General features: G+C 71.6%; 55 protein-coding genes and 1 pseudogene (1 of these 56 only partly in view). 25 read left to right on the forward strand and 31 right to left on the reverse strand.

The window, feature by feature from the left end:
• Positions 1-279 (forward strand): hypothetical protein (locus tag AB0K18_RS30580; RefSeq protein ID WP_364921017.1); only part of this gene is annotated, 279 nt, incomplete at its 5' end.
• A 316-nt stretch (positions 280-595) separates the two neighbouring features.
• Here AB0K18_RS30580 and AB0K18_RS30585 read toward each other — a convergent pair.
• Complete coding sequence (locus tag AB0K18_RS30585; RefSeq protein ID WP_364921185.1) at positions 596-916, reverse strand: RNHCP domain-containing protein; 321 nt, start codon at positions 914-916, stop codon at positions 596-598.
• A 285-nt stretch (positions 917-1,201) separates the two neighbouring features.
• On the opposite strand from AB0K18_RS30585, the gene AB0K18_RS30590 reads away from it, so the two are divergent.
• From AB0K18_RS30590 to AB0K18_RS30615, 6 genes are all read left to right on the forward strand, one after another.
• A complete protein-coding gene (locus AB0K18_RS30590) occupies positions 1,202-1,492 on the forward strand; it encodes a hypothetical protein (protein ID WP_364921019.1) in 291 nt (96 codons plus the stop codon).
• 304 nt (positions 1,493-1,796) lie between these two features.
• Complete coding sequence (locus AB0K18_RS30595; protein ID WP_364921022.1) at positions 1,797-2,516, forward strand: AraC family transcriptional regulator; 720 nt, start codon at positions 1,797-1,799, stop codon at positions 2,514-2,516.
• 47 nt (positions 2,517-2,563) lie between these two features.
• Positions 2,564-3,607, forward strand: coding sequence for an NAD(P)/FAD-dependent oxidoreductase (locus AB0K18_RS30600; protein WP_364921025.1), 1,044 nt, complete (start codon positions 2,564-2,566; stop codon positions 3,605-3,607).
• A 52-nt stretch (positions 3,608-3,659) separates the two neighbouring features.
• A complete protein-coding gene (locus AB0K18_RS30605) occupies positions 3,660-4,508 on the forward strand; it encodes an alcohol dehydrogenase catalytic domain-containing protein (RefSeq protein ID WP_364921027.1) in 849 nt (282 codons plus the stop codon).
• Between the two features lie 451 nt (positions 4,509-4,959).
• The gene (locus tag AB0K18_RS30610) at positions 4,960-5,448 is read left to right on the forward strand and encodes a DUF4396 domain-containing protein (RefSeq protein WP_364921029.1); all 489 of its coding nucleotides are present in this window, start codon (positions 4,960-4,962) and stop codon (positions 5,446-5,448) included.
• 288 nt (positions 5,449-5,736) lie between these two features.
• Positions 5,737-6,471, forward strand: coding sequence for a methyltransferase domain-containing protein (locus AB0K18_RS30615; RefSeq protein ID WP_364921031.1), 735 nt, complete (start codon positions 5,737-5,739; stop codon positions 6,469-6,471).
• 142 nt (positions 6,472-6,613) lie between these two features.
• On the opposite strand, the gene AB0K18_RS30620 is transcribed toward AB0K18_RS30615, so the two are convergent.
• A complete protein-coding gene (locus AB0K18_RS30620; RefSeq protein ID WP_364921034.1) occupies positions 6,614-8,200 on the reverse strand; it encodes an FAD-dependent monooxygenase in 1,587 nt (528 codons plus the stop codon).
• Positions 8,201-8,547: 347 nt separating this feature from the next.
• Here AB0K18_RS30620 and AB0K18_RS30625 point away from each other — a divergent pair, with 347 nt between their 5' ends.
• The gene (locus AB0K18_RS30625; protein WP_364921036.1) at positions 8,548-9,666 is read left to right on the forward strand and encodes a DUF5685 family protein; all 1,119 of its coding nucleotides are present in this window, start codon (positions 8,548-8,550) and stop codon (positions 9,664-9,666) included.
• A 38-nt stretch (positions 9,667-9,704) separates the two neighbouring features.
• Here the strand turns inward: AB0K18_RS30625 and AB0K18_RS30630 are convergent, their stop codons facing one another.
• From AB0K18_RS30630 to AB0K18_RS30645, 4 genes are all read right to left on the reverse strand, one after another.
• On the reverse strand, positions 9,705-10,322 hold the full coding sequence (locus tag AB0K18_RS30630) for an FAD-dependent oxidoreductase (protein ID WP_364921039.1): 618 nt from the start codon (positions 10,320-10,322) through the stop codon (positions 9,705-9,707).
• 395 nt (positions 10,323-10,717) lie between these two features.
• Positions 10,718-10,936 (reverse strand): hypothetical protein, encoded by a 219-nt coding sequence (locus tag AB0K18_RS30635; RefSeq protein WP_364567583.1) that lies wholly within the window; start codon positions 10,934-10,936, stop codon positions 10,718-10,720.
• Between the two features lie 104 nt (positions 10,937-11,040).
• Positions 11,041-11,481 carry a cupin domain-containing protein gene (locus AB0K18_RS30640; RefSeq protein WP_364567586.1) on the reverse strand — a complete coding sequence of 147 codons (441 nt, stop codon included), beginning with the start codon at positions 11,479-11,481 and terminating at the stop codon, positions 11,041-11,043.
• A gap of 347 nt (positions 11,482-11,828) precedes the next feature.
• Positions 11,829-12,026: a hypothetical protein gene (locus AB0K18_RS30645; protein WP_364921042.1), complete on the reverse strand. Its 198-nt coding sequence runs from the start codon at positions 12,024-12,026 to the stop codon at positions 11,829-11,831.
• A gap of 205 nt (positions 12,027-12,231) precedes the next feature.
• On the opposite strand from AB0K18_RS30645, the gene AB0K18_RS30650 reads away from it, so the two are divergent.
• The gene (locus tag AB0K18_RS30650) at positions 12,232-12,636 is read left to right on the forward strand and encodes a VOC family protein (protein ID WP_364921044.1); all 405 of its coding nucleotides are present in this window, start codon (positions 12,232-12,234) and stop codon (positions 12,634-12,636) included.
• A gap of 3 nt (positions 12,637-12,639) precedes the next feature.
• Here the strand turns inward: AB0K18_RS30650 and AB0K18_RS30655 are convergent, their stop codons facing one another.
• Entirely contained in the window at positions 12,640-13,005 is a 366-nt protein-coding gene (locus AB0K18_RS30655) for a nuclear transport factor 2 family protein (protein ID WP_364921046.1), read from the reverse strand.
• 152 nt (positions 13,006-13,157) lie between these two features.
• Between AB0K18_RS30655 and AB0K18_RS30660 the strand changes: the two genes are divergently transcribed.
• On the forward strand, positions 13,158-13,667 hold the full coding sequence (locus AB0K18_RS30660) for a hypothetical protein (protein WP_364921048.1): 510 nt from the start codon (positions 13,158-13,160) through the stop codon (positions 13,665-13,667).
• Positions 13,668-13,770: 103 nt separating this feature from the next.
• On the opposite strand, the pseudogene AB0K18_RS30665 reads toward AB0K18_RS30660, so the two are convergent.
• From AB0K18_RS30665 to AB0K18_RS30675, 3 genes and pseudogenes are all read right to left on the reverse strand, one after another.
• A pseudogene (locus tag AB0K18_RS30665) lies at positions 13,771-14,707 on the reverse strand (catalase).
• 27 nt (positions 14,708-14,734) lie between these two features.
• Positions 14,735-15,373 carry an HD domain-containing protein gene (locus AB0K18_RS30670; protein WP_364921051.1) on the reverse strand — a complete coding sequence of 213 codons (639 nt, stop codon included), beginning with the start codon at positions 15,371-15,373 and terminating at the stop codon, positions 14,735-14,737.
• 157 nt (positions 15,374-15,530) lie between these two features.
• Positions 15,531-16,517, reverse strand: a complete 987-nt coding sequence (locus AB0K18_RS30675; protein WP_364921054.1) for a GlxA family transcriptional regulator — start codon at positions 16,515-16,517, stop codon at positions 15,531-15,533.
• Between the two features lie 284 nt (positions 16,518-16,801).
• On the opposite strand from AB0K18_RS30675, the gene AB0K18_RS30680 reads away from it, so the two are divergent.
• Entirely contained in the window at positions 16,802-17,200 is a 399-nt protein-coding gene (locus tag AB0K18_RS30680) for a hypothetical protein (protein ID WP_364921057.1), read from the forward strand.
• A gap of 924 nt (positions 17,201-18,124) precedes the next feature.
• Here AB0K18_RS30680 and AB0K18_RS30685 read toward each other — a convergent pair.
• Positions 18,125-18,493, reverse strand: coding sequence for a DUF6223 family protein (locus AB0K18_RS30685; protein WP_364921059.1), 369 nt, complete (start codon positions 18,491-18,493; stop codon positions 18,125-18,127).
• A gap of 76 nt (positions 18,494-18,569) precedes the next feature.
• Positions 18,570-18,941: a DUF6223 family protein gene (locus AB0K18_RS30690; RefSeq protein WP_364921062.1), complete on the reverse strand. Its 372-nt coding sequence runs from the start codon at positions 18,939-18,941 to the stop codon at positions 18,570-18,572.
• 192 nt (positions 18,942-19,133) lie between these two features.
• Here AB0K18_RS30690 and AB0K18_RS30695 point away from each other — a divergent pair, with 192 nt between their 5' ends.
• Together AB0K18_RS30695 and AB0K18_RS30700 are read left to right on the forward strand one after the other, a co-directional pair.
• On the forward strand, positions 19,134-20,321 hold the full coding sequence (locus AB0K18_RS30695; protein WP_364921064.1) for a sensor histidine kinase: 1,188 nt from the start codon (positions 19,134-19,136) through the stop codon (positions 20,319-20,321).
• Entirely contained in the window at positions 20,318-20,980 is a 663-nt protein-coding gene (locus AB0K18_RS30700) for a response regulator transcription factor (protein WP_364921067.1), read from the forward strand. The genes AB0K18_RS30695 and AB0K18_RS30700 overlap by 4 nt, the downstream gene beginning before the upstream one ends.
• A gap of 69 nt (positions 20,981-21,049) precedes the next feature.
• Here AB0K18_RS30700 and AB0K18_RS30705 read toward each other — a convergent pair whose 3' ends face one another.
• The gene (locus AB0K18_RS30705) at positions 21,050-21,208 is read right to left on the reverse strand and encodes a hypothetical protein (RefSeq protein WP_364921069.1); all 159 of its coding nucleotides are present in this window, start codon (positions 21,206-21,208) and stop codon (positions 21,050-21,052) included.
• Between the two features lie 7 nt (positions 21,209-21,215).
• Between AB0K18_RS30705 and AB0K18_RS30710 the strand changes: the two genes are divergently transcribed.
• Positions 21,216-21,410 (forward strand): hypothetical protein, encoded by a 195-nt coding sequence (locus AB0K18_RS30710; RefSeq protein ID WP_364921072.1) that lies wholly within the window; start codon positions 21,216-21,218, stop codon positions 21,408-21,410.
• Positions 21,411-21,492: 82 nt separating this feature from the next.
• On the opposite strand, the gene AB0K18_RS30715 is transcribed toward AB0K18_RS30710, so the two are convergent.
• Positions 21,493-21,975, reverse strand: coding sequence for a carboxymuconolactone decarboxylase family protein (locus AB0K18_RS30715; RefSeq protein WP_364921075.1), 483 nt, complete (start codon positions 21,973-21,975; stop codon positions 21,493-21,495).
• Positions 21,972-22,388 carry a MerR family transcriptional regulator gene (locus tag AB0K18_RS30720; protein WP_364921078.1) on the reverse strand — a complete coding sequence of 139 codons (417 nt, stop codon included), beginning with the start codon at positions 22,386-22,388 and terminating at the stop codon, positions 21,972-21,974. Before AB0K18_RS30720 ends, AB0K18_RS30715 begins: the two co-directional genes overlap by 4 nt.
• A 269-nt stretch (positions 22,389-22,657) precedes the next feature.
• Here AB0K18_RS30720 and AB0K18_RS30725 point away from each other — a divergent pair, with 269 nt between their 5' ends.
• Positions 22,658-22,801, forward strand: coding sequence for a VOC family protein (locus AB0K18_RS30725; protein WP_364921188.1), 144 nt, complete (start codon positions 22,658-22,660; stop codon positions 22,799-22,801).
• A 117-nt stretch (positions 22,802-22,918) separates the two neighbouring features.
• Positions 22,919-24,298 carry a pyridoxal-dependent decarboxylase gene (locus AB0K18_RS30730; protein WP_364921081.1) on the forward strand — a complete coding sequence of 460 codons (1,380 nt, stop codon included), beginning with the start codon at positions 22,919-22,921 and terminating at the stop codon, positions 24,296-24,298.
• Positions 24,299-24,313: 15 nt separating this feature from the next.
• On the opposite strand, the gene nhaA is transcribed toward AB0K18_RS30730, so the two are convergent.
• Both nhaA and AB0K18_RS30740 read right to left on the reverse strand, forming a co-directional pair.
• Positions 24,314-25,552: a Na+/H+ antiporter NhaA gene (gene nhaA, locus AB0K18_RS30735; protein ID WP_364921191.1), complete on the reverse strand. Its 1,239-nt coding sequence runs from the start codon at positions 25,550-25,552 to the stop codon at positions 24,314-24,316.
• 95 nt (positions 25,553-25,647) lie between these two features.
• A complete protein-coding gene (locus tag AB0K18_RS30740) occupies positions 25,648-26,274 on the reverse strand; it encodes a TetR/AcrR family transcriptional regulator (RefSeq protein ID WP_364921084.1) in 627 nt (208 codons plus the stop codon).
• A 71-nt stretch (positions 26,275-26,345) separates the two neighbouring features.
• On the opposite strand from AB0K18_RS30740, the gene AB0K18_RS30745 reads away from it, so the two are divergent.
• Together AB0K18_RS30745 and AB0K18_RS30750 are read left to right on the forward strand one after the other, a co-directional pair.
• The gene (locus AB0K18_RS30745; protein WP_364921087.1) at positions 26,346-26,993 is read left to right on the forward strand and encodes a class I SAM-dependent methyltransferase; all 648 of its coding nucleotides are present in this window, start codon (positions 26,346-26,348) and stop codon (positions 26,991-26,993) included.
• A 90-nt stretch (positions 26,994-27,083) separates the two neighbouring features.
• On the forward strand, positions 27,084-27,851 hold the full coding sequence (locus tag AB0K18_RS30750) for an SDR family oxidoreductase (protein ID WP_364921089.1): 768 nt from the start codon (positions 27,084-27,086) through the stop codon (positions 27,849-27,851).
• A 133-nt stretch (positions 27,852-27,984) separates the two neighbouring features.
• Here the strand turns inward: AB0K18_RS30750 and AB0K18_RS30755 are convergent, their stop codons facing one another.
• The 8 genes from AB0K18_RS30755 to uppS all read right to left on the reverse strand — a co-directional run bounded on the left by AB0K18_RS30755 (position 27,985) and on the right by uppS (position 38,233).
• Positions 27,985-28,653: a response regulator gene (locus tag AB0K18_RS30755; RefSeq protein ID WP_364921091.1), complete on the reverse strand. Its 669-nt coding sequence runs from the start codon at positions 28,651-28,653 to the stop codon at positions 27,985-27,987.
• Entirely contained in the window at positions 28,650-31,187 is a 2,538-nt protein-coding gene (locus AB0K18_RS30760; RefSeq protein WP_364921094.1) for a DUF4118 domain-containing protein, read from the reverse strand. The genes AB0K18_RS30755 and AB0K18_RS30760 overlap by 4 nt, the downstream gene beginning before the upstream one ends.
• Position 31,188: 1 nt before the next feature.
• The gene (locus tag AB0K18_RS30765; RefSeq protein ID WP_364921096.1) at positions 31,189-31,998 is read right to left on the reverse strand and encodes a potassium-transporting ATPase subunit C; all 810 of its coding nucleotides are present in this window, start codon (positions 31,996-31,998) and stop codon (positions 31,189-31,191) included.
• Positions 31,999-34,089, reverse strand: coding sequence for a potassium-transporting ATPase subunit KdpB (kdpB, locus tag AB0K18_RS30770; protein WP_364921099.1), 2,091 nt, complete (start codon positions 34,087-34,089; stop codon positions 31,999-32,001).
• A 1-nt stretch (position 34,090) separates the two neighbouring features.
• The gene (gene kdpA, locus AB0K18_RS30775) at positions 34,091-35,752 is read right to left on the reverse strand and encodes a potassium-transporting ATPase subunit KdpA (protein WP_364921102.1); all 1,662 of its coding nucleotides are present in this window, start codon (positions 35,750-35,752) and stop codon (positions 34,091-34,093) included.
• A complete protein-coding gene (kdpF, locus tag AB0K18_RS30780) occupies positions 35,752-35,841 on the reverse strand; it encodes a K(+)-transporting ATPase subunit F (protein WP_364921105.1) in 90 nt (29 codons plus the stop codon). Before kdpF ends, kdpA begins: the two co-directional genes overlap by 1 nt.
• A 263-nt stretch (positions 35,842-36,104) precedes the next feature.
• Entirely contained in the window at positions 36,105-37,514 is a 1,410-nt protein-coding gene (locus AB0K18_RS30785; protein ID WP_364921108.1) for an oxygenase MpaB family protein, read from the reverse strand.
• Complete coding sequence (gene uppS / locus AB0K18_RS30790) at positions 37,511-38,233, reverse strand: polyprenyl diphosphate synthase (protein WP_364921111.1); 723 nt, start codon at positions 38,231-38,233, stop codon at positions 37,511-37,513. Before uppS ends, AB0K18_RS30785 begins: the two co-directional genes overlap by 4 nt.
• Positions 38,234-38,338: 105 nt before the next feature.
• Here uppS and AB0K18_RS30795 point away from each other — a divergent pair, with 105 nt between their 5' ends.
• Both AB0K18_RS30795 and AB0K18_RS30800 read left to right on the forward strand, forming a co-directional pair.
• The gene (locus AB0K18_RS30795) at positions 38,339-39,295 is read left to right on the forward strand and encodes a hypothetical protein (RefSeq protein WP_364921113.1); all 957 of its coding nucleotides are present in this window, start codon (positions 38,339-38,341) and stop codon (positions 39,293-39,295) included.
• Positions 39,296-39,371: 76 nt separating this feature from the next.
• Complete coding sequence (locus AB0K18_RS30800; protein WP_364921117.1) at positions 39,372-42,605, forward strand: BTAD domain-containing putative transcriptional regulator; 3,234 nt, start codon at positions 39,372-39,374, stop codon at positions 42,603-42,605.
• Here the strand turns inward: AB0K18_RS30800 and AB0K18_RS30805 are convergent, their stop codons facing one another.
• The 4 genes from AB0K18_RS30805 to AB0K18_RS30820 all read right to left on the reverse strand — a co-directional run bounded on the left by AB0K18_RS30805 (position 42,606) and on the right by AB0K18_RS30820 (position 46,287).
• On the reverse strand, positions 42,606-42,863 hold the full coding sequence (locus AB0K18_RS30805) for a hypothetical protein (RefSeq protein ID WP_364921120.1): 258 nt from the start codon (positions 42,861-42,863) through the stop codon (positions 42,606-42,608). It abuts the gene before it with no gap.
• Complete coding sequence (locus AB0K18_RS30810; RefSeq protein WP_364921123.1) at positions 42,842-44,725, reverse strand: ABC transporter ATP-binding protein; 1,884 nt, start codon at positions 44,723-44,725, stop codon at positions 42,842-42,844. The genes AB0K18_RS30805 and AB0K18_RS30810 overlap by 22 nt, the downstream gene beginning before the upstream one ends.
• Positions 44,726-44,816: 91 nt before the next feature.
• Positions 44,817-44,960 carry a hypothetical protein gene (locus AB0K18_RS30815; RefSeq protein WP_364921125.1) on the reverse strand — a complete coding sequence of 48 codons (144 nt, stop codon included), beginning with the start codon at positions 44,958-44,960 and terminating at the stop codon, positions 44,817-44,819.
• Between the two features lie 130 nt (positions 44,961-45,090).
• On the reverse strand, positions 45,091-46,287 hold the full coding sequence (locus AB0K18_RS30820) for a lanthionine synthetase LanC family protein (protein ID WP_364921128.1): 1,197 nt from the start codon (positions 46,285-46,287) through the stop codon (positions 45,091-45,093).
• Positions 46,288-46,357: 70 nt separating this feature from the next.
• Between AB0K18_RS30820 and AB0K18_RS30825 the strand changes: the two genes are divergently transcribed.
• Positions 46,358-47,245, forward strand: a complete 888-nt coding sequence (locus AB0K18_RS30825) for an MsnO8 family LLM class oxidoreductase (RefSeq protein ID WP_364921131.1) — start codon at positions 46,358-46,360, stop codon at positions 47,243-47,245.
• On the opposite strand, the gene AB0K18_RS30830 is transcribed toward AB0K18_RS30825, so the two are convergent.
• Positions 47,235-48,533 carry a lanthionine synthetase C family protein gene (locus tag AB0K18_RS30830; RefSeq protein ID WP_364921133.1) on the reverse strand — a complete coding sequence of 433 codons (1,299 nt, stop codon included), beginning with the start codon at positions 48,531-48,533 and terminating at the stop codon, positions 47,235-47,237. The genes AB0K18_RS30825 and AB0K18_RS30830 overlap by 11 nt on opposite strands.
• Before the next feature lie 52 nt (positions 48,534-48,585).
• Positions 48,586-51,651 carry a lantibiotic dehydratase gene (locus AB0K18_RS30835; RefSeq protein WP_364921135.1) on the reverse strand — a complete coding sequence of 1,022 codons (3,066 nt, stop codon included), beginning with the start codon at positions 51,649-51,651 and terminating at the stop codon, positions 48,586-48,588.
• Between the two features lie 115 nt (positions 51,652-51,766).
• Between AB0K18_RS30835 and AB0K18_RS30840 the strand changes: the two genes are divergently transcribed.
• The 4 genes from AB0K18_RS30840 to AB0K18_RS30855 all read left to right on the forward strand — a co-directional run.
• Positions 51,767-51,976 (forward strand): hypothetical protein, encoded by a 210-nt coding sequence (locus AB0K18_RS30840; RefSeq protein ID WP_364921137.1) that lies wholly within the window; start codon positions 51,767-51,769, stop codon positions 51,974-51,976.
• Positions 51,977-52,090: 114 nt separating this feature from the next.
• Positions 52,091-52,921 carry an AfsR/SARP family transcriptional regulator gene (locus AB0K18_RS30845; protein WP_364921139.1) on the forward strand — a complete coding sequence of 277 codons (831 nt, stop codon included), beginning with the start codon at positions 52,091-52,093 and terminating at the stop codon, positions 52,919-52,921.
• 322 nt (positions 52,922-53,243) lie between these two features.
• Complete coding sequence (locus AB0K18_RS30850; protein WP_364921141.1) at positions 53,244-54,950, forward strand: hypothetical protein; 1,707 nt, start codon at positions 53,244-53,246, stop codon at positions 54,948-54,950.
• Between the two features lie 7 nt (positions 54,951-54,957).
• A protein-coding gene (locus AB0K18_RS30855) for a roadblock/LC7 domain-containing protein (RefSeq protein ID WP_345405362.1) crosses the window boundary here: on the forward strand, positions 54,958-55,134 show its 5' end (the start). It continues 276 nt past the right edge of the window; 177 of the gene's 453 nt are visible here — the first part of the coding sequence; its start codon is at positions 54,958-54,960; its stop codon lies off the right edge, out of view.

The raw sequence follows: 55,134 nt of genomic DNA on the forward strand, positions 1-55,134 counted from the left end.
GTCCGGCAGAATCAGCCGTTCGACGGTTGGACGGAGGTCCAGGGTGGCGGCCTCACGGACCATTCGCTCGCGGCCGCGTCGTTCGGCGACCGGCTCTACGTCTTCGGCACAGGGACCGACAAGCGGATCTACGTCAATTCCGCTCGACAGAATCACCCATTCGACGGCTGGGCCGAAGTCCAAGGCGGAGGCACCACCGAACACCCGCTGGGCGCCGCGGCATTCGGCGATCGGCTCTACGCCTTCGGCGCGGGCGTGAGGGTACCGGCCCACGTGTAGGCGTACGCGAAAGGTGTCCAGTTGACGTCCTGGCGGCGAGCGGGCGATCACTCCGCCCGAACTCCTCGACAACAGGACGTCGACTGCGGTCACTACCGGTTAGCCGGATTTGCTTGGATACCGGGCAGTGGCGGGAATGACGTATCTGGTGTGCGGGCTGTCGAGCCATGCTCGGTCGAGTCCCTCCCCGTGACGCGGCCGATGAGGCGTAGGCGGGGGAGTCGTGATCGTCGGTGGCGCGCCGCCGACGATCACGACGGCGTAATGGCAAGCTACGGCGGAGCATCGGTACGTGATTCACCGCCGGTGCGGCCGGCTATCCGATTTCGGACATCAGCGTGATGATCGCGTCGATGTCGTCGCCCTGGACGGAGTCTTCGGCGACCCGGTTGGATCGGATGAAGCCGCACTCGACGCACTCGTGGACCAGCACGAGTCCCTTGCCGCCGCGGTGCTCGACACGTCGGGGATGCATCAGTCCACGGCAGGCCGAGGCCCGGTCGCCAGGCACGATGTCGACGTGCTTGGAGCGCAGGCATGTCGGACAGTGGTTGCGGTAGCCCCCGTTGCTCAGCGGTGCGACGTTCGCGCCGCAGTTTTCGCATGTGAAGCCCTGGTTTTGGGCGGATCTGCTGATGGCTCTGCCTCCGGATCGAAGAAGTGATCTTCAATCGGGAGCGCAGGGTTCCGTTCGGATCTCGCTGTCCGTCCGCGCATGGCGGTCCGACAGCTCCCAGGCTTGCGTGGGCGAGGGACCGGTTCACCGCCTGTTCCCCCTCATCAGGGGTCGGCGATTACTTCCGCTTCCTGCTTCACCGGGGCGTCTCTCAGCCGTCGGATCCGGACCTCGACCGGGTTTGGATGAATTGTCCCGGTCACTGTCAGCCGAGCCTCCTCAGCTGCCAGCGGTAGGTGTCGTCCCATGCTCACTGGCGTCGGCGTCGTCCCCTGTGATCAGAGCGCTGCCGTGACCGCCACATATGGTCGACGCATCACCCCTCCTTCGACGTCGGCGGCATGCTCGGTGATCACAGCACGACGGGACCGGCGAGGGCAACACGATTTCCGTTTCGAGGAAGCGATCTCCTCGTACCCTTCCGCGACCAGGGCAGGGGCCGTCCTCGTCGTCCTCGCGGGACTCGATGCGCAGGATCGACAGCAGGCGCCGCATCTCGGTCAGCGCTTCATGGCTGGTGTCGGCGATGACGCCTGACGTTGAGTGCGCAGGGGCGGACAGGGCCGCGTGGCGGCCGAGCCCGGCCTTCCCACAGGTGAATATGATCGTCATATGGCGATGAATGAGGACGGTGGCCGGACTACGGGTGCCGGAGGTGAGCCGGTGGCACGAGCGCGCTCAACGTGCCCGGCATCTGTTCCGCACCGTTCCGGCGGGTCGAATCGCGCGTGATCGCCATCAGCGTCTTCACCCTGGCCGCGTACGTCGCCTTCGACGCGGTAACCGCGGCCACGGTCCCCAGCACATCCGACGGCTGCTGCGGCCCCACCGACGTCGACCGGTGAGCCGATCAGCGGCCGGATGGCGGGGATGGGCGGCGATCATGCTCGGCCGCTTCTACTACGGCGGAGAGATCGGCGTCGCCGGCATGCACGCCCACTACGCCGTGCAGCTCCTCGTCGGTGACGGCCTGATCCTGTGCGGCAGCGACGGATCGGCGTACGAGATGACGGCCGCGCTGATCCCGGCCAACGCCCCGCATGCGATCGTTCGCGGCACCGACGCCGGCCTGCTCGCCCTGATCGACCCGGTCCAGGCCGGCCGGCTGACGCATCGGCCCGTCGGCTCGGCCGCCGCATGGGCCATCGACGTCCGCCCGCCACCGCGCCTCGATCTGCCCGGCCTGGTCGCCCTGGCCGACGCGACCACCGGTACGGTGCCGGCGCGGCACCGGCACCCCGCGCTGGCGCAGGCGATGCGGCTCGTCGAGGAGTACCTGCCAGGACAGGTGAGGCTCGCCGTGCTGGCCGGCGCCGTCCACCTGTCGGAGAGCCGGCTGGCCCACCTGTTCCGGCAAGAAGCCGGACTGCCGTTCCGGCCGTACGTGCTGTGGATGCGGCTCCGGCTCGCGCTGTACGCGCTGGCGGACGGTGCCACCTTGACCGACGCCGCGCACGCTGCCGGCTTCTCCGACGCCGCGCACCTGAGCCGGACGATCCGCCGCATGATGGGCGACGCACCATCGGTGCTGTCAGCCGGGGTGCGCTGGCTGCGGGGATAGCAGGTTCGTTCAAGCCAGCCCGGCGGGCGGCAGGCCAGGCTGATCGCATGATGATCGTGATCGGCGCCGGCCAGGCAGGGCTTGCCGTGGGCCGGGAGCTACGCCTGGCCGGGCACGACGTGCTCGTCCTGGAAGCGCATTCGCGCGTGGGGGAGTCCTGGCGGCGGCGCTGGGACTCGCTGCACCTGTTCACCTCCGCCCGGCTGAGCTCTCTGCCTGGCCTGCCGCTGCCCGGCGACGGCGGCCGTTACCCCCATAAGGACGAGGTGGCCGCCTACCTCGAGACCTATGCGACCCACTTCGACCTCCCCATCCGTCTGGGCACCTCCGTACGGCAGCTGCGCCGGGCGGAAGACGGAGCCTTCGAGACGGTCACGGATCACGACACCTTCACCGCCGAGGGCGTGGTGGTCGCGACCGGCCCTTTCCAGCGTCCGCACATTCCCGGTCTGCCGCTCGCGCCGGACGTCGTCGCTGTGCACAGCGCCCATTACCGCAACCCCGGGCAACTGCCTGACGGACCCGTGCTCGTGGCAGGCGGCGGCAACTCCGGCATGCAGATCGCAGCAGAGCTGTGTGCGGACCGGCAGGTCACTGTCGCGCTCGGCACGCGTAAACCGGTGTTGCCCCAGCGTGTTCTCGGCTGCGACCTCTTCGCGTGGCTGCAGCTGGCCGGGATCGTACGAGCCCCGGTCACCAGCCGTCTCGGCCGCCTCGTACGCAGGCGCGACCCGCTGATCGGCGCCGGTCCCGAGCAACTGCGCCGTTCGGGAGTGCGCGTCGTCGACCGCATCGTCTCCGTCGAGGGAAACCGGTTCAGAACGGCTGAAGGCGAGACGGTGACGCCGTCCGCCGTGATCTGGGCGACCGGATACCGGCCTGACTACCGCTGGATGCGTATCCCCGGAGCTCTGGACGGCGACGTGCCGCTGCACATCGGCGGAATCAGCCCGGTGCCCGGCCTCACCTACGTCGGCCTGCCCTTCCAGAGCAGCCGCAGCTCTGCCCTGCTCGGCTGGGTCGGGGAAGACGCGGCTCGCGTGGCACAAAGCTACCCGTCAAGAGGCCACGCGATTACGGTACGCCGGTGACTCGCTGCACGTCGAGAACGACGTCCCGGTCCCCGAGCCGGGCCCCGGCGAGATGCTCGTCAAGGTCCGGGCCACCGGCATGTGCCGGAGCGACTTCCAGCTCATCGACGGCTACTTCCCGATCGAGCTCGGCTTCCCCTACATCCCCGGCCCCGAGGTGTCGGGCGAGGTGCCCCGGCTGGGCTCCGGCGTTCCCGTGGCGGCCGGGCTGTCGGAGGGCGACCTGGTGGTCATCAATCCCGCCTGGGGCGACGGCACCTGCCGGCAGTGCCACGAGGGCAACGACCAGCTGTGCACGGGCAGCGGCGGGTGGATCGGGTTCGGGCCGCCCGGAGGTTACGCCGAGTACGTCGTGGCGCCGAGCCGCCACCTCATCCGCATCGATCCGGCCATGGGCCTGGAGCCGGCGTACCTGGCGCCGCTGGTGGACGCCGCGCTCACGCCGTACCGGGGGATGAAGAAGCTCCGCCTGGGGCAACCACAACGACCTCACCGAGGTTCTCGCCCTGGCCGGCCAGGGCCGGGTCAGGCGCACCGTCACGAAGATCAGGCTGGACGACGTCAACGACCGGCTCGACGCGCTCTCGGGAGGCGGGGTGGTCGGCCGCGAGGTCATCGTCTTCGACTGACGTCCGGCGCCGCGGCATCGTCCGTCCCGGTCCGATATCGGTGGGAGCGCACTCAACCTCGGGAGGCGGTGACCTGCTCGGTGGGCGCGGGGGTGCGGGTCCGCAGGGTGGTGGCGGCGGTCAGTACGGCCAGCAGGGCGATGGCGGCGGCTCCGATGAAGGCGGCGGAGAAGCCGTCGGCGAGCGCGGGCAGGTTCCCGAGCTGGCCGGCGCCGTTGGCTGCGGCGACGGCGGTCATGGCGGCCAGGCCGAGCGCCGAGCCGACCTGGTAGCTGGTGTTGACGATGCCCGACGCGAGGCCGCCTTCCTCCGAGCAGGACGAGACCGGCGACCGTGGGTGGCCTTGGGGCCGAAGCGGCCGATGGCCCGGGGCGCCAGGACGATCATGCCGAGCATGATGAGGACGGTCATCGGGAGCAGGGCGGCGCCGATCGGGAAGGCGCTGTAGCCGAGTACCTGCTGCAGGTAGAGGTTGAGGAAGAACCACATCGGGGATCCACGCGCCGCCCAGCAGGAGCTGGGTCAGGTTGGCGGCGGCCAGGGTCGGCGTACGGAAGATCGACAGGCGCATCAGCGGCTCACGGCGGCGGGCCTGGACGGCGACCAACGCGGCCAGCATTAGTGGGGGTATGTAAGGGTCCGCAGTGCCGACGGCCGCACATTGTCATCATACGGGTAGGGGGTATAAGTTATCCGGGTGGCCGATCGAGCTAGAAGGTTGTGATGTCTGAATCGACGCACCACGGTGACGACCCCGGCGCCCACCCGCAGCGGAAGGCGACGTGGGGGGTGGCCGCCTCGGCGACCCTGCACTGCCTCACCGGCTGTGCCATCGGCGAGGTGCTCGGCATGGTCATCGCCACCGCCCTGGGCTGGCACGACCTGCCCAGCATCCTGCTGGCCGTCGTGCTGGCGTTCGTCTTCGGGTACGCGCTCACCCTGCGCGGCCTGTTCCGTGCGGGCCTGAAGTGGCGTGCGGCGCTACGCCTCGCCCTGGCCGCCGACACCCTGTCGATCCTCGTCATGGAGATCGTCGACAACGGCGTCATGGTGATCATCCCGGGCGCGATGGACGCCGGTCTGGCCTCGTTGCTGTTCTGGGGTGCGCTGGCGTTCTCGCTGCTGGTGGCCTTCCTCGTCACGCTGCCCATCAACAAGTGGATCATCGGACGCGGCAAGGGACACGCCGTGATCCACGCCTACCACCACTGACCGGTCGGCTTGCTCGACGCGTTCGGCGAGCAGCGCCCGGAAGTGCCGGCAGGTGGCCAGGTCCTCGTGGTCGCAGGTCAGCGCGCAGTCGATGAGGTCGAGCGACGGCTGGGCCGCGGCGATGCGGCGTACCAGATCCTCGCGGTTGCGGCGGAGGATCTCACGGCGGGTCGCCGGTTCTGCGGCGGTGAGCATCTGACGGAGATCCTCCGGGCCGATGCCTGGCTTTCCCTGGCGCGCATCGCCGGAGTTGACTTCATGTCGACATCAGGTCGCATGGTTGGGCGCATGTCGAACGAACTCATCAAGCTCCTCGACCGCGCCGACGCCATGCCGGCCGCCGCCCTGTTGCGCGCCCGCACGTACGACCTGCTCCGGCTCAAGCCCGGGGAAACCGTCGTCGACGTGGGCTGCGGCGCGGGCCGGGCGGTGGCCGAACTGATCGACAGGAACGTCACGGCGGTCGGCGTGGACGTCAGCGAAGAGATGATCAAGGTGGCCCGGCAACGCCGGCCCGATGCCGGCTTCCGCGTCAGCGACGCCTGCCACCTGCCGCTCGCCGACCACGAGGTGGCCGGTTACCGGGCGGACAAGGTCTTCCACGAGCTCGCCGACCCGGCCAAGGCCCTGACCGAGGCCGTACGCGTGCTGGCCCCCGGCGGCCGGATCGTCCTCATCGGACAGGACTGGGACACCATCGTCATCGACTCGGACCAGCCCGCCCTCACGCGGACCATCGTGCATGCCCGCGCGGACCTCACCACGAACCCGCGCGCCGCCCGCGCGTACCGCAACCTGCTGCTGGACGCCGGGTTCCGGGACGTGGAGGTGGAGGTGCACGTCGGGGTCTTCACCGGCGAGACGATGCTCGTCATGCTGACCGGCATCGCGCAGGCCGCGCACGCGGCCGGAGCCATCACCAGGGAGGAGTACGACGCCTGGACGGGGGAGCAGGCGCGCCGCGCCGACGAGGACCGGCTGTTCCTCGCCCTGCCGCTGTTCGTCGCCTCCGCCACCAAGTAGCCAGCCGTTGAAGTCGTGGTGAAGTCACGCGTCTGAACGGCGCGCGCGGGGGCGGTCACGACGGCCGGCTCGTTCTCGCGAGCCGAGGATGTCCGGTGCCGCCCGGCCGCCGCGCCGCGTTTCAGTGCCTGCCGCTCTCGCCTCAGAGGGCGTGTGCCGGGTCGCCGGTCAACCTGTCGAGGTGGTCGGCCACGGAGCGGTCGTCCCAGCTGCCCCCCGTGAGGGCGACGTAGCCGTCAGGACGGATGAGGACGAGGCCGTCGCCGTCCACCCCATAAAGCTCGTGCGCCTGTCCAGTCGCGTCGGTCAATGCGCGGTCGCCACAGGACGGGCCCGGGGGAACGATGCGATGCGTGTGGACGTCGGCGCGCCGGCTCTCGCGCACCTGAGGCGCGGGGCCGGTACCGAAGACGAGCAGTGTGAAGTGCGTGCCGTGGAAGAGGTCGAACAGTCTGACCTGCTTGCCGCTCTCCGTTTCGACGCAGTGAGCGTCCGGGGCGCGGTCGCCGGCGCGGATGCCGATCGCCTCGTCCAGGTCGCTGGCCAGGCTGCCGCCTCGGTAGGTGATGGAGAGCTGGCTGACGTCGCTGAACGGGTCCTGCCCCTTGAACGCGCCGGCGATGCGCTCCGACACGCGTGCGGTGTCGCCGCCGGCCCAGTATCTGCCCCGGGCGGTGGTCGAGGCCAGGACGTGCCTGGCGATCGGCAGGCGTTCCTCCTCATAGGTGTCCAGCAGCGGTTCGGGCGCTCCGCGCAGGACGTGCGCGAGCTTCCAGCCGAGGTTGTACGCGTCCTGGACGCCGGTGTTCATGCCCTGGCCGCCCGCGGGCGTGTGCACATGGGCGGCGTCTCCGGCCAGGAAGACGCGGCCGGCTCGATACCGGTCGACCATGCGGATGTTGACCTGGTAGATCGACAGATAGATCGCGTCGTGGAAGCGCACCCCGGGCAGCCCGACGTGCTGGGCGAAGATGTCGCTGAACGTCTCCACCGAGACCGGGGGAAACTCCTGGCCGTCGTCCGGCGGCAGCGGGGCGGTGAAGAACCAGGTTCCGCTGCTCGGCATCGGGGCCAGGGTCAGCATGCCGCCGGGGCCGGTCGCCCACATGTGGGAAACCGAGGCGTCCAGGCCGTCGACGCTGAGGTTGCCGAACAGCATCCGCTGCCGCTCCCACGTCTCGCCGAGGAAGTCGATGCCGGCCTGCTTGCGTACGGTGCTGCCGCCGCCGTCGCACCCGACGAGGTAGCGCGCGCGGATGTCCCGCAGCCGCCCGTCGATGCGGACGGATGCGGTGACCTGGTCGCGGTCCTGGGAGAGAGCGACCAGTTCGGCGCCGAGCTCCACCGTGGTGCCGAGCGAGGCCAGCTTCTCGCGCAGGGCCGCCTCGGTGAACTGCTGACCCACCATGAGGCTGCCCGGATAGGGCGCACCCGGCACCGGAGGCGCGTCGTACATGACCACTTCACGCACCACGTTTCCCTCAGCGTCGTAGAAACGCGTGGGGAGCGGAGGTTCGGCGTGCTCGGCCAGGCGGCCGAGTACACCGATGTCCTCGAACACCTCCTGGGTGCGGGCCCGGACGCCCCGGGCCCGCGTTCCGGCCGGATGAGCGGTGGCGCGATCGATGATCCGCACGCGCACGTCGCGGCGGGCCAGCTCACACGCCAGCGTGAGCCCCACCGGTCCCGCGCCGACGATGAGGACGTCCGTGATGTCCGAGGTTTCCATGGAGACGCTCTCCCTTCATGACGACAATAAAGTGGGCGAGCGCCCATTCTTAGTGGGCGCTCGCCCATGCGTCAATTCGGCAGGGGAGGCGTGTACGTCGTCCTATGGCTCTGACCTCCGTGTTCTGCTGAGAGACGACGTCCGTCCAGCCGCTCCGGCCGGAGGGCCGTCCGATGGCTCATGGCATATCGACATAGGTCACATCTTCACGGCTATGTCTTGCTGAGAGCCGACCGCGAGCTGGGATGCAGGCAGGCGATCGGCGGTCCGCAAGCCGACGGCCGCAGCTCACCATCCAGGGGCTGCTGCTACGGTTGGGGATCTCCGTTGTGACCATAAGGGGACGTATGTTCGGCATTGTCCGCCCGTGTCGGCACGTCCTGTGCAAGGGCCTGTACGCGGACTGGATGGGCCACTTGTGCGGACTCTGCTTGGCCCTGCGCGACGAGCACGGACACCTGTCCCGGCTGGTGACCAACTACGACGGCCTGCTCGTGTCCGTGCTGACCGAGGCCCAGACGTCCGCGCCCGCGCCGCGCAGGAAGGCGGGCCCGTGCGCGTTGCGCGGGTTCAAGGGCGCCGACGTGGTGGAGTCCGAGGGAGTACGGCTGGCGGCGTCGGTGTCGCTGCTCCTGGCGGCCGGCAAGGTGAACGACCACGTGGCGGACGGCGACGGCATGTACGCCCGCCGCCCCGTGGCCGCCGGCGCCACCCGCCTGGCGAACCGCTGGTCCTCCGCCGGTACAGCCACGGCCGGCACGCTGGCCTTCGACCCCGCCCCGCTGACGGAGGCGGCCGCGCGTCAGGCGCTCCTGGAACGTATCCCCGCCCAGAGACGCCCCGGATTAGGCGAGCTGACGGGGCCCACCGAGGACGCGGTGGCGGCGGCGTTCGCGCACACCGGGACGCTCGCCGGCAAACCCCACAACCGCGAGGCCCTGGAGGCGGCCGGTCGCGCGTTCGGGAGGCTGGCCCACCTGATCGACGCGGTGGAGGACCTGGCCGAGGACCGGGCGTCCGGGGTGTACAACCCGCTCGCCGCGACCGGCACCGGCCTGGACGAGGCGCGCCGCCACTGCGACGCCGCGCACGCCGACCTGAGCGCCGCCGTACACGCGCTCGACCTGCCCCGACCCGCCCTCACCCACGCCCTGCTGGTACGGGAGACCGGCCACGCCGTCACCCGAGCCTTCGCCACCGCCGAACCGAACCACCCCGGCGCACCACCGGAGCAGCGGCCGCCCAAGCGCGACCCCGGCGGGCTGCTGTCGCTGGCATGCGCCGCGCTCACCTGCTGCACCTGCGGCCTGTACCGGCCCGCCTGGGACGAGGAGCGCGACAGCTCCTGCTGCGGCCGCCTCGACTGCTCCGGCTGCGACTGCTGCAGCAACTGCAGTGATTGCTGTTCCTGCTGCTCATGCGAGGACGGCTGCGGCTGCGACGGCTGCGGCTGCGGCTGCGACTGACGCCGCCGGCCTCGCACCGCCGCGTCAGGCGTCACCAGCTAGGAATGTCCTGAAAACCCGGCACCCGGCGAGCGCTCGTCGTTGTACGAGGCCGGCAGGTCGTACGGCACGACCCTCGGATCGGTGAACTGCCTCATGGCGAAGCGGCGCTGACGCAGGTAGACGAGGTTCTGTGGTTCGTCGACAGGGAAGGGGGCCGTCGGCAACCGGAGATGGCTCATCAGGTCGGCCACGACCGGCTGGTTGCTCAAGTAGCGCATCCCGCCCAGCTCGGCGTGCAGGTGCGGCATGCCGCGCGGCGTCACCGAGAAGAGGCGGCCGCCGACGCGCTTGCTGCTCTCGAACAGCCGCACCACGAGCCGACCGCCGCGCCGCCGCCGCCGTAGCCTGCTCAGCACGCCGCTGCGCCTGGCCTCCGGTCCGAGCAACCGCCAGCCCGCGTACGCCCCGGACACTCCGGCGCCGATGACGGCGACGTCGATGACGCCCTCCCTGGCGGGCGCCGCGGCGGCCCGCGCCGGTGCGCCGAGCATGCCCCCGACGATGGCGGCGGTACCGACCGCCGCACCCCCCTTGAGCAGATCGCGCCGCGTGGATCCACCCTTCGCCGACGACATTCCGGCTGGGATGTCCTCGCTGTGCTCGTGGACGCTCATGCAACCCCCTGGCGTGCTCAAGTGGGGGGCCTGATGATCTTCCATCCGGTGGCCGTTCTTGTCGAGGCGACACCCCGACCAGGCGCATTGTCGTGCGGGTGGCATGGCCCCGCGAGGATGGGCCTGCGGTCGCTCCCCGGCCGCTTGGAGGAAGATCTGCGCCAGTTCGCGTGGCTGGGAGAACATCGGCCAATGACCGGTGTCCATCTCCACCAGCCGCCAGTGCTTGCCGGCCGGCAGCTCGCCCACGTCGTCGCTGAGCTCCGCTGTGGGGAGCGGCACCGGGTGTAGGCACGTGAAGCGCCCCGGCCTCGCAAGGTCCCCATGCCGCCGCGTTCGGGACATCGTGCGGCGCGCCGACGGCGGGAACCGGGCCCGGTTCCCGCCGTCCGTCTTCACCGTGTGGTGGTGAACAGGTATGCGGAGTCCTCCACGGCCTCCACACGGTGGCGGCGTTCGGGCATGACCAGCAGGTCGCCGGGCAGCCCGTCCCACGAGTCAGGTCCGGCGACGAGCCGTACCCGCCCGTGCAGCACGTGCACCGTGACCTCGCCAGGATGCTCGTGTTCGTGCATGTGCTCGCCCTGCCGCAATGCCATCACGGTCTGCCGCAACGAACGATCGTGTCCACCGTGGACAGTGGTGGCGCTCCGGCCGCTGCCCGTCTCACGGGCACGCGCGAGCAGATCGTGAACGAGCGCGGTCAGTGAAACCTTGGTCATGACCGTGGCGCCCGACGGTCTCGCCGAGCCTCCAGCTCCTCCGGGCTGACCACGGTCAGCATCGGTTGCCCGGGCGCGCAGAACATCGTCACGACGAACGCCGACTCCTCGTCGGCGAGGTGGTTGCCGTCCTGGTAGTGGATCACGTCCCCGCCAGGCTCCCAGAACGCCTCACCTGCTCGGACAACCCGTACGGGTTCGCCTTCGAGCTCGAAGTTGATGGCGCCCTTGACCACGTACCCGTATGCGGGACCGGAGTGCCGGTGCGGCGGCGCACCAGGGCTGTTCGGCGGCAGCGTGACGTGGATCGTCATCGCCTCGGCTCCCTCCGGCGCGGGCGGCGCCCCGGGCACGGTGGCGACCACGTCGATCTTCGGCGGCGGCCCGCTCTTGTCGGGGTTCTCCAGGTGGTGAGCGTGTGCTTGATCGGTGCCCATCAGGCTTCCTTCGCGAAACGGTGGCCGGCTCGATCCGGCCGTGCACCAGCTCAGACCGGACAGCGCCCCGTTTTGTGACAGCGGCATACGTCGTGCGTACGTCCCCTGCTCCGTGTGGCTGTTCCGTCCCGCAGCTCGTCCCACACTGTGGTGCCGGCATCAGGTACGAGCTGATCGAGCAGTTCGGGATCGTTCTCCGCCGAGCCGTACGCATGCGTGTGAACGAATGATCACCGCCCGATATGACGGCCAGGCCGATTGGTACGACGACGTGGTCTACTTCCGGCTGCGTCCGCGCTGGATGACCATGTACGCCCCCGGCTTCGGGAAACTCGTCTCCTGAGCCGTCACGGGCGGCCGGCGGCGGGCGTCTCGGGGCTCCGGCAGGCGAGGCAGTAGCGATGGAGGTCCACTCGGGTGAGCGTGCCGGCCGGGTTGTAACGGCGCTTGCAGCAGGCCCGCCAGTTGCCGGTGATCGCGGCGCTCGTGCTCGTGCTCGTGCCGGCGCTCCCGCCGGTCAGGAGCGCGGCGGCCGCGCCGAGCATGACGACCGGCCGCCCTGTCGGCCGGCCTGCCGATCGGCCCGCCGGGTGTCCCGCCGATCTGTGCTTGCCATGTCGGCCTCCTCCTGGGGGAACACCGATTCTCGGCGCGGACGAAGGAGGGGGACAGGGCAGCAACCGGGCATCGGCCGGACTTGCCGTGGTTCGCCCGATGCGCCTGGCAGGCCGGGGCCCTAGTCTGCCGGGCATGCGCATGCTGCACCTCGGGCTGCGGGTCACCGACCTGGAACGCTCGCTCGCCTTCTACACCGCCGTCGGGTACGCCGAAGTCGGACGGGTCCCCGAGACGGAGTCCGGCAGCCTGACCATGCTCAAGCTGCCCGGCGACCCGTACGTCAGCCTCGAACTCGTCCACGATCCCGCCAGGCCGGTCGAGGACATCGGCGCCGTCGACCACCTCGTCATCCAGGTGGACGACCTCCACGCCACGATCGCCGGCCTCGCGGCCAAGGGCGTCACGGCCGAGCCGCCGTCGGAACTGGGGGAGCGGTTCTGGACGTCGTGGCTGACCGACCCCGACGGCTACCGGATCGAACTCGTCCAGTGGCCGCCCGGCCATCCCCCGGGTATGACGGCGGCGGACTTCGCGTGAGCGTCAGGCCGTCGCGTACGCGGGGGCCACGTCGACGAAGATGCGATAGTCCGAGATCAGGCCGTCGTCGCGGGTGCGCCAGATCGACACGGCGACCACGCGGGCGTCCCGGCCGTCGAGCCGGCGGTAGGTGACCTCGGTCTCGGCGATGGTGTCGGCGCCGACCCGCCAATGCCTGACGATCCGGTGCCGCAGGCCCGCGATGGTGGTGAAGAACGCGCGCAGCCCGTCGGCGACGGCCTGGCGGCCCACCATCGGGTCGGCGTTACCGAACACCATCGTGCCGTCCTCGGCCATCAACTTCGCGATGTCGTCCGGGTCGAACGCGTCGATGATCTGAAAAACGTGACGTACCTCATCGTCGGACATGCCCACCATCCCCTGTCGGTGAAGATCGGTGCCTCCACCTTGCGCGCCGAACCGCCGCCGGGCAAGCCGGGAGCGGCGGGGTGGGCGTTCTCATGATCTGTAGAGTGAGCGACTGCCCGCCCCCGACCGGCTCACCGCGAACGACTCCCGCCATGTTCATCGCCGCGCGTCGATCGTCGCCGACTCACCCTCGTCGCGTCCTGCCTCACGCTGCTTCCCGCGTACGCCTGGGCCCCGCCGTCAGCTCGTCGGGCGTCCCCTTACCCGGAGGGACATGTCCGGGCTCGGCCCGCTATCGGAGCGGCAACGCGCTCGCCGCCACCCACGACCACGTCCTGTTCAACGTCGGCACCCGCCGGCAGGACGGGTCGTACAGCTGGGGCTCCACCCAGGTGGCGCTGCGGCCCCGCCTTGAGCCGGGGGACGCCCAGCACCATCCGGCCACACCGAGCTGGGCGGCGTACCACATCTGCGATCCCGACGTGATCAAGGGACGGTTCACCTACACGGCGCCCGGCGCCGGCGCGAAGACCTACACCTGGGCGATGTTCTTCACCGGCGCGGACGACGACGACCACGGCGCCGAGTGCGCACGCTCGACCTCGGCGACGCCGGCGCGCCGGTGCTCGGCGAGAGGCGCTTCGTCACCACCGCGGGGCTGACGCCGGAGCCGTTCCTCCCGAGTTCCGGACGCTTCCTGCACAACGCGTCCTGGGCCTACGATCCCAGCCCGGGAGCTCAGCAGCCTCTACGAAGGCGCCCCTCTCAAAGCCAAAGCACTCTGAGGGCTTCGCAGGCCCTCCGTACGCCCGCACCATAGGCGGAGTCGGCCCTGGTGCAGTTCTCGATGTGCTTGTGCACGGTTTCCTTTCGTGCGCCCTTGATCGCGCGCGCGGTGTTTTCGAAGAGCGCTCGCCGCTGGTCGGCCGTCATCAGCCGGAACAGATCTCCGGGCTGGGCGAAGTAGCCGTCGTCGTCCTCCCGGAAGTCGAAATGATCGGCTGTCGAGCTGATCGCCTGGGCGGGATCGGCGTAGGCGGGCTGATCCGCCCACCGCCCGAAGTTGTTGGGCTCGACACCCGGGATGCCGCCCTGGTTGCCGTCGACTCGCATCGCTCCGTCGCGGTGGTAGCTGTTGACCAGGTGGGTGGTGCGCGGGTAGTTGACCGGGACCTGGTGATGGTTGACGCCGACGCGGTGGCGCGCCGCGTCCCCGTAGGAGAACAACCGGCCCTGCAGCATTTCGTCGGGGCTGTAGGAGATGCCGGGGACGAGATCGGCGGGGGTGAAGGCCGCCTGCTCGACGTCGGCGAAATAGTTGTCGGGATTGCGGTTGAGCTCGAATTCGCCGACCTCGATGAGCGGGTAGTCCTTCTTGCTCCAGACCTTGGTGAGATCGAACGGGTGGAAGCTGTAGGTGTCCGCGTCGGCCTCCGGCATGATCTGCACGTACAGGGTCCACTTCGGGAACTCGCCGCGCTCGATCGCCTCGTACAGGTCGCGCCCGTGCGACCCCGCTGCCCTTGGCGTGCATGCGCCGCTCGGGGATGACCTCACGGGCGAAGTGAGCGAGCTTTTCGATCAGCCACAGGTCCTGAAGCAGCAGCGGGCCTCGGGGCCCGGCGCTCATGCTGTTCTGGTTGCCGGTGACCGGTGCTCCGGCCGCGGTCGTCAGCGGGTCGGTGTTCTCTTCGGACGCCATCAGATCTCCTTCGTGGTGGCTGGCGCGTTACTCGGGCCAGGCGTTGTCCTGGATGATCTGGACGAAGTCCTTCCTGGAGAAGGACGGGTCGAAGTGGGCGAGCACGTCGTCGTTCATGGTTCCGAAGGTGGTGTCGGGACGGTCGGCCATGCCCTTGTAGAACGTTCGCAGGATGCGCTTCTTGAAGTCCGGCCGCGGATGTGCCGCGAGGACCTCGGCTCTCTGCTCGTCGCTGATCTCGTCGAGGTCGAGGCCCAGGACGTCGGTCTCCACCCCGAGGGTCACGACCGCGACCTCCGGCGCGAGCCGGAGCGGCACCTCGGGAGTGGTGTGCAGCGCGATCGCCAGCCACACATCGCGGGCCTGGCTCTCGTTGCGGCCGTGGTCGAGCAGGAACGTCCGCGCGGCCTCCGCACCGTCGAGCTCGAAACGCCGATCTCTGGTGGCGTAGGCGGAGGTGAGGCCGAGGTCGTGGAAGAGCCCTCCCACATAGGCGAGCTCGGGATCGACCTCGAGGCCGCGGGAGGCCGCCTTGAGCATCCCCCAGAGGAACACCCGCCGTGAGTGGTCGAAGAGGGTCTCGTCGGTGACCGCCCGTACGAGGGAGGTGGCCTCCCTGACCAGCTCGGTGTCGGGAACGGTGATTCCTGCGATGGTCTGCGGCATGACGGTTCCTTGGCGGTTGGCGAAGTGGACTGCTTCGAGTCTTACGAGCCGCCACCGCCCCGGCGCACAGCGCCAACTGCCATCCATCGCACAGATTCTGACGTCACACGGACGCCGTCACCCCCACCCAGCGGTCACCTGGTCTTCGCCGGTGCCCTCACCGATCCTTGCCCGGCTCCCGCATGCCCGGGCCGGTGGTGGCGAACCGGGCGCGGTACTGGCTCGGCGAGATGCCAAGGCGGGCGGTGAAGGTCCGGCGCATGGTCTCGGCACTGCCGAAACCGGCCACCTGCGCCGTCTCCGCCACGCCGTGCCCCGCGGCCAGCAGGACCTTCGCGTGGTCCAGCCGCACCTGCTCGACGTACTTGGCCGGAGTCGTGTTCAGCTCGGTGACGAACAGCCTCGCCAGGTGACGGGGGCTGACCGCGACGAGCGCGGCCAGCCTGCCCACACTGTGGTCGAGTGCCGGCTGCGCCGCGATCAGGTCCACGACGCGCCTGAGCGTGGGGGTACGGGGCGGCCGGACCTCCAGCGGAGCCGAGAACTGGGACTGCCCGCCGGGCCGCTGCATGAACATCACGAGACTGCGGGCGACATCGCGCGCCAGGTCAGCGCCGTGATCCTGTTCGACGAGGAAGAGCGCCAGATCGATACCCGCCGACACTCCGGCGGAGGTGAAGACGCCGTCGTCCTCCACGAACAAGGACTCGGGCTGCACCTGGACATCGGGGTAGGCGCGAGCCAGGAGCCGGGCGTGCCGCCAGTGGGTGGTCGCCCGACGGCCCGCGAGCACCCCGGCCGCGGCAAGCGCGAAGGTGCCCGTGCAGATCGACACCAGCCGGCGGGCGCGCGGGCGGAGGCTCCGGATCGTGGTGATCAGGTCGGGCGGCACGGGCTGGCTCACCAGCGCGTCGCCGCCCACGACGATGACGGTGTCGGGTTCGGGCTCGTCCTCAGCCGTTCCATCCACAGGCAGCTCAAACCCCGTGGACGTCAGGACGGGTTTCCCGGACGGCGAGACGTGACGCAGCGCGTACGTGGCACCGAACAGGTTGGCTTCGGCGAAGACTTCGGCCGGTCCGGCCATGTCGAGCATCTTCATGCCGTCGAAGACGACGAACACGACACGGTGGTCACCCCTCATGATCTCCTCCCTCGTCACACCCCTCGCCGACAGGAGTCAGAGATGCCGGGATGCGGGGCTCGAGCACGAAACCTATGGTCAAGTGCCTCATATCCCGAAACGGGTACTTCAGCCGAAGCGACCCGCCGTGACTGGTATCACGAGGCCGCGGCCGGCGTCTCCTCGACGGGTAGCCAGGTCTCGGCCCAGATGGACAGCTCCCGCACGGCCGCCTCCAGGGCAAGTGACTAACCAATGGATAGTCACTTACTTTCTGGCAACTTCGCAAGCAGTGGAGATCCACCATGACCAGCCCTCTGCAGGACCTGCCCGACAGGGCCGTCAGCAGTCTGTTCAACACCGAGGACGTCGCTCTCGTCCTCGTCGACCACCAGCCCCAGATGATCTTCGGCGCTCGCAGCGCCGATCCCCAGAGTCTGGTGAACAACGTGAGCGCCCTCGCCAAGCTGGGCAAGCTGTTCAACCCGCCCACCGTATCCAGCACCGCGGCTCACGATGCAGCCATCGTCCGCATGAGTCAGCGGGGAATCGTCCCCGTCAGCACCGCCAGCGTGCTGTCGGAACTGCAGCGAGACTGGGCGCGCGGGGAAACGTACGACGCCGTCAACGAGATCGTCGCCGATCACATGGGCGCCTGGGGACAAGGCGTCAACTACGTCAACGCCGGGTTCTCCAAGAAGTAGCCCGGGGCGTACGGGAGGCCCCCGGCCGGCTTCTCCGGTCGCACCAGCACGCTGTGGCCCGGTGCGACCGGACTCGCCCGGGCCCTCACCGCCGTCGGCCGGATACGGGTTCCTTCCCGCCGGAAGTGGGCGGCCGGAGCCCATGTCCGGGCGGCCTGCCCTCGGCGAACCTGGACGAGCTCGCCCGCGGCGATCCGGCAGCCATGCGGCGGTTCGTCCGGGACGCGACCGGCCACTGGCGTGCCGGGCTCACCCACCACTGGCCCGAGGTGGACCGCGCACTGGCCACGGAACGTGCCGTCAAGGCAACGCCACCTGCTCATCGGCGGCGCCGAACAACTGCTCGGCCACCTGACACCGACGATGCGCCGGCGTCCTCCCGTACTGGAGGTCGGCTGCCCGGCGGGAGCCGGCCGGGAGATCCACCTGCGCGGAGCTGACGCTCATCCCGTCCTACTTCTGCCGGGCGAACCCCGTCGCCCTGGTGGACCCCGCCCTGCCGCCCGTACTCGCCCACCCCTCGCCCCGCCCTCTCAGACCGGTTGAGGACATGCCCGTCATCGAAAACCTTCATGACCTGCTCACGAGGTACGGCGTCATCGACGACGAACTCGGCGTCCACGCCGTGTGGTGTGAGGGTCGGCTTGACCGGTTGACCGTCACCCGGGAGGCGCCGCACCGGACCGGGGTGCCGTCCATCAGCCGGAGCGGTTCGTGCCAGGTCGGGACTTGGCGGGCCGGCCACAAGGCCGCCGCCGACATCTGCGGGCCCAGCTTTCGCAGCTGCAATCACATGATCGTCCAGATGGACATGGAGTGCCGTCAGAAGGGCGTCCAGCTCAGTCTTCACGCACCGATCTTGGACGCCCTTCGCTGTGCCTGCAGACGATCAGCGAAGTTCACATCAACGATCCAGCGGGCGGGTCAGGTGGTTCGGCGGGAGCGGATCAACGCCAGAGCGCCGAGGATGAGGGTGATCAGGCCGATCACCAGGTCTACGTAGCCGCCGACGATGCCGTACCCCGTGCCAGGACCGCCTTCTGCGGCGGCGATGATCCAGCCGCCGATGACCGCGGTGGCGAGCCCCGCCGTCAGAGCGATGGCCGCGCCCCTCCTTCCGAGGCGGCCGGTGGGGCGGGCCAGGGCCAGGCCGCCGATGGCGATGCCGGCCAGGCCCAGCACTGCGCCCACCACGGACCAGACGCGTCCCGTGGTCAGGGCGTAGGCGTCGACGGGCTGGGCCAGGAGGTGCGCCGCTGTTGTCTCGAGCGTCAGCGTGGCAAGGATGGACATGAGGGTTCCTTCAATCGGGTGAATGCCGAAGCAGAGTTTTTTGGATCGCAGCGTCTCGGTCTGGTCCTTGCCGAGGTCAGCGGCTCATTTCGGGGCGGCGGGCGCGGTTCAGGGCCGAGCGGCCCAGGAAGGCGCCGAGCAGCCCGAGTGCCAGGGCCATGGCCGCGCCGAAGACGCCGTTGCCGGTGCCGAGGCCGCCGTCGGCGATGGCCAGTTTCACTGCGCCGTTGAGGCCGCCGACGATTCCCAAGGTCAGGGCCGCGAGGGCTTTCCACCGGGCGGCGTCGCGCAGTGCCAGCCAGCCGATGATCGTGCTGCCCAGCGCCACCAGGGCGGCCACGCTGGCCCAGATTCGTTCAGGGGTGCCGAGGAAGGTGTCGACGCCCTGGCCTGCGCATTCTGCGGCCGACGTACAGACGGGTGAGGTCAGTGCGAGCAGGAGGGACATGGGACGTCCTTTCGCCGAGGTTCTGTTGCCCTACGAGCGTCGCGCCGATGAAAGGGGTGTCGCTTCGGGCAGTGGATGGCGGCTGCTACGCAGGCGCGCGTAGGTGGGTGCGCGGTCGGTACGTCCGTTGCCGTAGGTGGGCGGGCCTGCGGGGGGAGGTGGTTCCAGCGGCGGCGATCGTAGGATCGCGGCATGAAACAGTCGTGGCGTCTGCCGGTGGCGGTGCAGGATGCGTTGATCGCGCTCTTCATCACCGTCATGCAGGTGCAGGGCACGATCGTGCGCAACGCCGGTGAGGTGGTGCTGCGGCCGCTCACCGACCTCGGCGATCTCGGGTACGTCCTGCTCGTCGTCAGTGGGCTGGTCGTGGCGGTTCGCCGGCGGTGGCCGGTGCCGGTGTTCGTGGTCACGGCGCTGGCCAGCGTGATCTACTACGTGCTCGACTTTCCTGATGGGCCCGGGTGGCTGGCGCTCTTTCTCGCGCTCTACACCCTGGCCGCCTATGGAGACGGGCGGCGGTCGTTGGTGATCGCCGGGGTGGGTGTCGCGGTGTTGTCCGCTGTCTGGCTGGTCGCCGCGGCCGATGTCGAGCCGCCGGCGGCCATCGGGTGGGTGTACTTCCGGATCGGAGCCTCCGTCATGAGCGTGGCGCTCGGTGAGTCCGTACGGTCCCGGCAGGTCATCGCCGCCGAAGCGCAGCGGCGGGCCGAGCTGGCCGAGCGGACGCGTGAGGAGGAGGCGCGCGCACGCGTGGACGCCGAGCGGCTGCGGATCGCGCGTGAGGTCCATGACACGGTCGCGCATGCCATCGCGATCATCAACGTGCAGTCCGGGGTGACGGCGCACGTGCTCGACAGGCGGCCGGACGTCGCGCGGGAGGCGCTGCGCGCGATCGAGCAGACGAGTTCGCGGGCGTTGCGGGAGATGCGGGCCATCCTCGGGGTGCTGCGGGATGACGATGAGGAGGGGCGGGAGCCGTACCCGGGGCTGGAGCAGGTCGGGGAGCTGGTCGCCAAGGCCCGCGCGGCCGGCCTCGACGTCGAGGTCCAGGAGAGCTCGCCCGCGACGCCGTTGCCGAGTGCGGTGGGCGGTGCGGCGTACCGGATCGTGCAGGAGTCGATCACGAACGTCGTCCGCCACGTCGGTCCGACCCGGGTGACGGTGGTGCTCGATCCTGGGCCTGAAGCGTTGGAGGTCCGGGTGACCGATGCAGGCCGGGGCACCGTCGTGGAGCCGCCTGACGAGTCGGGGCGGGGGATCGTCGGGATGCGGGAGCGCTGCAGGTTGCTGGGTGGGGAGCTTGATGCCGGGCCGAGGCCGGGCGGTGGGTTCGAGGTCAGGGCGCGGCTGCCCCTCGCGCCGACGGAGGTGCGGCTGTGATCAAGGTGTTGCTCGCCGATGACGAGGGGCTCGTACGGTCCGGGTTCAAGGTGCTGCTCGACCTCGAGGACGACATCACGGTCGTCGGAGAGGCGAAGAACGGCGCGGAAGCCGTCGAACGGGCTCTGGCCACGCGTCCCGACGTCGTGCTCATGGACATCCGCATGCCCCACGTGGACGGGATCCAGGCCACCGCCGAGATCGCCGGGACACGCGGGCTGGAGCAGGTCCGCGTGCTGATCCTGACCACGTACGACACCGACGAGTACGTCTTCGACGCCCTGCAGGCGGGGGCCAGCGGATTCCTGCTCAAGGACGCCGGGCCGGCCGAGCTGCTGCACGCCATCCGGGTGATCGCCGCCGGCGACGCGCTGCTCGCACCCCGGATCACGCGGCGTCTCATCGGCCAGTTCACGGCCCGGCGGACGGCCGTCCGGGTCGCGGAGGACCGGCTGGCGGTGCTGACCGAGCGCGAACGCGAGGTGCTGGCCCTGGTGGGGGAGGGGCTGAGCAACCAGGAGATCGGCGCCCGGCTGTTCCTGAGCCCGGCCACCGCGCGGACGCATGTCAGCCGCGCGATGACGAAACTGGGGGCACGCGATCGTGCGCAACTGGTCGTGATCGCCTACCAGACGGGCTTGGTCATTCCCCCGACGTGAGGCCATGAGCGCTCGAACGGTCGTGATCGCCCAGCGGACGGGACCGGCCGTTCCCTCAATGCGACGAGGCTATGAGCGGTCGAGGCGCTGGAGGCCGTGGCCGGGGCGCCAGAGGTCGATGACCATGGCAGGGCCCTCCAGCTGTGTCAGGACGACCTCACGGATGTCGGCCGTGAAGAAGGGCGATGCGCTGAAGGCGTCCGGGCTGAGGCCGCGCGCGATCAGCATGGGCCTGATGCGGTCCTGGTCGGTGACCTCGACCGCGAGGCCGGACAGCTTCGTGTTGCTCGCCCGGCTGCACAGGGCGCTCTACGACTACTACACCGGCAACACCTTGGCCCGGGACGGCCGGTTGGTGGCGGTTCTCGACTGGGACGAGGCCTTCGTCTGTGCCCCCGAGCCGGAGCTGTTCCACCGTCTGCGCCCCTGACGCGGTTACCGAAGGCAGGCGGAAATCCGAGGTTCTTCGGACGGCAGGCGGAAGTAGGGAATGACTTGGACGCCGTCGCCGTCTAGGAGTCCTTCAGGAGGCGGCGTTCGCCGAAGACCTTCTTGGCGACGAAGGTGGCGTTGATGGCCTTGGGCATGCCGCAGTAGACGGCGGTGTGCAGCAGGGCTTCGGCGATCTCGTCGCGGGTGAGGCCGACGTTGAGCGCCGCGTTGATGTGCACGTCGAGCTGGGGTTCGCAGCCACCGAGGGCGGTGAGCATGCCGAGGGTGACCAGTTGGCGGTCGCGTGGCGACAGGCCGGGCCGGTCGTAGATCTCGCCGAAGCCCCAGGCCACGACCTGGTGGCCGAGCTCGGGGTTGACGTCGGCGAGTGCGTCGATGACGCGCTGCCCGCTCTCGCCGTCGACGCGGTTGAGTACCTCGATCCCGCGCTCGAAACGCTCCTGACGGGTCTCGGCGGTGCTGTCCGAGGTGGCGGAGGTGGTGCCATCTGCGGTCGCGACGGTGGGGTCTGTGGTGGGTCCCGTGGTGGGGTCGGTGGTCATGGTCGATCCGTTTCCGGCTGCTGGTCGAGCAGCGTCTCGTAGTGCTTGATCTTGTCGCCCAGGGCGGCGGCGTTGCGGAGCAGGCCGCGGATGCGCTCGTCCAGCTCCGCTTGATGTTCGCGGAGCAGGGCCAGCCGGTCCCCGAAGGTGGCGTCGCCGGCGGCGCGCAGCCGGGCGTACCGCTGCATGTCGCTGATCGACATGCCGGTCTCGCGCAGCCGCAGCAGGAACTCCAGCCAGTCCAGGTCGGAGGCCGCGTAGCAGCGCTGGTTGCCGGGGGTGCGGCCGACTCCTTCGATCAGCCCGGCGCGCTCGTAGTAGCGCAGGGTGTCCGGGGTGAGGCCGGTGCGCGCGGCGACCTGGGCGATCGTGAGGGTCGGCTGCTCCTGTGGCCGGGCATGTCCGTCACTCATGGGACGAACGGTAGAAGTTGGAGCGCGCTCCAAGTCAAGCCGGGTCAGACGCTCAGGGCGTGCAGCAGGAACCGGATGCGGGCGGTGAGGTCGTCGGCCGTACGGACGAACGCCGGGTAGCCGCCCTGGCCGGGGGCCGCCGGGCCGGGGAGGCTCCAGTGCGTCGTCTCGGGGGCGCCCTGCGATGACGGCCCGCCCAGCTCCGGCGCCCGCGCCACCCCGAGGGCACCCCGCCCGGCCGCAACCGCGTCCACCTCATCCACGAGGACCTGGACGCGGAGATCGACCGGCTCCGGGCCGCCGGGCTGTCGTTCCGCGGCGAGGTCGTCCCGGGCCCCGGCGGCCGGCAGATCCTCCTCGAAGACCCCTCCGGAAACCTCGTCGAACTCTTCGAGCCCGCCACCCCGCACTGAACCACACCGGCCCGCGCGGAGGGCGCGCCCACTCGCGCCGGCACGGGCTCGCACGCGTTCGGTGGGTGGTGCGGGCTGACTTCTCATCCGTGGGGCCGCGCTCTCTACGCTGGGCCCATGAACCCACGACTCAGGGACGATCTCGCCGATTTGCCCGGACTGCTTCACGAGGTGCGCGAGCACGCCACCCGGTTCCTGGCGGGGCTTGGGGAGCGGCCGGTCGGGCCGCCGCCTACGCCGCAGGAGGCGGTCGCGTTGCCGGAGCGCGGGGCCGGGGCGAGGGGTGCGTTGGAGGTGTTCGAGCGGCGCTGGTCGGCCGGGTTCTCGGGTGGTGCCGGCCCCCGGTACCTGGGGTTCGTCGTCGGCGGCAGTACGCCGGCCGCGCTCGCCGGTGACTGGCTGACCGCCGCCTACGACCAGAACGCCGACAGCGGCGTCGACTCCTCGGCCGCCGATCTCGAACGCGAGACCGTCGGCTGGCTGCGCGACCTGTTCGGGCTGCCGGGCGCGCACGAGGGGGCGTTCGTCAGCGGCGCCACCATGTCGAACGCGACCGGCCTGGCCATCGGCCGCGAGTGGGCCGGGGAGCGGCGCGGCGTCTCGGTGGCCGAGCAGGGGCTGGCCGCGCTCGGGCCGGTGCGGGTGCTGTCCGGGACGCCGCACTCCAGCATCGGCAAGGCGCTGTCGATGCTCGGGCTCGGCCGTTTGGCGCTGCGCAGGGTCGGCGTGCTGCCCGGCAGGGAGGCGGTGGACGTACAGAGCCTCGAAGCGGCGCTGCGCGAGCTGGACGGCGAGCCCGCGATCGTGGTCGCGAACGCCGGCACGGTCAACACCGTCGACTACGACGACCTGCGGGCGATCGCCGCGTTGCGCGAGCGGTATCCGTTCTGGCTGCACGTGGACGCCGCCTTCGGCGCCTTCGCCGCGCTCTCGCCCGACCACGCCCACCTCGTGGACGGTCTGGGCGAGGCCGACTCGATCTGCCTCGACCTGCACAAGTGGCTGAACGTCCCGTACGACAGCGCCGCGCAGTTCACCCGCCGCCGCGACCTCCAGGCGCGGGTGTTCCAGAACTCGGCCGCCTACCTCGGCCCGCTCGGCGACCGGCCCGACTTCCTGCACCTCACGCCGGAGAACTCGCGGCGGCTGCGGGCCCTGGCGGCCTGGTTCACGCTGGCGGCGTACGGGCGGGAGGGCCACGCGGAGATCGTCCGGCGGGACATCGCGCTCGCCGCCCGCCTCGGTGAGCGTCTGGCCGCGATGCCCGCGTACCGGCTGCTGGCCCCGGTCCGGCTGAACGTCGTCTGCTTCACCCTCGCCGACGCCCCCGAACGCGCCGGCGAGGTGGCCCGCGCGGTCGCGGAGTCCGGCGAGGCGTTCGTCACCACCACCGAGTACGCGGGCGTCCCGGCCCTGCGGGCGGCGTTCTCCAACTGGCGCACGACCGAGGCCGACGTCGACCGCGCGGCCAAGGCCCTGGAACGCGCGGCCGGCTGAGCACGCAGCCCCGCTTCAGTCCCGCTGGACAGCGGCGGCGTGCGTACGGGCGCGCAGGCGCAGGATCACCATGGCCACCAGCGCCGCCGCGACCGACCCGGTCAGCACGGCCACCTTCACCTGCGCCACCTCCGCCGCACCGAAAGCCAGCTCCCCGATCAGCAGCGACACGGTGAACCCGATCCCGGACAGCACGGCGAGCCCCGCCATGTCGATCCACCCCAGCCCCTCGTCCAGCGTGGCGCGGCTGAATCTGGCCACCAGCCACGTCGCGCCCAGGATGCCAAGAGGCTTGCCGATGAGCAGCCCGGCCAGGATGCCGGCGGCGATCGGCTCGGTCAGCGTGCCGGCCAGCCCGCTCAGCCCGCCCAGCGACACCCCGGCCGAGAAGAACGCGAACACGGGCACGGCGACCCCGGCCGAGAGCGGACGGAACCGGTGCTCGAAGTGCTCGGCGAGCCCGGTCGCGTCCCCGCCTGGGCGCGCCGCGACGGGAACGGTCAGCGCCAGCAGCACCCCCGCCACGGTGGCGTGCACTCCGGAGGCGTGCACCAGGGCCCACGTGGCGAAGGCGAGCGGCAGCAGCAGCCACCAGGCCCGTACGCCGCGCCGTACCAGCACCGCGAAGACCGCCAGCGGGACGAGGGCCCCCAGCAGCGGCAGCACCGCGAGGTGTGCGGTGTAGAAGAGGGCGATGACGACGATGGCGATCAGATCGTCCACCACGGCCAGGGTCAGCAGGAAGGTCCGCAGCGCGTCGGGCAGGGAGCGGCCGATCACGGCCAGCACCGCCAGCGCGAACGCGATGTCGGTGGCGGTCGGGATCGCCCAGCCCTGCGCGCCGCCGGAGCCGCCGGCGATCGCGAGGTAGACCAGGGCGGGCACGACGACCCCGCCGAAGGCGGCGGCCACCGGCACCGCGGCCCGCCGCGGGTCGCGCAGGTCGCCCGCGACGAACTCGCGCTTCAGCTCCAGCCCCGCCACGAAGAAGAAGATCGCCAGCAGGCCGTCAGCGGCCCAGGTGGCCAGGTCGAGATCGAGGTGCAGCGCGGCGGGGCCCACCTCGAAGGCGCGCAGGTCCTCGTACGTCTGCGCCCAAGGCGAGTTGGCCCAGACGAGTGCGACGAGTGCGGCGGCCAGCAGCAGCGCGCCGCCGATGGTCTCCTTGCGCAGGATGCCGGCGATGCGGCGGGCCTCGGAACGGTAGAACAGATTCCGGGCAGGGCGGGATGGCGTGGTGGACGTGCCGGGCATGAAGCTCCGCTCGTGGTCGGGGAACAGGACGTACACTCGCCGACCAGGCTTCCCGGCACACCACCTAAAACCCTATCAAACTACGCAAACAACGCTCAGCCTCTGGAAAGGACGGCGTCCACCAGCGTGTCGGTGAACTCCTGCGTCACGGGCTGACCGGTGACCAGGACGCGGTAGTAGATCGGCCCCATGATCTGATCGACGGCCAGGTCGATGTCCATGCCGGGGTCCATGCCGGGGTCCATGCCGGGGTCCATGCCGGGGTCGAGGTCGCCACGGGTGAGCGCGCGTTCGAAGGGGAGCCGGTCGTAGCCGCGCTGCTTGCCGAGGTGCTCGGCCTGCAGCCGGGCGGCGAGCGCCGGGTCGTGCTGGGCCTGGGCGGTGAGGGCGCGGAACACGGCGCCGGCGTCGGAGGCGGTGAGGAAGGCGGCGACGTTGCGGGCATGGGTGCGCAGGTCATGCCGCAGGTCGCCGGTGTCGGACGGGATGAGCGCCTCGGCGGCGTCCTGGACGAAGGCGTCCATGAGGATGTCGTTCTTGGACGGCCACCAGCGGTAGATCGTCTGCTTGGCCACGCCCGCCCGCTCGGCGATGCCCTCGATGGTCAGGCGTGCGTATCCGACCTCCACCAGCAGGTCGTCGACCGCCTCCAGCACGCTCTGGCGCGCCTCCTCGCTGCGGCCGTACCGGTTGCCGCGGTGCTTCTGCGCGGTGCCGCCCATGGGCTCCCTCCTTCGACGCGTCCGACCTTAGCAGTTTGTCTAGACGCAACGGTGCGTCTACGGTAGGGGTCATGAACACATTGACGAAGCCGGAAACCGCTCGACTCCTCGACCGGCTGTTCGCCGCCGCCGACCGCGAAGAGGCCGACCCCGCCCCCTGGCCGCTCGACATCCCGTACGCCGAGGCGACCGCGCGGCAGCGCGCCGACGCGCTGGCGGGGGAGTACATGCCGATCTCCCGGGCGGGCGGTCGGTTGCTGTACGCGCTGGCGCGCAACGGCCGCCCCGAGACGATCGTCGAGTTCGGCACCTCGTACGCCATCTCCACCCTCCACCTGGCCGCCGCGGTCGCCGACAACGGCACGGGCCACGTCTGGACGACCGAGCTCAGCGACGTCAAGGTCAAGGCCGCGCGCGCCAACCTGGAGCAGGCAGGACTGGCCGAGCACGTGACGATCCTGTCCGGCGACGCCCTCGAGACGCTGGCCGAGGTGCCGGGGCCGATCGGCCTGCTGCTGCTCGACGGCTGGAAGGAGCTGTGCCTGCCGGTGCTGCGGCTGCTCGAAGACCGCCTGGCCCCGGGGGCGCTCGTGGTGGCCGACGACATCACGTTCGAGAGCATGGCCGACTACCTCGCCTACGTCCGCGACCCCGCGCACGGCTACGTCTCCGTCTCCTTCCCCGTGGAGGACGGCATGGAGATCAGCTGCCGACCCTAGCGCTTTGCCGATGTGGCAAACGGCTTTGCGAGTGACGCGCCGCCGCCCCGACCCTGGTCACGGAGCAACCCCTACCGACAGGAAGCCACAGTGAACAAGGACCGCGCACTGATCACCGCAGCGACCGCCGACCTCACCGGCCGGACGGCGCTGATCACCGGAGCCACCGCGGGCATCGGCCGCGCCACCGCCCTGGCTCTGGCCGGGCTCGGCGCCCGCGTCATCGTGCACGGCCGCGACCGCGAGCGTGCGGAGGCCACCCTGAGCCGGATCGAGGAGGCGGGCGGCTCGGCCCGCTTCGAACCAGCCGACCTCACACGGCCCGCCGAGGTGACGGCGCTGGCCGAACGCGCCGGGCACGTCGACATCCTCGTCAACAACGCCGGCGTCTTCCACTTCACCCACACCGCCGACACCGACCGAGCGACCTTCGACACGCACGTCGAGGTCAACCTGCGCGCCCCGTACCTGCTCGTCCAGGCCCTGGCCCCCGCCATGGCCAAGCGCGGGCACGGCGCGATCGTCAACGTCAGCAGCGGCGCCGCCACCACGCCCGGCCACGGCACCGGCGTCTACGGCGCCACCAAGGCCGCCCTGGAGTCCCTCACCAGGACCTGGGCGGCGGAGTACGGCCCGGCGGGCGTCCGGGTCAACGCCGTCGCGGCCGGCCCCACCCGTACGGAGGGGACGGCCGCGTTCGGCGACGCCTTCGAAGCCGCGGGACGATCGGTCGCCCTGGGACGCCTCGCGGACGCCGAGGAGATCGCCGCCGCCATCACCTTCCTCGCCTCCCCGTCCGCCGGCTACGTCAACGGCACCACCCTCAGCGCCATGGGCGGCCTGCCCGCCCACGGCTGACGCCCAGGAAAGGAGATGCGTGGGCGAAGGACAGCGGATCGCGTGAGTCAGGGCGTCGGCGAAGGCGGGCGCTGGAGGCGTCGAAGGCCAGATCGTCGGCGGTGGTGTGCAGGATGTCGCCGATCAGCACGGTTCAAGGGGTGTAGCGGTAGCCCATCCCGGGTTCGGTGATCAGGTGCCGGGGGTGCGCGGGGTCGGGTTCGAGCTTCTTGCGGAGCTGGGCCATGTACTGGCGCAGGTAGTGGGTCTCCTTGACGGCCTGGCTGCCCCAGACCTCGGTGAGCAGGTAGCGCTGGGGGATCAGCTTGCCGGGGTTGCGGAGCAGGATCTCCAGGATGTGCCACTCGGTAGGGGTGAGCCGGAGCCCGCCGGAGACGGTCTTGCCGGCCAGGTCCACCGTGTGCTCGCCGATGCTGATGCTGGCCGGCTCGGTGTCCTGGACGGTGGCGCGGCGGGAGACGGCGCGGATGCGGGCCAAGAGCTCCTCTATGCTGAACGGCTTCGTCACGTAGTCGTCGGCACCGGCGTCCAGAGCGTCGATCTTGTCCTGGTTGTCGGCACGTCCTGACAGGACGACGATGGGCACCCGGGTCCAGCCGCGCAGGCCGTGGATGACATCCGTCCCGTCGATGTCGGGCAGGCCGAGGTCGAGGACGACGAGATCGGGGTGCCACTGGGCGGCCTGGCGCAGCGCCGAGGAGCCGTCGGCGGCGACCTCGACCTCGTAGTGGCGGGCGGCCAGGTTGATGCGCAGGGCGCGCAGGATCTGCGGCTCGTCGTCGACGACGAGGATCTTGGTCATGACGGCTCCATCCTGCCGTGGACGGGCATGCTCACCATCATCGTCAGCCCTCCTCCCGGCGTCTCCTCGGGGGTGAGGGTGCCGCCCATGGCCTCGATCAGCCCGCGGGACAGCGCGAGGCCGAGGCCGACGCCGGTGCCGTTGTCGCGGTCGCCGAGCCGCTGGAACGGCAGGAAGACGCGCTCGCGGTCCTCGCGCGGGATGCCGGGGCCGCGGTCGATCACCCTGATCTCCACCTTGTCGTCGTGCCGGCTGCCCGTCACCAGCACCTTGGCTTCCGGCGGGTTGTGGCGGACGGCGTTGGCCATCAGGTTGACCAGCACCCGCTCGAGCAGCGCCGGGTCGGCGACGATGTCGGGCAGGCCGGCGATGACGTCCCCCTCGATGCGATCGCTCAGGGCGCCGAGGTCGTCCACGGCTCGGGGCACGACCTCCTCGAGCGCGACGGGTTGCAGCGACAGCCCGAGGACGCCGGCCTGCAGGCGGCTCATGTCGAGCAGGTTCTCCACCAGCCGGTGCAGCCGGGTCAGGGATTCGTCGGCGGTGGCGAGCAATTCGTCGCGGTCCTGCCGCGTCCAGGCCACCTCGTCGTTGCGCAGGCTCTCGACGGCGGCCTTGGCGGCCGACAGCGGGGTGCGCAGGTCGTGGCTGACGGCGGCCAGCAGGGCGGTGCGCATCCTGTCGGCCTCGGCCAGGGGTCCGGCCCGTTCGGCCGCCTCCTGGAGGCGCTCCTGGCGCAGGGCCACGGCGGCCTCGGCGGCGAACGCCTCCAGCACCCGCCGGTCGCTGGCATCCAGCAACCGGCCGCGGGCGGCGAGCACCAGGTCGTTTCCGATGGCGACGTCGGTGTCGGCCATGGCGGGCGTGGTGCAGGGGGCGGCGCCGGAGGTGGCGACGATCCGCCAGGCTCCGGGTGCGGACTGGTCGTCAGGGGTCGGTTCGCCGGCGCGTTCGAGCAGGGTGACCGAGTCGAGGCCGAAGGTCTCGCGCAGCCGTCCCAGGAGTGAGGGCAGCGCTGCCTCACCGCGCAGGACGTGACCGGCCAGTGTTGACAGGACCTCGGCGTCGGCGCTCGCGCGGGCGGCCTGCCGGGTACGCCGGGCCGCCACGTCCACGATCGTGCTGACGGCCGCCGCGACCAGGACGAACACCACCAGGGCGAACAGGTTCTCCGGCGCTGCGATGGTGAGCCGCCCGGTGGGCGAGGTGAAGAACCAGTTGAGCAGGAGCGAGCCGCCGACGGCGGCGACGATCGCCGGCCACATGCCGCCGATGAGGGCGACGCCGACGACCAGACACAGGAACAGCAGGATCTCGCTGGGCAGGGAGAGCACGTCGCGGAACGGGGACAGGGCGGCGGTCAGCGCGGGCATGCCGGTCATCGCCACGGCCCATCCGGCCAGCCGGCGGGTGCGGGTGAGGGCGGCGCGGCTGCGTTCCGGCCGCCGGCGGCCCCTCTTGGCCTCCTCGTGCGGGACCAGGTGCACGTCGATGGAGCCGGACAAGGAGGTGGTCTCCACTCCGACGCCGCGCGAGAGGATCTGCGCGAACCGTCCTCTGCGTGAGGCGCCAAGGACGAGCTGGGTGGCGTTGACGCCGCGGGCGAAGTCGAGCAGCGCCCGCGGGATGTCGTCACCGACGACCTGGTGGTAGCTGCCGCCCAGGTTCTCGGCGAGCGTGCGCTGCCTGGCCAGGTTCGCCGGGTCGGCGCCGGCCAGGCCGTCGGCGCTGGTGACGTGGACGGCCAGCAGGTCGGCGCCCTTGGTGCGGGCGGCGATGCGCGCGGCCCGCCGCACCAGCGTGTCGCCCTCCGGGCCGCCGGTCAGGGCGACCACGACGCGTTCGCGGGTCTCCCAGGTGCCCTCGATGCCGTGGTCGGCGCGGTAACGGCCGAGCTGGTCGTCCACCTTGCCCGCGACCCACAGCAGCGCGAGCTCGCGCAGCGCGGTGAGGTTGCCGACGCGGAAGTAGTTCGCCATGGCGGCGCTGACCTTCTCGGGCGCGTACACGTTGCCGTGCGCCATGCGGCGGCGCAGCGCCTCCGGCGACATGTCGACCAGCTCGATCTGGTCGGCGCGGCGCACCACCTCGTCCGGTACGGTCTCACGCTGCGGCACGCCGGTGATCTCCTGGACGACGTCGTTGACCGACTCCAGGTGCTGGATGTTCACCGTGGAGACGACGTCGATGCCGGCGTCCAGGATCTCGTCGATGTCCTGCCAGCGCTTGACGTTCTTCGAGCCCGGCACGTTGGTGTGGGCCAGCTCGTCGATCAGCGCCACCGCCGGCCCGCGCGCGATCACGGCGTCCACGTCGAGCTCGGTGAAGGTGGCGCCGCGGTGGACGACCGGCCTGCGCGCGATGATCTCCAGACCCTCCAGGAGATCGGCGGTGCGGGGACGGCCGTGGGTCTCGACCAGGCCCACCACCACGTCACGGCCGCGCTCCCGCGCGCGGCGGCCCTCACCGAGCATCGCGTACGTCTTGCCGACCCCGGGCGCCGCCCCGAGGTAGATCCGCAGCCGTCCCCTCATGTCACCTCCCGTCGAGTGCGAGGTTGAGTTCGAGCACGTTGACGGCGGGCTCGCCCATGAAGCCCAGCGCCCGGCCGGTGGTGTGCCGCCGGATGAGCCGTTCGACCTCGGCCCGGTCGAGCCCGCGCTCGCGGGCGACGCGGGGCGCCTGGAGCTCGGCGTAGGCGACGGAGATGTGCGGATCCAGCCCGGAGCCGCCGGCCGTCACCGCGTCGGCGGGGACCCGCACGGCGCTCACGTCACCACGGACGGGGACGGTGCGGCCGGCCGCGTAGTCCTCGCCCGGCCTGGCGCACTCCACCTTCAGTCCCCGGTACGTGCGCAGGAACGGGACGGCCGGGCAGGCTTGATTGACGCTGACGGCCCGGCCGGGGAAGACCTTGAGCACCGCGCCGACCCCGTCCGGGGTGCAGTACGGGCGGGCGCCGCTGACGCCCTCCAGCTCGCCGACCGCCTTGGAACGGGCGCAGACGCGAGTGAGCAGCGACGTCCTGCCCTGGTCCACGACGTCCTCGGGGCCCAGGTTGCTCGCCCCGGTCGAGGCCGGGTCATAGCCGGTCGCCGACGGGCGGGACTGGAAGTACGCGCGCAGCGGCGCACCGTCGGCGCCGGTGAAGGACTGGCCGATGAGCGAGCTGCCCACGGCCTTGCCGTCCTTGACGACGATCGAGCCGTCGGCGCGGTCGGCGGCCAGCGCCTGCGCGACGCCGGTGACGGCCAGCGGGTAGACGATGCCGAGCAGCATCGTCAGGACGGCCAGCGCCCTCAGCGCGGCCACGTGCAGGCGAACCCAGCTGGGCATACGGTCCATTTAACCCATCCCCGGGAGGAACTGAACGAGCAGGTCGACAAGCTTGATGCCGATGAAGGGCGTGACGATGCCGCCGAGCCCGTAGACGTACAGGTTGCGGCTCAGCAGCTTGGACGCGCCGGCCGCCCGGTATCTGACGCCTCTGAGCGCCAGCGGGATCAGGGCGACGATGACCAGCGCGTTGAAGATCACCGCGGACAGGATCGCGGACTGCGGGCTCGAGAGCCGCATGACGTTGAGCGCGTCCAGGCCCGGGTAGACCGCGGTGAAGACGGCCGGGATGATCGCGAAATACTTCGCGAGGTCGTTGGCGATCGAGAACGTGGTGAGCGCGCCCCGCGTGATGAGCAACTGCTTGCCGATCTCGACGATCTCGATGAGCTTGGTCGGGTCGGAGTCGAGGTCCACCATGTTCCCGGCCTCCTTGGCGGCGGACGTGCCGGTGTTCATGGCGACGCCCACGTCCGACTGGGCCAGGGCGGGGGCGTCGTTGGTGCCGTCGCCGGTCATCGCGACCAGCCGGCCGCCCTCCTGCTCCTTCCTGATCAGGGCCAGCTTGTCCTCGGGAGTGGCCTCGGCGAGGAAGTCGTCCACGCCGGCCTCGTCGGCGATGGCCCTGGCGGTCAGCGGATTGTCGCCGGTGATCATGACGGTGCGGATGCCCATGCGGCGCATCTCGGCGAAGCGTTCCCGCATGCCCTCCTTGACGACGTCCTTGAGGTGGATCACGCCGAGCACGCGGCCCCGCTCCGCGACCACCAGCGGGGTGCCGCCGGAGGCGGCGATGCCGTCCACCACGTGACCGACCTCCTCGCTCGGGTGGCCGCCGGCCTCGCGCACCCACGCCAGCACCGCGGCCGCGGCGCCCTTGCGCACCTGGCGGCCGTCCAGGTCCACGCCGGACATGCGGGTCTGGGCGGTGAACGGCACCCACGTGGCGTTCACCGTGTCGTCAGGACGCCGCTCGCGCAGGCCGTGGCGCCGCTCGGCGAACAGCACGATCGAGCGGCCCTCGGGCGTCTCGTCGGCCAGGCTGGACAGCCGCGCCGCCGCCGCCAGGTCGTTCGCGCCGATTCCGTCCACCGGGACGAACGCGGCGGCCTGCCGGTTGCCGAGGGTGATGGTGCCCGTCTTGTCCAGCAGCAGCGTGGACACGTCGCCGGCCGCCTCGACGGCCCGCCCGGACATCGCGAGGACGTTGCGCTGGACGAGCCGGTCCATGCCGGCGATGCCGATGGCCGACAGCAGCGCGCCGATCGTGGTCGGGATCAGGCAGACGAGCAGGGACACCAGCACGACGCCGGTGACGCCGTCGCCGTCGAGGGCCGGTGAGCCGGGAGCGCCCGGGTTGACGGACATGGAGTAGATGGCCGCCGGCTGCACGGTGACGGTGGCGACGAGGAAGATGATCGTCAGCGCGGCCAGGAGGATGTTGAGTGCGATCTCGTTCGGCGTCTTCTGCCGGTTCGCGCCCTCGACCAGGGCGATCATCCGGTCGATGAAGCTCTCGCCGGGCTTTTGGGTGATCCGGACGATGATGCGGTCGGACAGCACCTTGGTGCCGCCCGTCACGGCGGAGCGGTCGCCGCCGGACTCCCGGATGACCGGGGCGGACTCGCCGGTGATCGCCGACTCGTCCACACTCGCGATGCCCGCGATCACGTCGCCGTCGCCGGGGACGACCTCGCCGGCCTCGACGGTCACGTGGTCGCCCGGCCGCAGCTCGGTGGCCTGGACGACGTCCCACTCGCCGGGGTCGTCCGGGCTCTTGAGCCGGCGGGCCGTCGTGCCGGCCTTGGCCTTGCGCAGCGTGGCCGCCTGTGCCTTGCCGCGGCCTTCGGCCACCGCTTCCGACAGGTTCGCGAAGAGCACGGTCAGCCACAGCCACGCCACGATCGCCCAGGCGAAGAACGACGGGTCGGCGACGGCGAGGACGGTGGTGAGGACCGCGCCGGCCTCCACGACGAACATCACCGGGTTACGCCACAGCGTGGCCGGGTTGAGCTTGCGCAGCGCGTCCGGCAGCGAGGCGATCAGCTGACGGGGGTCGAGCAGGCCGCCGCCCGCTCTCTCCAGTACGGGAGCCGCCATGTCAGGACAGCCCTTCTGCCAGGGGCCCGAGCGCCAGGACCGGGAGGAAGGTGAGGGCGACCAGGACCACGGTGACGCCGATGACCAGGCCCACGAACTGCGGCCGGTGCGTCGGCAACGTGCCCGCGCCCTCCGCTACGGGCGCCTGCGCGGCCAGCGCCCCGGCCAGGGCCAGCACCAGGATGATCGGCAGGAAGCGGCCGAAGGCCATGCACAGGCCGAGCGCCACGTCGTACCAGGGGGTGCCGACCGTGAGGCCGGCGAAGGCCGAGCCGTTGTTGCCGGCGGCGCTGGTGAAGGCGTACAGGACTTCGGACAGGCCGTGCGGGCCGGTGTTCAGCATGCTCGCCCGTGCCCCGGCCGAACCCATCGCGACCGCCGTGCCGGCCAGCACCAGCACCGGCGTGACCAGGAAGTACAGCGAGGCCAGCTTGATCTCGCCGGCCCCGATCCGCTTGCCCAGGTACTCCGGGGTGCGTCCGACCATCAACCCGGCCACGAAAACCGTGATCACGGCCAGGACGAGCATGCCGTACAGGCCGGCGCCGGCCCCGCCGGGCGCGACCTCGCCCAGCATCATGTTCAGCAGCGTCATCATGCCGCCGAACGGGGTGAAGGAGTCGTGGAAGGAGTTCACCGCGCCGGTGCTCGTCAGGGTGGTGGCCGCGGCGAAGGTGGCCGAGTTCGCGACGCCGAAGCGCAGCTCCTTGCCCTCCATGGCGGCGCCGGCCGCCTCCGGCACGGTGGCGGCCCCGGACAGCTCGAAGACGGTCGTGAGCAGCACACTCGCCACGGCCAGCACGCCCATCACCGCCAGGATCGCGTAGCCCTGCCTGACCTGGCCGACCAGGCGGCCGAACGTGCGGGTGAGCGAGAACGGGATGACCAGGATCAGGAGGATTTCGAACCAGTTCGTCCAGCTTGCTGGGTTTTCGAACGGGTGGGCCGAGTTGGCGTTGTAGAAGCCGCCACCGTTGGTGCCCAGCTCCTTGATGGCCTCCTGGGAGGCGACCGGCCCGCCGGTGATCCGTTGCGTGCCGCCGGCCAGTGTGCTCACCTGCTGGACGTCCGAGAAGTTCTGCACCAGACCGGCCGCCACCAGCACCAGCGCGCCGGCGAAGGCGAGCGGCAGCAGGATGCGCAGCGAGCCGCGGACCAGGTCCACCCAGAAGTTGCCGATCGTGGCCGACCTGCGGCGGGCGAAGCCGCGTACCAGTGCGACCGCGACCGCCATCCCGGCCGCCGCCGAGACGAAGTTCTGCACCGCCAGCGCGGCCATCTGCGTCAGGTGGCCCATGGTGGACTCGCCCGAGTACGCCTGCCAGTTGGTGTTCGTGACGAAGCTGATCGCGGTGTTCCAGGCGATGTGGTCGGTCACCGGTTCCATGCCGAGGCTCAGCGGCAGCCTGTCCTGGAGGCGCTGGACGCCGTACACGACGAGGACCGAGACCAGCGAGAACGCCAGCAGAGCGCGCGCGTAGACAGGCCAGCTCTGCTCGGCGTCCGCCCGGACTCCCAGCAGGCGGTAGACGCCGCGCTCGACGGCGGTGTGCCGGGAGGTGGAGTAGACGCGGTACATGTGGTCGCCGAGCGGCTTCCAGGCCAGGGCCAGAGCGGCGATGAGGGAGGCGATGAAGAGCGTCCCGGCGAGGGCCGTACTCATCAGAAGCGCTCCGGGAACAACAGGGCCGCGACCATGAAGATCACGAGACCGGCGGCCACGACGAGACCGGTGGCGTTGACGGCGCTCACAGCCGCTCCACCGCCCGCACGACAAGCCCGAAGATCACGAAGATCGCGATCGTCAGGGCGACGAAGATGACGTCGGTCATCCCCACTCCTCAGCTCGGTTGATGGGAGCGCCGCCCCCGGAGAGGCGGCGCAGATCAAGCAAACGTCGGAAATGGGGGAGTTTCGCCGTTCTTGACGGGATTCATACGGCAGTGGCCCGAATATTGACGACCTCGCTACGCCTGCGGCCTGCCGGCGCTCGGGAACCCGGCGACTCCTGCCGCTCAGCCTGAGGTGAGCAGCGAGGTGTAGGCGCTCGAGTGCTCCTGGCCGGACATGAAGGAGACGAACTGCCGGACGAACGCGCTGCGCGAGTAGCCCTCGCCGCCGCCCGCCAGGTCGCGGTGGAAGGCCGTGCGGAACAGGTTGCGGTATTCGCCGGCGTCGATCTTCTCGTCGTCGTCGGTGTCGGTGACGTCGAACAGCACGTCGGCGATCCTGATGAGGCCGGTGCCGGGCAGGCGGGCCGCCGCGGCGGCGTACTCCTCGCGGGTGACCCGCCCGTCGCCGTCGCGGTCGAGCGCGGCCTGCAGCTCGGCCCACCACGCGGCGTACGCCTGGAACAGCCGCTCCTCCTCCTGCCCGCCGAGGTCGAGCCGGGTGGCGATCTCACGTGCCATGGCGGCCAGGTCGGGCCAGCGCAGGCAGCCGTCGCCGGTCTGGTCGAGCACCTCGGTGAAGAACCGGCCGGCCGAGCGGGTCACCTGCTCGCCCTCGTCGTCGCCGGCAGGGGTGAGCAGGCGTACGAGGGCAGCGGCCTTGCCGGCCTGCCGGCGTACGGTCTCCCACGGGCCCTCGCCCTCGGAGTCCAGGAGGTTCATGAAGGACTCCACCCGAGTCCAGCTCTGCGGCAGGTGGCGGGTGGCGAGGGCGGCGCCCAGGTAGGCGCTCTGCATGAGCGTGCGGGCGCCCGGCAGGTCCGGCAGCGCGACCCGCCTGCTGAACGCCTCGGGGAGCGAGGCGATGGTGATCGCCGTGGCCAGCGGGCTCGCCACGGCCCGGCCCGCCGTCCACAGCGCCGGGTGGGCGCGCAGCACGGGCGGGGCGGGCACGTTCGCGAAGAGCCGGTAGAGGATGACGCCGACCGCTTCGTTGTTCTCCAGGCGGTGCTCGACGATGTCGTCGAAGTAGGGCCAGAACTCGGGCAGGGTCGCGGGCAGGTGGTCGGCGGTGCCCTCCATCAGCGCGAGGAACGTACGGTGTTCGTCGTAGAGGCGGCGCATCGCGTCGGCGCCGAGCGCGTCGCCGCTCAGCCGGCACATCGTCACCGTCGAGTCGAACAGGGTGGCCACCACCCACGCGCGTGCCTCGGGGTCGGTCGCGTCGTAGGGGCGGCCCTGGGCGTCGGTGCCCGAGATGCGGGCGTGCAGGCGGTTGAGCCGGGCCGCCTCGCGGTCGCGTACGCGCGGGTCGGGGTCGAGCAGCCGCCGCGCGCTCGTGACGGTGTTGCGCAGCCGCCGCCACGGATGGGTCAGGAACGTGGAGTTCTCCATCAGCGCCGCGCCGATCTGCGGATGGGCGGCCTCCAGCAGGGTGGCCCTGGCCACCGCGAGCCCCCAGCGCGCCTCGGAGGCCAGGGGGCGCAGGAGCGAGTCGGGGCCGAAGACGTCCTGCTGCGGGTCGGTGTGGCTCAACGAAGGCCCTTTCGTGTCACGGTGGTGGGGTGGACGTCGCCGAAGCGGCGCCGGCGACGCAGGTAGGCGTCGAGGCACTCGGCGAAGTGGGCGGCGCGGAAGTCGGGCCAGAGCACCTGGGGGAACACCCACTCGGCGTAGGCCACCTGCCAGAGCATGAAGTTGGAGATGCGCTGCTCGCCCGAGGTGCGGATGACGAGATCGACGTCGGGGGTGTCGGGGTAGGGCAGGTGGGCGGCGAAACCGGCCTCGGTGACCTCGTCGGCCGGCGCCCCTGACCTGATCAGCGAGCGGGCGGCCTGCACGATGTCGCGGCGGCCGCCGTGGTCGAAGGCGACGGTCAGCGTCATGCGGGTGTTGTCGCGGGTGAGCGTCATCAGGTCGGTGATGTCGCGGACCAGCGGGGCCGGGATGCGCGGGTCGCTCATGCCGAGGAAGCGGCAGCGGATGCCGCGCGTGTGCAGCGCGGGCGCGTGCCTGCGGATGGCGCGGCGGACGAGTCGCATGAGGACGTCGATCTCGCCGGCCGGGCGCCGCCAGTTCTCGGTGGAGAAGGCGTACAGACTGAGCCAGGTGACGCCGGCGGCGCGGGCCGCCTCGATGACGTCCATGACGGCGGCCTCCGCGGCCTCGTGACCCGCGGTGCGCGGCAGCGAGCGCTGCTCGGCCCAGCGGCCGTTCCCATCCATCACGCAGGCCACGTGACGCGGCACGGCCATGACCACCCCCATAGCTGACTGTTACTGTCCACATACTTTAAGTGATTCGTGGGTGGGAGTGACAGGTCCTGGATGCTCCTCGGGGGGAAGAGCATTGTGTTCGACATGCATCGAACCGACCTCGCGGGCTTCCTCCGGTGGCGGGGTGCCGCCGCGCTGGCCGCCCTCCTGCTCGCCGCCCCTCCCCACGGCGGGACGAGCCTCGGCGACGTACGCGTGCTCGCCCGCTTCGACCGCGCCGCCGGGCAGGCTGCCGAGAGCATCGCCCCGGAGCCCGGCGGCGGCGCCGTCGTCGGCATGATCCCCGCCCGCCAGGTCGTCCGGGTCACCCGCCACGGCGCCGTCAAGGTGCTCGCCACCATGCCCCTGCCACCGGACGGCGGCGGCACCACCCCCGTCGTCGGGACTCCCGTCGTCACCGGCGTCGCCCGCTCCGCCGACGGCACGATCTCCTTCCTCTACTCCGCGGGAAAGGGCGGGCTGACCGGCGTCTGGCAGCTCCGCGGCTCCGAGGGGCCGCGCCTGATCGTGCCGCTGCCCGCCGACACCATGCCGAACGCGCTGGTCATCGACGGAGCCCGCTTCCTGGTCACAGACTCCGCAGGTGGCCGCATCTGGCAGGCCCCGCTCAGAGGTGGCCGGGCCACGGTGTGGTCGGCGGACCCGGCGCTCGCCCCGGACGGCTTCTTCGGCGCCAACGGCATGAAGGTCCACGACGGCGCCGTGTGGGCGAGCAACTCCGACCGCGGCACCATCGTCCGCATCCCCACGACCAGGGACGGCGGCTCCGGCCGCGCCGAGGTCCGGGCCAGAGGGCTGGAGGGCGTCGACGACTTCGACTTCACCGGCGCGGGCGACGAGCTGCTCGCCGCGATCAACCAGAGCAGCAAGCTCGTACGGGTCGGCGCGGACGGCGCCGGCGAGGTCCTGCTGGACTCCTCCGACGGCATGCAGGGCACCACGGCCGTCGTCGTACGGGGAAACCGCGCGTACATCACCAACGGCGCCAACATCGTAGGCAAGGACTCCAACCTGCTGGTGGCGGACCTGCGCCGCGGCTGAGCAGCGCGGTCCGCCCGGCGATGGGGCAGAATCTTGGTGTCCGGGTCCTGCAGTGTCGATGACGGTAGGAGCAGGTTTGGCACACCGCGAGCGGCCGTTGGACGAAGAGGACCGGATGACCCGCTTCGGCATTCTGGGGCAGCTCGACGTGGTGCGCGCGGGCCGGCGGATCGCGGTCCCGGCCGCCAAGCAGCGGATCGCCCTGGCCACCCTGTTGCTGGACGCCAACCAGTACGTCTCCAGCGACCGCCTCATCGGCCACATGTGGCCCGGCTCCGCCCCCGCCAACGCGCAGGCGGCGCTGCACACCCACATCGCCCGCCTGCGCCACACGCTGGACTGCGACGGAGAGCAGCTGATCCAGACCCGCCAGCAGGGATACCTCATCAGGCTCGAAACCGACCAGCTCGACCTCACCCGGTTCCGCGACCTCGTGAGCAGGGCCGGCGACGCGGCACGTTCCGCCGATCCCGGTGAGGCCGCCCTGCTCCGCGAGGCGCTCGACTTGTGGCGCGGCCCTGCCCTGGCCGACATCCCGGCGGAGTCGCTGCGCCACGACCACGCCGCCCGCCTCGACGAGGAGCGGCTCAGGACGCTGGAACGCTGGCTCGAGCTCGCCCTGCAGAACGGCCGGCACGAAGAGGTCGTCCCCGAGCTGATCGCCGCGACGACTGCGCAGCCCCATCGCGAACGGCTGTGGGCCCAGCTCATGCTCGCCCTCTACCGCTGCGGCCGCCAGGCGGAAGCCCTGCGCGCCTACCAGACCGTCGCCGACCTGCTGAGGGACGAGCTGGGCGTCGACCCGGGCGACGAGTTACGCCGGCTGCACCAGGCGATCCTGACCACCGACCCCGCACTCGCCCCGCGCCCCGCGGCCGAGGAGCCGCCGCCGGGGCTGCGCCCGCGCCAGCTGCCCATGGACATCGCCGCGTTCACCGGCCGCGACGACCAGCTCAGAGCCTTGGACGGGCTCCTGCCGGTCACCGGAGGCCGGGCGACGGGACCGGTCAGGATCGCCGTGATCACCGGGACGGCCGGCGTCGGCAAGACCGCCCTGGCCGTCCACTGGGCCCATCTGGCTCACGAGCACTTCCCCGACGGGCAGCTCTATGTAGACCTGCGCGGCTTCGCATCGGGCCCGTCCCTCGACCCCGCCACTGCCCTGGAGACGCTGCTCCTCGGACTCAACGTCCCTGTCGAGCGGATCCCCACCGAGCTGGACGCCCGCTCGGCGCTCCTGCGCAGCGCGCTCGCCCAGCGCCGCATGCTGCTGGTCCTGGACAACGCGCGCGACGCCGGGCAGGTACGTCCGCTCCTTCCCGGCTCCGACTGCGTCGTCCTGATCACCAGCCGCGACCAGCTGCGCGCGCTGTCCGTGCACGGCGACACCGTTCACCTGCCCCTCGCCGTCATGTCGCCGGGGGAGTCCACGAACCTGCTCGCCTCCGTCCTCGGCGCTGGCCGGGTGCAGGCCGAGCCCGAGGCCACCGCGGAGCTGGCCCGCCTGTGCGCGCACCTGCCCCTGGCCCTGCGCATCGCGGCCGCCAACCTCGCCGTCGACCACTACCAGAGCGTCGCCGGGTACGTCGCGGAGCTGCGCACCGGAGGTCCCCTCACCACCCTGCGGATCGAGGGCGACGAGCAGACCGCGATCCGCGCCACCCTGAACCTCTCCTACGCCGCCCTGCCGGGCTCCGCACGGGCGGCGTTCCGGCTGCTCGGTCTCGTGCCAGGGCCTGACTTCACGTCCGAGGCCGCCGCGGCGCTGAGCGGCACCCCGGTCGAGGAGGCGCGGCGCGAGCTCGACCGGCTGGCCGGCGCCCACCTGATCCACCGCAACGCGCCCGGCCGCTACCGCTTCCACGACCTGCTGCGCCTGTACGCCGCGGAGCGCGCTCGCGAGGAGGATGGCCCCGAGACGCTGGAGCGGGCCAGGCAGCGGCTGTACGGCTGGTACCTGCTGAACACGCGCGCCGCCGGCGGCCGCCTCCATCCCTCCTGGTCCCGGCTGCCGCCTCCGGCGACGCGGGCCGACGTGCCGGTTGCCGCCTTCGACGACCCGGGGCCCGCGTCGGAGTGGCTGGCCGCCGAGTACGCCAACCTCGTCGCCGCCATCCACCAGGCCGTCTCCTCAGGCCCCCGGAGGTTCGTGTGGCTGCTCTTCGACGCGATGCGCAGCTACTTCTGGACGAGCCGGCGCATGAGCGACTGGCTCTCCTGCGCGGAGGCGGCCGTCGCGGTGGCCGGCGAGGAGGGTGACGCGATGGCGATGGTCGCGGCGCTGCGCGGCCTGGCCGCCGCCCATTCCTACCAGAGGCCGCATGAGGCCATCCCCCTGTACACCCGGGCCCTGTCGTACGCCGACGAGGCCGGATGGCAGGAGGGCAAGAGCGCCACCCTGTCCAGCCTCGCCAACACTTACTGGCGGCTCGGGCAGCTCGCCGACGCGGCCCGCTGCCTGGAGGACGGCATGCGGCTGGACAGGCGTACCGGCCTGACGAGCATGCAGGCCGTCAAGCACACCAACCTCGCGGTGGTGCACACCCAGCTCGGCAACCTGCACGTCGCGTTCGACCATGTCCAGCAGGCCCTGCGGCTCAAACCGGATCACGACGGCGCCAAGCACACCAACCTCGGCGAGGTCTGCCACCTGCTGGGCCGTTTCGACGAGGCGCTGAAGCACCTCCACGTGTCGCTGGCCCGCATGGCGGCGAGCGGGAACCACGCCGGCGAGCCCTATTGCCTCGTCGTCCTCACCGATCTGCACAGCGACCTCGGCCGCCACGCAGAAGCGCTGGACTTCGGCGAACGGGCGCTGACCCGCAGTCGCGACATCGAGGACTGTCATGCCGAGGCGCTGGCGCTCACCGCCCTGGGCCGGGTCCACCGCGCCGCCGGCCGCCCCGCACAGGCCGTGGAACACCACCGCAGGGCCATCGAGGCGGCCGGCGAGGACAACCTGTTGCCCAGGATCGCCGCGCTGATAGGGCTCGCCGACGCCGTCGAGGACCACGCCGAGGCGGTGTCCTGCGCAGCGGAGGCGCTCCGGCTCGCCCGCGAGCGTTCGTCCCGGCTCCTGGAGGGCCAGGCGCTCACCGCGCTCGCCGAACGCGCGCTCGCCGCGGGAGACCGCGCCACAGCGGTCCGGTACGCGGAGCAGGCCCTGGGCGCCCATCGCGACACCGGCCACCGCCTGGGCGAGGCCCGCACCCTGCGCACGCTCGGCGACGTCGGGCACGGGCCGGAGTCCCGCAAGCTGGCCGCCGAACTCTTCGCCGAGTTAGGCGTCACTCAGGAGCTCGGCTCCTGATCAGCTTTCCGTGAACCACTCGAACCACCAGCCGGTGGCGTCGTTCCAGTAGCAGGAGCTGACGTAATGGTCGATGTCCCATTCGCGCTTGGCCTTGTTGCACTCGCCCAGGGTCGGGAACGGCCCTGTCCGGCCGTACGGCGGATCGGCCTGAACAGCCGATGCGGGAGCGCCGGTGGTCGCGATGGCCGGTGCCGCCGGTACGGTCACGACGGCGGCGATGAACGCCCCGGCCGTCAGCTTCTTGATGAGTCCCATCGGTGAGCCTTCCTTTCTGGTCGCGACGGATGATCCGTCGTGGCAGCGCCCTCGGCGAGGTAGCCGGAGGCCTGGAGGGTGAACAGCCGGCTGTAGGTGCCGCCGGCCGCCATGAGGTCCTCGTGCCTGCCGCACTCGGTGATCGAACCGTCCGCGAGGACGACGATGAGATCGGCCTCCCGTACGGCGCCGAGCCGGTGGGAGACGAGCAGGCTCGTCCGGCCGGCACGGATCTCCCGCAGCTTGGCGTGCACGTCGTGCTCGGCCTGCGCGTCGAGCCCCGCGCCGGGTTCGTCCAGGATCATCAGGTCACGCCCGGCCCGCAGGAACGCCCGCGCGATGGCGATCCGCTGCCACTGCCCGCCCGACAACAGCACGCCGGCGCTCTCGTCGACGCGGTCGGTGAGTGTGAGGAACGTCCTGGTCAGCAAGGTGTCGTAGCCGCGCGGCAGGCTCCGCAGCACCTCGTGGACGCCGGCCCGGTGCGCCGCTGCCTCGATCCTGGGCAGGTCGCCTGCCGCCGACATGTCGCCGACCGCGATGTTGTCGGCGGCGGTGAAGTCGTAGGTCATGAAGTCCTGAAACACCGCGCCGATCCGGGCACGAAGCTCGCCGGCGGGCACGTCGCGCACGTTGACCCCGTCCCACAGGATCGAGCCGCGTACCGGGTCGTAGAACCGGCACAGCAGCTTGACCAGGGTGCTCTTCCCCGATCCGTTGAGCCCCACGAGGGCGGCGCATCGGCCGTACGGGATGAACAGGTGCACGCCGCGCAGGATCCACGGGTGGTCGTCGCTGTAGCGGAACCACACGTCGCGCAGCTCGACACCGCGCCGCAGAGCGGGCAGGCGCCGCGGCGTGGCCGCCTGGGGCAGGTCGGGCTCGGCGCGGAGCACCGCCATGTAGTGCCCGAACGCCAGAAGCTGGAGATGGACGCCGCCGGCGGCCGACACCGCACCCCCGAGCGCCGTGTGCACGCCTCCCAGGGTGCCGACGAGCATGGCGACGTCCCCGACCGTGCCCTGCCCGCCGGCCACCATGGTGATCATCCAGATCAGGCCGAACCCGGAGACGATGGCCGACATCAGCACCAGCGCGCCGTGCGTGACGAGTTCGCGCCGGTCCATGGCCTGCTGGGCCGCGTTGACCGCCCGAACCTCGGCGCGGATCCGCCCCCGCAGGAACGCCCCGAGGCCGAGCAGCCGTACCTCCTTGGCCGCGCGCCCGCTTCCCAGCAGGTCCTGGTAGAAGAGCTCGCGGCGCTGGGCCGGGGTGATGGCCTGCATCATCCCGGCCCGCCGGCGCGACAGGCGCAGCTCCATCAGCACCATCGGCAGGCCGGAGGCGAGGACGATGGCGGTGATGAGAGGGCTGACCACGGTCAGCGAGCCGAGCAGGCCCAGCACTGTCATCACGTTGCGTCCCACGCCGATGGCGGATTCCAGCATGCTGCCCGGCGCGGCGGCGCTCTGCTGGGCGAGCCGCAGCCGATCGAGGAAGGCCGGATCCTCGAACCGGACGAGCCCCGTCTGACGTTCCAGGGCGGCGAACAGCTCATCCCTGGCCGTCAGAGCCATCCTGCGGTTCGCCTCGGCCACGAGGTAGCGGCCGGCCTGTGGGCAGACGGCGCTCAGCAGCCCGGCCCCGGCCAGGCCGGCCGCCAGGAGCCACGCGGTGTCCCGCGAGCCGGGCGCCGCCAGCCCGTCCACGGTCATCTTGGTCAGCCATACCGTCACGATCGGTGCGGCGACGGAGACGGCCGTCAGCCCGAGATGGCCGAGCACCCGGCCGGCGGCCACGCGGCGCGCCAGCGAGACCGCCTGTGCCAGGCCGGACATCAGCGAGATCCTGTCCGTGCTCATCCCCGATCCTTCGAGTGAGGTCGCCGGCGGGGCGGAACCCCGCCGGCGTGCCGATCTCAGCGGTGAGTCACCGGCCGGTCGTGAGATGCGGTCATTCCGACTTGTGGGTCTGGGTGACGAACGGCGTCTCACCGTCGTCACCGGCGGCCTGCGCCACCGACGCCGCGCCCACCACGGTCGCCGCCGCCATGAGCACGGCTCCGACCATTGCGGCGGCACTGGAGATCTTGCGCATCACGGTTCTCCTTCTCCTTTGTGTTGCGGATTTGTGTTGCGGACGCGTGCCAGCATCGCCGACGGCTCTGTCGGCGCCCTGTCGCGGCGGTGACGCCGGCGCACACCTGCCGAAAGCACGACGAAAGGGCTCACACGAGCAGCAGCCGGGCCCAGGCCGGCACCTGCTCGCCGCCCGCCGCCAGCAGTGCCAGCGCGACCCCCGCGGCGCCCCTGAGCAGGCCGGGATTGTCGACCCGGCGCCCGTCGGCCTCCACGTCGGCGTAGCCGAGCAGCGGCTGCGGCCGGAAGCGGCCGAGCAGCGCGCCGGCGTGGCCGGCGGCGGCCGAGCGGAGCACGGGGTCGCCCGTGTCCGCGGCGAAGGCCGCCGTGAGCAGCCATCTCCCGGCCAGGCCGTGGCAGAGACTCGGTGAGGGCACCGGTACGGGGCCGTGGCAGCGCAGGCGTACCGCGTCCACCGCGAAGTCGCGGATGTCCGCGTCGTCCAGCGCCTCGCCGGCGTGGAAGAGGGCACGGGCGATGCCGGCGTCCCCGTGACACCACGAGCCGCCGCCCGAGCGTCTGCCGTCGTCGGGGCGGGGACCGAGGTCCACGCGGGCCGGCCACATGCCGTCGCGGACGTGAGCCATGAGGAAGCGGGCGCCCCACCGTACGGCCGCGGCGGCGTCCCGGTCCGGTGTCCGCCGGTGCAGCAGGGAGAGCGCGGCGAGCACGCCCGCCACGCCGTGCGCCAGACCGAGGTCCACCACGGGTCTGCCCGGTTCCAGGAGATAGCCGAGGTTTTCGATCCCGCTCGGGCTCAGCAGCCGGACGAGCGGGCCGGTGACGGCGGAGCAGGCCGCGTCCACGGCGGGGGTGCGCTCGCGTACGACGAGGTAACCCACCCAGCCGGAGATCCCGGAGACCACGTCGTAGTAGCTCGGCCCGGACGGCAGCCGTCCCGGCAGGCTCCCCATGAGCGGCAGCATGGCCGCGTCGAGCGCCTCGGTGAGGTCGCGGTAGCGGGAGCCGCCCCGGCTGCAGGCCCACACCGCCGCCGCGTACCCGACACGGCCGGAGAACAGCGCCAGCGAGCCGTCGGGCCGGCCGGCCGGCTCCAGGCCGGCGGCGAGGAACTCGTGCGCCCGCGCGTCCCAGCCCTCCCTGGGACAGGCCTCGTCCAGCGCGGCGCACAGCAGCGCGAGCCCGGCGTCGCCTCTGGACAGGCCGTCCCGGCTCCAGCCGGCGACCTGCGGCCTGAGCGTGGTCCGCGCCAGGCGGGCCAGGGACTCCTCCCGCAGCGCCGGGTCGATCACGAGCCGGGCGACCCGGGCGGCGGTGTCCTGCATCGTTCCCCCAGCTAAGGCGGGATAGCCGGTCGGCATCGGATTGTTAGCGGACGTTCCTACGATTCGGCCCATGGCGCGAAACCCCCTGTCGATCCTCGATCTCGTTCCTCTGACCCCCTCCGCCGGCCCGGCCGTGGCGCTGCGCGCCAGTGCGGAACTGGCCCGCCTGGCCGAGTCGCTGGGCTTTCACCGCTACTGGGTGGGGGAGCATCACGGCGCGGCAGGCGTCGGCGCCTCCGCGCCCGCCGTGCTGATCGCCCACCTCGCCGCCGCGACCTCGGCGATCCGGCTGGGCGCCGGCGGGGTGATGCTGTCCAACCACGCCCCGATGGTCGTCGCGGAGCAGTTCGCCACCCTCGAAGGGCTGCATCCCGGACGCATCGACCTCGGCGTCGGCAGCGCCGCCGGGGCCACCGCCGAGGTCGCGCAGGCGCTGCGTCAGGGCGCCCAGGACAGGTTCGCCGGCAAGCTCGCCGACCTTTCCTGCTTCCTCGGCGGCGCCTTCCCGCCCGGCCATCGTCACGCCGGCATCCGGGTGAGCCCCGCCGCCGTGCCGGCGCCTCCGCTGTGGCTGCTCGGCGCGAGCGAGTCCAGCGCCCGCCTCGCCGGGGAGCTCGGACTGCCGTACGCCTTCGCCCACCACCTGAACGCGGCGGGAGCCGAAGGCGCGCTGGCGGCGTACCGGGGCTCGTTCCGGCCATCGGCGCGGCACGGCCGCCCGTACGCCCTGGTCAGCGTGGCCGCCGTCGCCACCGACAGCGAGGCGGGCGCGCACCGGCTGGCGCGGGACGCCGGCCTTCCGGACGGCGCGCTCGTGGGCGACGGGCCCGCCGTGCGCGCGGCCCTGAAGGTCATGCGGGACGAGCTCGGCGCCGACGAACTCATGATCGTCACGAATGTCGCCGACGCGGCGGCCCGCAGGCGCTCGTACACGTTGCTCGCGCCCTTCAGCCGATGAGCAGGGCGGCGTCCCACCGGCTCGTGGGAGCGCCGCCGACGGCGTAGGCGTGCAGGGCCAGTGCGGTGCCGCCGGAGCCGTCGAGCAGCCCGGCACCGTCGGCGGGCGGTTCGTCCGCCGCGATCGGGTAGCGGAACCCGAACGGCAGCGCGGGGTCGAAGTGCGCGATCGTGTGCCGGGCGGCGAGGCCGGCCACCAGGTGGGCGGCCTCGCCGCCCCCGTCGGCGGCGATGCGAAGGGCGATGTGCAGCAGCCCGGCCCAGCCGTGACACAGGCCGGGCCCCGCCAGGTGCAGCTGCCCGGCCGGCCGCTCGATCAGGCAGCGCATCGCGTCGTCGGCGACGCGCGACCAGTCGGTTCGTCCCAGGGCGAGCCCCGCGAGCTGGATGGCGCGGGCGATGCCGGGGACGCCGTAACACCAGGTGGCGTTGCACGCGACCGGCGGCTCGTCGCGGCCGAGCCATTGGGAGAGGGTGAGCGTGCCGGGCCAGCCGTCCGGTCGCCGCCATCGCAGCAGGACGTCCGTGATGGCGGTGATCGCCCTCCGCTGGCCCGGCACCCGCCGGCCTTCCCGCCAGGCGACGGCGAGCAGCGCGAGCGGGCCGGCGATGCCGTGCGCGAGCCCGAGGTTGGCGTGGCCGTGCGCGTACCGGGGGTCGTGCCGGGCCTGGAACCACGGCGGTCCCGCGACCCACCAGCCGGGCACCTCGTGGCCGGCGACCTCGGCCGGCTCGTCCGTGAGGGAGACCAGGAAGGATAGCACCTCGCGCAGGGCGATTCCGCCGGGGTCGGCCATGAGGAGGTAGCGGCCGAGCCCGGTCAGCCCCTGGATGACGTCGTAGCCCGCCATGGTGAGGGTCCCCGGCGCCCGCGGGGCCAGGCGCTCGACGCGCAGGAGGGCCAGGTCGGCCACATACGGGTCGAGCTGGGCCAGCAGGAGGCGGTAGTCGTCCGGAGTGGCGGCCGTGGCGCGGGCGGCGAAGGCCAGGGCGGGCAGGCCGTCGTACAGGGCGCCGCCGTCGGAGGGAGGCTCCTGCGCGATGGCCCGCGCCAGCAGGGCGTGCGCCGTCCGGCGGGCCTCCGGCCGGGTCGCCGCCAGGTCGGCGTGCAACAGGGCGGCGGCCGGGAGACCGGTGCTGAGGGACAGACCTGAACGGCCCGTTTCCCTGCGCACCGACCGCTCGGCCAGGCGCTCGACGGCGTCCACGTCCGCCAGCCGCCCGGCCAGCAGCGCGGTGATGTCCGCGGTGGTGCCGCGCAGGTCGTTCGTCGTGCCCGCGGTGCTCATAGGGCGTGCCTCCTGTGCCTGGCCGGCAGTGTGGTGACGGCTGCTGCGGTGCTCATCCGGCGTGCCTCCTGCGCCCCGCGTCGGCGTCGAGGACGCCTCTGAGCGTGGCCAGCGCGTGCGCCTCCACTTCCCGGTCGAGGCCGAGGAGCCGGTTGGCGTGCATGTGCTGCACGCTCCTGACGATGTCGAGCCGTTTCCGTGTGTCGGTGGCGGCCAGCTCGGCGGCGTAGTCCGCGAGCGCCGTGCGGCGCCGGCGCCAGGTCTCGACGAGCTGCGCGCCGCCCGGCTCGGCCGCCAGCGCCTCCCAGTCGCCATACGGGTCGATGAGCCGGACCGCCGCCCTCCTGTGCCCCTGGAAGACGGCGTGATGGTCGCCCTTGTGGACGAGGTCCAGGTAGCCGGTGGCCCAGTCGTCGCCGCCGAGATGGCGGGCGATCTCCATCAGGTTCATCGCGGCCACGAACCACGGGTCCCAGGGGAGCACGCCGTCGCGGAGCAGGCGCAGTTGCCGCAGCACGGACTCGCTGTCTGCGTGGAAGAGCCGTTCGGCCGCCGGCATCGCCTTCTCGCCGCCGTAGCGGACGTACTCGGGCTCGTAGGTGTCGAGCGTCATCCGCCGCAGGGCGCCCGCCGCGCAGCCGGCCGCCACCCAGTCGCGCAGCGCCGGCAGCACACGGCCGGCCAGTGCGCCTGGGGTTCCGGCCAGACGCATCCGCACATGGGGATCAGGGTCGCGATAGCGCAGGAAGTGCCAGTGATCGACGGCGGGGCCGACCTGCTCCAGCAGCGCGGGCAGCCGGTCGACGAGCAGCTCGTCCTGGTGCTCCTCGATGAGGTAGAGCTTGGCGTAGAGCCACTCCCCGCCGGCGTGGTGGCGCCGCCGCGGCCAGTCGAGCGTGACGGCGGGCGGCGTGGGCGGCGGTGTGGCGGACCGTCCGGTCAGCGGCACGACGATCTCGTTGCCGTGACCGTCGCACCACCCCGTCCCAGGCGAGCCGCCGCCCGGTGGTTCCGCCAGCACGGCCACGCGGTCCCTGTCCAGCTCGCGCCTGAGCAGCCGCTGGTGCGGGACGGCGGTGAGGTCGAGCGGGAGCCGCAGGTCGTGGGAGACGACCTCGACGTGGCCGGGCACCGACCAGCGCTCCCGCCAGGCGTGCAGCGCCGCGCGCCAGCCGTCCCACGACAGGCCGGTGTCGCGCAGCTCGGGGCCGGGCAGCCAGCGGGCCGAGAAGAGCACGGTACGCCCGTACCGCACCCGTGGCAGGTACGGCAGATCGGCGAGGCCGTCCCACGACCAGGCCGAGACGCCGCCGGCCCGGCGGGAGGCGATCTCGCCGAGCAGCCGGGCCACGTTCGGCTGCCGGTACGGATTGAGCATGTTGAAGGACATCGGGACGATCTCGTGTCCGAGTGGTGTGGCATGGACGTACAGGCGGTGGAGGTCGGCCGTGACGACCAGGTCGTCGAGACCCAGCACGCCGTCTTGCCCACGGTCGAAGTAAATGCCGAGCGCCACCTGGTGCGGCAGGACCGGCGGCACGCGGATGACGTTGCCGGAGCGTTCCTCGTTCGGCTGGTAGAACAGCTGCACGGGCACCGCGCCCCGATCCGTGTCGCCGGGCGGCGACACGACCTGCCGCAGCCGGTCCGCCAGGCCGCCGAACATGGCGGTGAAGCGGCCGAAGAACGAGCCGGGGCCGATCGAGCCCAGTCCGGCCGCCACGACCAGCCGGAAGTCCCCGCGCGTGATCTCCGCCAAGGAGCCGGCCAGCAGGGAGACGCACACGTCCAGGTCAGGGGCCGGTCTGGAGGCGCCGTCGTGGCGTACCAGCGCGGCGATCGACTCCTCGTCCAGGACGACCTCCTCGTGTCCCGACCCGATGGCCTCCATGGCGAGCTCTGCGAGCCGCCGTCGCCGCCGCGTGTCCGCCGGGGGCGGGCGATGAGTGAGCCGGCGGGAGCCGGCGGGCAACGCGTACGTGGCGGGCGCGTCCAGGCCGCGGGCCGGATCCAGCAGCTCGCGCAGCGGGACGGCGCAGCCGACGCCGTAACGATCCACGAACGCCTGGTGGTATTCGGCGTAGTGCTCTGGCACGTCGTCGGGGGTCATCCGCCACAGCAGGTCCACCGCGCTCTCCAGCTCGCGCAGCACCACGCCGGGCAGGCTCGCCTCGGCTCCGGCGCGCAGGTCGACCTGCAGCGGCCGCTCGCTCGCGTGCAGGTGCGACATCGAGGAGCCGAGCGAGCGCAGCCGCGCGGTGCCCGCGCCCGGCGGGCTCGCGGCGTACGCGCCGATCGCGGCCTGGATGTCGCGCAGCGCCCTGGCGCGGCCCACGTCCAGGCGGTCGATGACGTGTCCCAGCGGGTCGGCGCTGTGCGGTGGCGGCGGCAGCTCGCTGACCAGGAACTCCTGCTCCAGGAGCGCGCCGATCAGGCCCGCGGCGGTGTCCTCGGGCACGCCGGGGAACGCTGCGCGCAACTTCGTCAGGAGGACCTCGTGAGGTACGGGCCGGTGGGCCGCCTCCATGCACAGGCGCACCGCCTCGGTGCCGCGTACCGACGCCTCGAAGCCGGCCTCCTTGCCGTGGGCGGCGCGTGTGTACGGCAGGACGAGCCGGTCACCGCGCCACGTCGCCAGGTCGTTGCGGACCAGCAGGAGCCGCGCGCGGACGTCGGGCAGGCGCTCCCACTCGCGCACGAGCCCGAGCAGCCAGTCCATGGACGGGCGAACGGCCTTCACGGGCGGCCCGGCCCTGTACCCCGCGGGCCCGTCGAACCGCACGACGGTCACGGCGGCCATGAGCCCGAACGGGGTCGGCCTGGACGACATGCGCAGCAGGTATTTCGTCACGGCATAGGCGGCACGGCGCAGCTTCGGGAACGGGACCGGCCCGCCGCCTTCGATCTTGGCGAGATCACGCGCCAGGGAACCGCTCGACACTTCCAGTGCCTCGCGTACGAAGGGGTCGGCGACGATCTGCTCGATGTACGCCCGCAGCTGGCCGGACTCGGCGGGATCGTCGAAGTCAGGGCAGGTCAGGGTGATGGCGGCCGCCCCGGGTCGCCGGGTGGGAATCCGCAGCAGCCCGAAAGGGGCGCCGCTGAAATTCATGGGCATGAGCCGATGCTAGAAACGCCCGCTAATATTTCCCTGTTATTTCCATGAATTGCGGAAGCGTGATTGACAATTGCTCTCCCAGATGCCAGCCTGCGATTTCGAGAAAGGAGGAAAAATGGCTCGTAGTAGCGATTTGCACAATGGGGCGTTCGACTTGCAGTTGCGCGTGCTGCCTGCTCGGGGCGGGGTGGCGGCGGCTCAGGAGATGACCGTCCCCACCGCGATCACCTGCAATGAATGCGTGTCCGTCGTGGGCTCCAACACGTGCTGGAGCACCTGCAAGGACACCTGCTGCCCGGCACAGACCCAGACCAGGGTCTGCTGATCCGAACCTGGCGGGCGCTCCCGGCGGCCGGTGTCAGAGATGTCCGGCCGCCGGGACAGCGGGACGACGGAGCGACGACAGGCGGCGGAAAGCGCCGGCGGATCTCCTTGAAGGATGAAGCGTTCACTGCAGAGTCTCGTCAAGGACCCGGAGCCGTCGATGGCCGCCGTCCCCGCCCGCCGCTTCGGCGTGCTCGGCACGTTGCGGCTGGACATCGGCGGCGGAACGGTCGCCGTCACCGCCGGGAAGATGAAGGTCGTGCTCGCGGCGCTGCTGCTCAACGAGAACGAGCCAGTGACCGGCGACAGGCTGATCGAGTACATGTGGGACAGGCCGCCGGCCTCCGCGCGCACGCTGCTGCACTCGGTCGTCCTGCGGCTGCGCAGGATCGCCGGCGACCGCGGGTTCATCCTCACCCGCGGATCCAACTACGTCCTGAGGGTGGAGCCGGGCGAGCTCGACCTGCACGACCTCGCCGCCCTCCTGGAGCAGGCGGACCGGGCGCGCGCCCGGTCCGACGTCGCCACCGAGCACGCTTGCCTCACCCGGGCCGTCGAGCTGTGGCGCGGGCCGACGCTGGCCGACGTGCCCTCGCCGGCGCTGCGGCTGGGGATCGCCACGCGGTTCGACGAGATGCGGCTGCAGGCGCTGAACCGGCGCATCGACCTGGACCTCGCCCTGGGCCGGCACGCGCAGGCCGTCAGCCGGTTGCGTGAGCTGACGCATGAGCATCCGTACAACGAGCCTTTCTGGGCGCAGCTGATGACCGCGCTGTCCCGCTGCGGGCGGCAGGCCGAGGCGCTGGACGCCTATCACGAGCTGCGCCGCGTGCTGGGCAGGGAGCTCGGCATCGAGCCGGGGCCTGACGTGAGGGCCGTCTTCCAGTCCATCCTGCGGCCCCGCCGGGACAAGGCGCTACGACTACGCAACGTGACAAGCGGTTGACGCCCGCGGGTGTGGCGGTCTAGGGGAGCGGGATTCGGGTGGCTATATCAGGAGATCGGACTCTTCCAGCGGCGTGGACGAGTTGATGCATTTGCGCAGGTCAAGCCGATAAGCGTGGCAATGGTCACGGAACGTGATCACGGGAACGCTACCAAGCCCTGTTTATCCCGTTTTAAGGGCATTTATGGGCATTCATGAGGGCCGTCCACCCTATTTGACTATCTTGGTCTCCCCGGAATACTGGGTGGGCGAACGGCGCCGGTTCGCCCTTTCCCCCTAGCTCAGGACTGTCATGCCGTCAGATTTTGTCAGCGTCGCGATAGTGGCAGGCGTCGTCGCCATCGCTCTCGCAGCCGTGCTGATCTACCGAAACCGCGTCGGCCGTGAGCTCGCGCAGACCCGCGCGCAGCTGACCGAAACCCGGCACGCGCACGAACGCCTGTCCCGCGAGGGCGGCCAGTGGGAGCAGCGCCTGCGGCAGGCCGAACACCAGGCCAGAGAGGCCGAACACCAGATCAGGGAGGCCGAGCACAAGGTCAGGGAGGCCGAGCACCAGGCCAGGGAGAGCGAACGGCAGGCCCGCGAGGCCGAACGGCAGGCCCGCGAGGCCGCCGAGGAGGCCCGTGAGCTGCGCGCCCAGCAGGACCTCGCCCGCGTCGAGACCGACCACCTGCTGACCACCCGCATCCCCGCCCTGGTCTCTCACCTGCGCGCCTCCCACGTCACCGTGCCAGGACTGCAGAACGCGAAGCTGGCCGGCACCGACATCGACCGCCAGCACCTCGCCGTGCTCGACGCGATCTCCAGCGCGGTGCGCGAGGAGTCCGTACGCATCGACGAGGCCGCCCAGGCGATCGTGCGCGGCGCGATGTCGCGCGTGCAGACCCAGGCCCTGCGCGCCCAGGACCTGCTGTCGTCCGTCCAGCAGCGCTACAGCGGCGACGAGCACACCGACCTGCTGCGCGAGGTGCTCGGCCTCGACATGTTCAACGAACTCATCATCCGCCGCGCCCAGGCCACCGGCATCGCCTGTGGCGCCACCGCCGGGCTGTCGCGCGACGACACCTACCTCGTCGACCTCGTCGTCGGCGCCGTCGCCCGCGTCGAGAACTTCGACCAGCGCATCGACGGCCCCGCCAACCACCTGCGCCGCCGCGTCGGCGTGGCCGCCAGGGCCGCCGAGCCGATCCTGTTCGTCACCTCCGAGCTGCTCGCCAACGCCGTCCACCACTCCCACGGCACGCTCAAGGTGACCATCGCCCTCCACGAGACCAACACGGGCGCGGCCATCGTCATCGACGACGCCGGCGTCGGCCTCAACGAGGAGCAGTACGCCCGCGCCGGGCGGCTGCTCAGCGGCCGGCACTCCGTACGCCTGGTCGACCTCGGCAACCCGCCCCACACCGGCTGGGCCGCCATCGGCCGGCAGGTCGCGCAGTACGGCATGCAGGTCACGGTGAAGAAGAGCGCCTACGGCGGCGTCCAGGCCGTGGTGAGCGTCCCCGCGGGACTGCTGGTGGAGATGCCGGAGAACACCCGCCCGTCCGTGCTCGCGCCCGAGCCGGTCAGGGCCGTCATCGCGACGTCACCGTACCAGCAGCGCCTGCCGGAGGCGGCGCCGGTGCCCGCCGCCATCGCCCCGCGCCCCATGCGCGCTCCCGAGCCGCCCGAGCCGCGCCCGATGCGGGCGGCCGAGCCGCCCGAGCCGCGCCCGATGCGCACGGCCTCCCTGACGGACGCGCCCACCGACCCGGGCACCGGCACCGGTCCCGGCATGGGCCCCGGCAGGGGCCCCAGCATGGGCCCCGGCATGGGCGGGGCCCCCTCGGACACCGGCATCGACGGCCTGCCAGGGCTGCCGCAGCGCCGCCGCCAGACGCCGCGGCGCGCCCCCACGGGCCCCGCCACCACGCCGCTCACCACCCCCGAGGAGGCCCAGAAGCGGTGGGGCGACTTCCAGACGGGCGCAGAAGCGGGCCGCCGCGAAGCGCTGCCGTCTCAGCACGACGACGCGACCGAAGGGAACTGAACCCTCCATGGACCACACCCCCGCCGCCACCCCCCGCCCGCGCCGCCGGCCGCTGACGCTCGACGTCTCCTGGGTCCTGTCACCGCTCCTCGCGCTGCCCGGCGTCACCAGCGGCGTGGTGCTGAGCCGCGACGGGCTCATCCTCGGCGGTTCCGCCAACGTGAGCGTCGAGGCGGGAGAGCGT

The organism is Nonomuraea sp. NPDC049421, assembly GCF_040677005.1.
In the GTDB taxonomy this organism is placed as follows: domain Bacteria; phylum Actinomycetota; class Actinomycetes; order Streptosporangiales; family Streptosporangiaceae; genus Nonomuraea; species Nonomuraea salmonea.

Bases quoted from the DNA above. Each gene is read 5' to 3' on its own strand.
- AB0K18_RS30590 (WP_364921019.1), top strand. From the start codon at position 1,202: ATGCTCACTGGCGTCGGCGTCGTCCCCTGTGATCAGAGCGCTGCCGTG.
- AB0K18_RS30600 (WP_364921025.1), top strand. From the start codon at position 2,564: ATGATGATCGTGATCGGCGCCGGCCAGGCAGGGCTTGCCGTGGGCCGG.
- AB0K18_RS30605 (WP_364921027.1), top strand. From the start codon at position 3,660: ATGCTCGTCAAGGTCCGGGCCACCGGCATGTGCCGGAGCGACTTCCAG.
- AB0K18_RS30610 (WP_364921029.1), top strand. From the start codon at position 4,960: ATGTCTGAATCGACGCACCACGGTGACGACCCCGGCGCCCACCCGCAG.
- AB0K18_RS30615 (WP_364921031.1), top strand. From the start codon at position 5,737: ATGTCGAACGAACTCATCAAGCTCCTCGACCGCGCCGACGCCATGCCG.
- AB0K18_RS30620 (WP_364921034.1), bottom strand. From the start codon at position 8,200: ATGGAAACCTCGGACATCACGGACGTCCTCATCGTCGGCGCGGGACCG.
- AB0K18_RS30625 (WP_364921036.1), top strand. From the start codon at position 8,548: ATGTTCGGCATTGTCCGCCCGTGTCGGCACGTCCTGTGCAAGGGCCTG.
- AB0K18_RS30630 (WP_364921039.1), bottom strand. From the start codon at position 10,322: ATGAGCGTCCACGAGCACAGCGAGGACATCCCAGCCGGAATGTCGTCG.
- AB0K18_RS30640 (WP_364567586.1), bottom strand. From the start codon at position 11,481: ATGGGCACCGATCAAGCACACGCTCACCACCTGGAGAACCCCGACAAG.
- AB0K18_RS30645 (WP_364921042.1), bottom strand. From the start codon at position 12,026: ATGCTCGGCGCGGCCGCCGCGCTCCTGACCGGCGGGAGCGCCGGCACG.
- AB0K18_RS30650 (WP_364921044.1), top strand. From the start codon at position 12,232: ATGCGCATGCTGCACCTCGGGCTGCGGGTCACCGACCTGGAACGCTCG.
- AB0K18_RS30655 (WP_364921046.1), bottom strand. From the start codon at position 13,005: ATGTCCGACGATGAGGTACGTCACGTTTTTCAGATCATCGACGCGTTC.
- AB0K18_RS30660 (WP_364921048.1), top strand. From the start codon at position 13,158: ATGTTCATCGCCGCGCGTCGATCGTCGCCGACTCACCCTCGTCGCGTC.
- AB0K18_RS30670 (WP_364921051.1), bottom strand. From the start codon at position 15,373: ATGCCGCAGACCATCGCAGGAATCACCGTTCCCGACACCGAGCTGGTC.
- AB0K18_RS30675 (WP_364921054.1), bottom strand. From the start codon at position 16,517: ATGAGGGGTGACCACCGTGTCGTGTTCGTCGTCTTCGACGGCATGAAG.
- AB0K18_RS30680 (WP_364921057.1), top strand. From the start codon at position 16,802: ATGACCAGCCCTCTGCAGGACCTGCCCGACAGGGCCGTCAGCAGTCTG.
- AB0K18_RS30685 (WP_364921059.1), bottom strand. From the start codon at position 18,493: ATGTCCATCCTTGCCACGCTGACGCTCGAGACAACAGCGGCGCACCTC.
- AB0K18_RS30690 (WP_364921062.1), bottom strand. From the start codon at position 18,941: ATGTCCCTCCTGCTCGCACTGACCTCACCCGTCTGTACGTCGGCCGCA.
- AB0K18_RS30695 (WP_364921064.1), top strand. From the start codon at position 19,134: ATGAAACAGTCGTGGCGTCTGCCGGTGGCGGTGCAGGATGCGTTGATC.
- AB0K18_RS30705 (WP_364921069.1), bottom strand. From the start codon at position 21,208: ATGCTGATCGCGCGCGGCCTCAGCCCGGACGCCTTCAGCGCATCGCCC.
- AB0K18_RS30710 (WP_364921072.1), top strand. From the start codon at position 21,216: ATGCGGTCCTGGTCGGTGACCTCGACCGCGAGGCCGGACAGCTTCGTG.
- AB0K18_RS30715 (WP_364921075.1), bottom strand. From the start codon at position 21,975: ATGACCACCGACCCCACCACGGGACCCACCACAGACCCCACCGTCGCG.
- AB0K18_RS30720 (WP_364921078.1), bottom strand. From the start codon at position 22,388: ATGAGTGACGGACATGCCCGGCCACAGGAGCAGCCGACCCTCACGATC.
- AB0K18_RS30730 (WP_364921081.1), top strand. From the start codon at position 22,919: ATGAACCCACGACTCAGGGACGATCTCGCCGATTTGCCCGGACTGCTT.
- nhaA (WP_364921191.1), bottom strand. From the start codon at position 25,552: ATGCCCGGCACGTCCACCACGCCATCCCGCCCTGCCCGGAATCTGTTC.
- AB0K18_RS30740 (WP_364921084.1), bottom strand. From the start codon at position 26,274: ATGGGCGGCACCGCGCAGAAGCACCGCGGCAACCGGTACGGCCGCAGC.
- AB0K18_RS30745 (WP_364921087.1), top strand. From the start codon at position 26,346: ATGAACACATTGACGAAGCCGGAAACCGCTCGACTCCTCGACCGGCTG.
- AB0K18_RS30755 (WP_364921091.1), bottom strand. From the start codon at position 28,653: ATGACCAAGATCCTCGTCGTCGACGACGAGCCGCAGATCCTGCGCGCC.
- AB0K18_RS30760 (WP_364921094.1), bottom strand. From the start codon at position 31,187: ATGAGGGGACGGCTGCGGATCTACCTCGGGGCGGCGCCCGGGGTCGGC.
- AB0K18_RS30765 (WP_364921096.1), bottom strand. From the start codon at position 31,998: ATGGACCGTATGCCCAGCTGGGTTCGCCTGCACGTGGCCGCGCTGAGG.
- kdpB (WP_364921099.1), bottom strand. From the start codon at position 34,089: ATGGCGGCTCCCGTACTGGAGAGAGCGGGCGGCGGCCTGCTCGACCCC.
- kdpA (WP_364921102.1), bottom strand. From the start codon at position 35,752: ATGAGTACGGCCCTCGCCGGGACGCTCTTCATCGCCTCCCTCATCGCC.
- uppS (WP_364921111.1), bottom strand. From the start codon at position 38,233: ATGGCCGTGCCGCGTCACGTGGCCTGCGTGATGGATGGGAACGGCCGC.
- AB0K18_RS30795 (WP_364921113.1), top strand. From the start codon at position 38,339: ATGCATCGAACCGACCTCGCGGGCTTCCTCCGGTGGCGGGGTGCCGCC.
- AB0K18_RS30805 (WP_364921120.1), bottom strand. From the start codon at position 42,863: ATGGGACTCATCAAGAAGCTGACGGCCGGGGCGTTCATCGCCGCCGTC.
- AB0K18_RS30810 (WP_364921123.1), bottom strand. From the start codon at position 44,725: ATGAGCACGGACAGGATCTCGCTGATGTCCGGCCTGGCACAGGCGGTC.
- AB0K18_RS30815 (WP_364921125.1), bottom strand. From the start codon at position 44,960: ATGCGCAAGATCTCCAGTGCCGCCGCAATGGTCGGAGCCGTGCTCATG.
- AB0K18_RS30820 (WP_364921128.1), bottom strand. From the start codon at position 46,287: ATGCAGGACACCGCCGCCCGGGTCGCCCGGCTCGTGATCGACCCGGCG.
- AB0K18_RS30825 (WP_364921131.1), top strand. From the start codon at position 46,358: ATGGCGCGAAACCCCCTGTCGATCCTCGATCTCGTTCCTCTGACCCCC.
- AB0K18_RS30830 (WP_364921133.1), bottom strand. From the start codon at position 48,533: ATGAGCACCGCGGGCACGACGAACGACCTGCGCGGCACCACCGCGGAC.
- AB0K18_RS30835 (WP_364921135.1), bottom strand. From the start codon at position 51,651: ATGCCCATGAATTTCAGCGGCGCCCCTTTCGGGCTGCTGCGGATTCCC.
- AB0K18_RS30840 (WP_364921137.1), top strand. From the start codon at position 51,767: ATGGCTCGTAGTAGCGATTTGCACAATGGGGCGTTCGACTTGCAGTTG.
- AB0K18_RS30845 (WP_364921139.1), top strand. From the start codon at position 52,091: ATGAAGCGTTCACTGCAGAGTCTCGTCAAGGACCCGGAGCCGTCGATG.